The 54223-nt window shown below is 62.4% G+C and carries 57 protein-coding genes and 1 pseudogene (2 of these 58 cut by a window edge); 23 read left to right on the top strand and 35 right to left on the bottom strand.

What is annotated here, in order from left to right; genetic code table 11:
• Together LOY34_RS13660 and LOY34_RS13655 are read left to right on the top strand one after the other, a co-directional pair.
• Positions 1-213 carry the end of a LysR family transcriptional regulator gene (locus tag LOY34_RS13660; RefSeq protein WP_195884147.1) on the top strand. 681 nt of this gene lie to the left of the window's left edge, so 213 of the gene's 894 nt are visible here — the last part of the coding sequence; its start codon lies beyond the left edge, outside the window; its stop codon occupies positions 211-213.
• A gap of 154 nt (positions 214-367) precedes the next feature.
• Entirely contained in the window at positions 368-577 is a 210-nt protein-coding gene (locus tag LOY34_RS13655) for a hypothetical protein (RefSeq protein ID WP_195884146.1), read from the top strand.
• Positions 578-1125: 548 nt separating this feature from the next.
• On the opposite strand, the gene LOY34_RS13650 is transcribed toward LOY34_RS13655, so the two are convergent.
• The 4 genes and pseudogenes from LOY34_RS13650 to LOY34_RS13635 form a co-directional block, all read right to left on the bottom strand.
• The gene (locus LOY34_RS13650) at positions 1126-1428 is read right to left on the bottom strand and encodes a hypothetical protein (protein WP_195884145.1); all 303 of its coding nucleotides are present in this window, start codon (positions 1426-1428) and stop codon (positions 1126-1128) included.
• Between the two features lie 823 nt (positions 1429-2251).
• Positions 2252-2491: pseudogene (locus LOY34_RS13645) on the bottom strand (site-specific integrase); the annotation flags it as partial.
• Positions 2492-2577: 86 nt separating this feature from the next.
• Positions 2578-3393 carry a diaminopimelate epimerase gene (gene dapF / locus LOY34_RS13640; RefSeq protein ID WP_195884144.1) on the bottom strand — a complete coding sequence of 272 codons (816 nt, stop codon included), beginning with the start codon at positions 3391-3393 and terminating at the stop codon, positions 2578-2580.
• A 195-nt stretch (positions 3394-3588) separates the two neighbouring features.
• Positions 3589-4323, bottom strand: coding sequence for a hypothetical protein (locus tag LOY34_RS13635; protein WP_195884143.1), 735 nt, complete (start codon positions 4321-4323; stop codon positions 3589-3591).
• On the opposite strand from LOY34_RS13635, the gene LOY34_RS13630 reads away from it, so the two are divergent.
• Positions 4322-4582: a hypothetical protein gene (locus LOY34_RS13630; RefSeq protein ID WP_195884142.1), complete on the top strand. Its 261-nt coding sequence runs from the start codon at positions 4322-4324 to the stop codon at positions 4580-4582. The genes LOY34_RS13635 and LOY34_RS13630 overlap by 2 nt on opposite strands.
• 2 nt (positions 4583-4584) lie before the next feature.
• Here the strand turns inward: LOY34_RS13630 and LOY34_RS13625 are convergent, their stop codons facing one another.
• On the bottom strand, positions 4585-4818 hold the full coding sequence (locus LOY34_RS13625) for a hypothetical protein (protein ID WP_195884141.1): 234 nt from the start codon (positions 4816-4818) through the stop codon (positions 4585-4587).
• Between the two features lie 145 nt (positions 4819-4963).
• Here LOY34_RS13625 and LOY34_RS13620 point away from each other — a divergent pair, with 145 nt between their 5' ends.
• The gene (locus tag LOY34_RS13620) at positions 4964-5170 is read left to right on the top strand and encodes a DUF6434 domain-containing protein (RefSeq protein ID WP_123566651.1); all 207 of its coding nucleotides are present in this window, start codon (positions 4964-4966) and stop codon (positions 5168-5170) included.
• On the opposite strand, the gene LOY34_RS13615 is transcribed toward LOY34_RS13620, so the two are convergent.
• Positions 5106-5549 carry a hypothetical protein gene (locus LOY34_RS13615; RefSeq protein WP_195884140.1) on the bottom strand — a complete coding sequence of 148 codons (444 nt, stop codon included), beginning with the start codon at positions 5547-5549 and terminating at the stop codon, positions 5106-5108. The genes LOY34_RS13620 and LOY34_RS13615 overlap by 65 nt on opposite strands.
• Before the next feature lie 110 nt (positions 5550-5659).
• On the opposite strand from LOY34_RS13615, the gene LOY34_RS13610 reads away from it, so the two are divergent.
• From LOY34_RS13610 to LOY34_RS13590, 5 genes are read left to right on the top strand one after another with little or no spacing between them, the layout of a single operon-like run.
• A complete protein-coding gene (locus tag LOY34_RS13610; protein ID WP_230090858.1) occupies positions 5660-6388 on the top strand; it encodes a molecular chaperone in 729 nt (242 codons plus the stop codon).
• Positions 6389-6414: 26 nt separating this feature from the next.
• On the top strand, positions 6415-7407 hold the full coding sequence (locus tag LOY34_RS13605; RefSeq protein ID WP_195884139.1) for a fimbrial protein: 993 nt from the start codon (positions 6415-6417) through the stop codon (positions 7405-7407).
• 47 nt (positions 7408-7454) lie between these two features.
• Positions 7455-7802: a hypothetical protein gene (locus LOY34_RS13600; protein WP_195884138.1), complete on the top strand. Its 348-nt coding sequence runs from the start codon at positions 7455-7457 to the stop codon at positions 7800-7802.
• Between the two features lie 30 nt (positions 7803-7832).
• On the top strand, positions 7833-8258 hold the full coding sequence (locus LOY34_RS13595; protein ID WP_195884137.1) for a VOC family protein: 426 nt from the start codon (positions 7833-7835) through the stop codon (positions 8256-8258).
• Positions 8259-8270: 12 nt separating this feature from the next.
• Positions 8271-8798 carry a DUF2867 domain-containing protein gene (locus LOY34_RS13590; protein ID WP_195884136.1) on the top strand — a complete coding sequence of 176 codons (528 nt, stop codon included), beginning with the start codon at positions 8271-8273 and terminating at the stop codon, positions 8796-8798.
• Between the two features lie 9 nt (positions 8799-8807).
• On the opposite strand, the gene LOY34_RS13585 is transcribed toward LOY34_RS13590, so the two are convergent.
• From LOY34_RS13585 to LOY34_RS13570, 4 genes are all read right to left on the bottom strand, one after another.
• Positions 8808-9089: a hypothetical protein gene (locus LOY34_RS13585; RefSeq protein WP_195884135.1), complete on the bottom strand. Its 282-nt coding sequence runs from the start codon at positions 9087-9089 to the stop codon at positions 8808-8810.
• Between the two features lie 78 nt (positions 9090-9167).
• Positions 9168-9494: a DUF2388 domain-containing protein gene (locus tag LOY34_RS13580; RefSeq protein ID WP_045201922.1), complete on the bottom strand. Its 327-nt coding sequence runs from the start codon at positions 9492-9494 to the stop codon at positions 9168-9170.
• Between the two features lie 15 nt (positions 9495-9509).
• Positions 9510-9848 (bottom strand): hypothetical protein, encoded by a 339-nt coding sequence (locus LOY34_RS13575; protein WP_195884134.1) that lies wholly within the window; start codon positions 9846-9848, stop codon positions 9510-9512.
• Positions 9849-9911: 63 nt separating this feature from the next.
• Positions 9912-10433 (bottom strand): DUF3016 domain-containing protein, encoded by a 522-nt coding sequence (locus LOY34_RS13570; protein ID WP_195884133.1) that lies wholly within the window; start codon positions 10431-10433, stop codon positions 9912-9914.
• 85 nt (positions 10434-10518) lie between these two features.
• On the opposite strand from LOY34_RS13570, the gene LOY34_RS13565 reads away from it, so the two are divergent.
• A complete protein-coding gene (locus LOY34_RS13565) occupies positions 10519-11214 on the top strand; it encodes a metallophosphoesterase (protein WP_230090857.1) in 696 nt (231 codons plus the stop codon).
• On the opposite strand, the gene LOY34_RS13560 is transcribed toward LOY34_RS13565, so the two are convergent.
• From LOY34_RS13560 to LOY34_RS13550, 3 genes are all read right to left on the bottom strand, one after another.
• Positions 11192-11818 carry a LysE family translocator gene (locus LOY34_RS13560; protein ID WP_195884131.1) on the bottom strand — a complete coding sequence of 209 codons (627 nt, stop codon included), beginning with the start codon at positions 11816-11818 and terminating at the stop codon, positions 11192-11194. The genes LOY34_RS13565 and LOY34_RS13560 overlap by 23 nt on opposite strands.
• Positions 11819-11897: 79 nt before the next feature.
• Entirely contained in the window at positions 11898-12707 is an 810-nt protein-coding gene (locus LOY34_RS13555; protein WP_258663175.1) for an AraC family transcriptional regulator, read from the bottom strand.
• A gap of 107 nt (positions 12708-12814) precedes the next feature.
• Entirely contained in the window at positions 12815-13546 is a 732-nt protein-coding gene (locus tag LOY34_RS13550; RefSeq protein WP_045201935.1) for a hypothetical protein, read from the bottom strand.
• 305 nt (positions 13547-13851) lie between these two features.
• On the opposite strand from LOY34_RS13550, the gene LOY34_RS13545 reads away from it, so the two are divergent.
• A complete protein-coding gene (locus LOY34_RS13545; protein ID WP_258663174.1) occupies positions 13852-14478 on the top strand; it encodes a LysE family translocator in 627 nt (208 codons plus the stop codon).
• Here the strand turns inward: LOY34_RS13545 and LOY34_RS13540 are convergent.
• Positions 14475-16703, bottom strand: coding sequence for an autotransporter outer membrane beta-barrel domain-containing protein (locus LOY34_RS13540; RefSeq protein ID WP_258663173.1), 2229 nt, complete (start codon positions 16701-16703; stop codon positions 14475-14477). The genes LOY34_RS13545 and LOY34_RS13540 overlap by 4 nt on opposite strands.
• Before the next feature lie 79 nt (positions 16704-16782).
• Positions 16783-19125: an autotransporter outer membrane beta-barrel domain-containing protein gene (locus LOY34_RS13535; RefSeq protein WP_258663172.1), complete on the bottom strand. Its 2343-nt coding sequence runs from the start codon at positions 19123-19125 to the stop codon at positions 16783-16785.
• 276 nt (positions 19126-19401) lie between these two features.
• Between LOY34_RS13535 and LOY34_RS13530 the strand changes: the two genes are divergently transcribed.
• On the top strand, positions 19402-19662 hold the full coding sequence (locus LOY34_RS13530; RefSeq protein ID WP_045201943.1) for a DUF1652 domain-containing protein: 261 nt from the start codon (positions 19402-19404) through the stop codon (positions 19660-19662).
• Here the strand turns inward: LOY34_RS13530 and LOY34_RS13525 are convergent.
• The 11 genes from LOY34_RS13525 to LOY34_RS13475 all read right to left on the bottom strand — a co-directional run bounded on the left by LOY34_RS13525 (position 19659) and on the right by LOY34_RS13475 (position 31224).
• Positions 19659-19934, bottom strand: a complete 276-nt coding sequence (locus LOY34_RS13525) for a peptidylprolyl isomerase (protein WP_007932676.1) — start codon at positions 19932-19934, stop codon at positions 19659-19661. The two genes, LOY34_RS13530 and LOY34_RS13525, sit on opposite strands and share 4 nt — an antisense overlap.
• A gap of 232 nt (positions 19935-20166) precedes the next feature.
• Positions 20167-20646: a serine protease inhibitor ecotin gene (gene eco, locus LOY34_RS13520; RefSeq protein WP_093382690.1), complete on the bottom strand. Its 480-nt coding sequence runs from the start codon at positions 20644-20646 to the stop codon at positions 20167-20169.
• Between the two features lie 57 nt (positions 20647-20703).
• The gene (gene hbdH / locus LOY34_RS13515) at positions 20704-21474 is read right to left on the bottom strand and encodes a 3-hydroxybutyrate dehydrogenase (protein ID WP_195884126.1); all 771 of its coding nucleotides are present in this window, start codon (positions 21472-21474) and stop codon (positions 20704-20706) included.
• Positions 21475-21484: 10 nt separating this feature from the next.
• Positions 21485-22876 carry a GntP family permease gene (locus tag LOY34_RS13510; protein WP_045201951.1) on the bottom strand — a complete coding sequence of 464 codons (1392 nt, stop codon included), beginning with the start codon at positions 22874-22876 and terminating at the stop codon, positions 21485-21487.
• Positions 22877-23109: 233 nt separating this feature from the next.
• Positions 23110-24501 carry a sigma-54-dependent Fis family transcriptional regulator gene (locus LOY34_RS13505; RefSeq protein ID WP_195884125.1) on the bottom strand — a complete coding sequence of 464 codons (1392 nt, stop codon included), beginning with the start codon at positions 24499-24501 and terminating at the stop codon, positions 23110-23112.
• Positions 24502-24530: 29 nt separating this feature from the next.
• Positions 24531-25553, bottom strand: a complete 1023-nt coding sequence (locus LOY34_RS13500; RefSeq protein ID WP_045201955.1) for an ABC transporter permease — start codon at positions 25551-25553, stop codon at positions 24531-24533.
• Positions 25553-26611: a microcin C ABC transporter permease YejB gene (locus LOY34_RS13495; protein WP_195884124.1), complete on the bottom strand. Its 1059-nt coding sequence runs from the start codon at positions 26609-26611 to the stop codon at positions 25553-25555. Before LOY34_RS13495 ends, LOY34_RS13500 begins: the two co-directional genes overlap by 1 nt.
• Entirely contained in the window at positions 26608-28461 is a 1854-nt protein-coding gene (locus LOY34_RS13490) for an extracellular solute-binding protein (RefSeq protein ID WP_195884123.1), read from the bottom strand. Before LOY34_RS13490 ends, LOY34_RS13495 begins: the two co-directional genes overlap by 4 nt.
• Before the next feature lie 93 nt (positions 28462-28554).
• Entirely contained in the window at positions 28555-28836 is a 282-nt protein-coding gene (locus LOY34_RS13485) for a peptidylprolyl isomerase (protein ID WP_045201958.1), read from the bottom strand.
• A gap of 114 nt (positions 28837-28950) precedes the next feature.
• Positions 28951-30012 (bottom strand): 3-deoxy-7-phosphoheptulonate synthase, encoded by a 1062-nt coding sequence (locus LOY34_RS13480; protein ID WP_195884122.1) that lies wholly within the window; start codon positions 30010-30012, stop codon positions 28951-28953.
• 546 nt (positions 30013-30558) lie between these two features.
• Positions 30559-31224 (bottom strand): response regulator transcription factor, encoded by a 666-nt coding sequence (locus LOY34_RS13475; protein ID WP_045201960.1) that lies wholly within the window; start codon positions 31222-31224, stop codon positions 30559-30561.
• A gap of 161 nt (positions 31225-31385) precedes the next feature.
• On the opposite strand from LOY34_RS13475, the gene LOY34_RS13470 reads away from it, so the two are divergent.
• On the top strand, positions 31386-32012 hold the full coding sequence (locus LOY34_RS13470; protein ID WP_093382718.1) for a response regulator transcription factor: 627 nt from the start codon (positions 31386-31388) through the stop codon (positions 32010-32012).
• Here LOY34_RS13470 and LOY34_RS13465 read toward each other — a convergent pair.
• Together LOY34_RS13465 and exaA are read right to left on the bottom strand one after the other, a co-directional pair.
• Positions 32009-32647, bottom strand: a complete 639-nt coding sequence (locus LOY34_RS13465) for a pentapeptide repeat-containing protein (RefSeq protein ID WP_045201964.1) — start codon at positions 32645-32647, stop codon at positions 32009-32011. The two genes, LOY34_RS13470 and LOY34_RS13465, sit on opposite strands and share 4 nt — an antisense overlap.
• A 78-nt stretch (positions 32648-32725) precedes the next feature.
• The gene (gene exaA / locus LOY34_RS13460) at positions 32726-34597 is read right to left on the bottom strand and encodes a quinoprotein ethanol dehydrogenase (protein ID WP_258663169.1); all 1872 of its coding nucleotides are present in this window, start codon (positions 34595-34597) and stop codon (positions 32726-32728) included.
• A 260-nt stretch (positions 34598-34857) separates the two neighbouring features.
• Between exaA and pedF the strand changes: the two genes are divergently transcribed.
• Positions 34858-35295 carry a cytochrome c-550 PedF gene (gene pedF, locus LOY34_RS13455; protein ID WP_045201967.1) on the top strand — a complete coding sequence of 146 codons (438 nt, stop codon included), beginning with the start codon at positions 34858-34860 and terminating at the stop codon, positions 35293-35295.
• Positions 35296-35379: 84 nt separating this feature from the next.
• On the opposite strand, the gene LOY34_RS13450 is transcribed toward pedF, so the two are convergent.
• Positions 35380-36531, bottom strand: a complete 1152-nt coding sequence (locus LOY34_RS13450) for an acyl-CoA dehydrogenase family protein (protein ID WP_195884121.1) — start codon at positions 36529-36531, stop codon at positions 35380-35382.
• Between the two features lie 16 nt (positions 36532-36547).
• The gene (locus LOY34_RS13445) at positions 36548-37618 is read right to left on the bottom strand and encodes an enoyl-CoA hydratase/isomerase family protein (protein WP_195884120.1); all 1071 of its coding nucleotides are present in this window, start codon (positions 37616-37618) and stop codon (positions 36548-36550) included.
• Positions 37619-37957: 339 nt separating this feature from the next.
• On the opposite strand from LOY34_RS13445, the gene LOY34_RS13440 reads away from it, so the two are divergent.
• The 3 genes from LOY34_RS13440 to LOY34_RS13430 all read left to right on the top strand — a co-directional run bounded on the left by LOY34_RS13440 (position 37958) and on the right by LOY34_RS13430 (position 42964).
• Positions 37958-39139, top strand: coding sequence for a porin (locus LOY34_RS13440; protein WP_045201972.1), 1182 nt, complete (start codon positions 37958-37960; stop codon positions 39137-39139).
• 152 nt (positions 39140-39291) lie between these two features.
• Positions 39292-40455, top strand: a complete 1164-nt coding sequence (gene nosP / locus LOY34_RS13435; RefSeq protein ID WP_195884119.1) for a nitric oxide-sensing protein NosP — start codon at positions 39292-39294, stop codon at positions 40453-40455.
• Positions 40385-42964, top strand: a complete 2580-nt coding sequence (locus LOY34_RS13430) for a PAS domain-containing hybrid sensor histidine kinase/response regulator (RefSeq protein WP_230090855.1) — start codon at positions 40385-40387, stop codon at positions 42962-42964. The genes nosP and LOY34_RS13430 overlap by 71 nt, the downstream gene beginning before the upstream one ends.
• On the opposite strand, the gene LOY34_RS13425 is transcribed toward LOY34_RS13430, so the two are convergent.
• Positions 42942-43949 carry an aldo/keto reductase gene (locus LOY34_RS13425; RefSeq protein ID WP_258663167.1) on the bottom strand — a complete coding sequence of 336 codons (1008 nt, stop codon included), beginning with the start codon at positions 43947-43949 and terminating at the stop codon, positions 42942-42944. The two genes, LOY34_RS13430 and LOY34_RS13425, sit on opposite strands and share 23 nt — an antisense overlap.
• Positions 43950-44060: 111 nt before the next feature.
• Entirely contained in the window at positions 44061-45395 is a 1335-nt protein-coding gene (locus LOY34_RS13420) for an MFS transporter (RefSeq protein WP_093382740.1), read from the bottom strand.
• Between the two features lie 161 nt (positions 45396-45556).
• Here LOY34_RS13420 and LOY34_RS13415 point away from each other — a divergent pair, with 161 nt between their 5' ends.
• Together LOY34_RS13415 and LOY34_RS13410 are read left to right on the top strand one after the other, a co-directional pair.
• Complete coding sequence (locus LOY34_RS13415) at positions 45557-46657, top strand: sugar diacid recognition domain-containing protein (RefSeq protein WP_195884116.1); 1101 nt, start codon at positions 45557-45559, stop codon at positions 46655-46657.
• 111 nt (positions 46658-46768) lie between these two features.
• The gene (locus LOY34_RS13410; RefSeq protein ID WP_195884115.1) at positions 46769-47917 is read left to right on the top strand and encodes a glycerate kinase; all 1149 of its coding nucleotides are present in this window, start codon (positions 46769-46771) and stop codon (positions 47915-47917) included.
• A gap of 19 nt (positions 47918-47936) precedes the next feature.
• Here LOY34_RS13410 and moaA read toward each other — a convergent pair whose 3' ends face one another.
• Entirely contained in the window at positions 47937-48941 is a 1005-nt protein-coding gene (gene moaA / locus LOY34_RS13405) for a GTP 3',8-cyclase MoaA (RefSeq protein ID WP_195884114.1), read from the bottom strand.
• Between the two features lie 341 nt (positions 48942-49282).
• Here moaA and LOY34_RS13400 point away from each other — a divergent pair, with 341 nt between their 5' ends.
• The 3 genes from LOY34_RS13400 (at position 49283) to LOY34_RS13390 (ending at position 52858) form a co-directional block, all read left to right on the top strand.
• A complete protein-coding gene (locus tag LOY34_RS13400; RefSeq protein WP_195884113.1) occupies positions 49283-51607 on the top strand; it encodes an FdhF/YdeP family oxidoreductase in 2325 nt (774 codons plus the stop codon).
• Between the two features lie 121 nt (positions 51608-51728).
• Positions 51729-52472, top strand: coding sequence for a hypothetical protein (locus LOY34_RS13395; RefSeq protein ID WP_045201988.1), 744 nt, complete (start codon positions 51729-51731; stop codon positions 52470-52472).
• Positions 52473-52540: 68 nt separating this feature from the next.
• Complete coding sequence (locus LOY34_RS13390) at positions 52541-52858, top strand: DUF2388 domain-containing protein (RefSeq protein ID WP_195884112.1); 318 nt, start codon at positions 52541-52543, stop codon at positions 52856-52858.
• On the opposite strand, the gene LOY34_RS13385 is transcribed toward LOY34_RS13390, so the two are convergent.
• Together LOY34_RS13385 and LOY34_RS13380 are read right to left on the bottom strand one after the other, a co-directional pair.
• Positions 52859-53458 (bottom strand): FMN-dependent NADH-azoreductase, encoded by a 600-nt coding sequence (locus LOY34_RS13385; RefSeq protein WP_195884111.1) that lies wholly within the window; start codon positions 53456-53458, stop codon positions 52859-52861.
• Positions 53451-53912 carry a GNAT family N-acetyltransferase gene (locus tag LOY34_RS13380; RefSeq protein WP_045202028.1) on the bottom strand — a complete coding sequence of 154 codons (462 nt, stop codon included), beginning with the start codon at positions 53910-53912 and terminating at the stop codon, positions 53451-53453. The genes LOY34_RS13385 and LOY34_RS13380 overlap by 8 nt, the downstream gene beginning before the upstream one ends.
• A gap of 87 nt (positions 53913-53999) precedes the next feature.
• Between LOY34_RS13380 and LOY34_RS13375 the strand changes: the two genes are divergently transcribed.
• Positions 54000-54223 carry the beginning of a PLP-dependent aminotransferase family protein gene (locus LOY34_RS13375; protein WP_195884110.1) on the top strand. Its footprint extends 1168 nt past the window's final position, so the window shows 224 of its 1392 coding nt (coding positions 1-224); it begins with the start codon at positions 54000-54002; its stop codon lies off the right edge, out of view.

Below are 54223 nucleotides of genomic sequence, written 5' to 3'. Positions count from 1 at the left end.
ACGACCCATATTGCGGACGCAGCCGTCGGCGGCCTGGGAATCGCCTATCTACCCGAAGACGAGTTCGCCCCCCACCTTGAAGAGGGCCGGTTGATTAGTGTGCTAGAGGACTGGTGCGAGCCGTTTTCCGGCTATCACCTCTACTATCCCAGCCGTAGACAACCATCGCCTGCCTTCGCCCTGGTGCTCGAAGCGTTGCGAGTAACGAGGTAGAGCCAAAATGACGGATTGGCTCCATATCTTTTCCTCGATGTCCGCTTTTGGCCGGAAGGTGACACTGGTGGTCATCGCTGATCTGGTTGATCCGTAGCGAAGCCCGAATGGCCGTTGACCTATACTGCTCTGATCAAATAGCCGGAGCAGCAGCGTGAAGAAGACCCTGGCAGGAATTATCGAGGCTGGTGAGCCACTGATACAACAGGCCATTGATGCGCAGCGTCGCTACCAAGCAGCTGTGGACGCTGGCCAGCCAGGAGAGGAAATCGAGCGCCTGCGGCTGGAGGCTGAGTCGCTGTACCAGGCGGTCACCGAATACCAGCTGCGGTCGCTTGGCGGACCTGCGCGCACGCTGCACTAAGCGCTAACCCTGCGGCGGCATTGCACCCCAGTTGGCAGGGCAGCGTGGGTGATGCAGGAACCATCGAACTCAGTCGAGAAACTGGACAAGCTGTTCTCAATTTACGCAGAGACCTCATCGTCGACAAAGCAGCCTTGAGGGCGGCGCAGACGTATATCAGGGAGTCTGCCAGCGACCCTAGGAGGCTCGGGTTTCGCTTTGTCTTTTTGCGGCCAGCTCTTTTTGACGGTTCCTCTTATCCAATCGGTAACCCCACCAGAGTGTGGCAATACCGAAAACGACCAGCAGTGCTATTTGATATATAGGCACTATTTTCTCCTTAAAAAATTAGACACGCAGAAGGATTTGGCAGCGTCGTACAGAATTTTTCCGAAGCGCTCAAGTGCGTGACGAGTGGGCGGCGATTTGACGGGGGCTATCGAAAAGAACTGCGAGCAGGCCTGTGGTGGCCTGCTGCAATATCGCTCAGGAGTGGCGAGAGTAATAGTGGTTTTCCTGGTTGTTCTTATAGGTTTTTAGGTTACTACTCTCTTTAGGTCGCTGTGTTATTATTCAGATGCGCCTCGGCAGCTCCCGCAGCGCCATCCTTTATAAAGCTCTGACTTCTCAAGGGCTGTAACCAATTCACGACCGCCTATAGTATTTTGGCAGTTGTTATGTTTTTCATTTGGTTTTTTCGTTCCCTCGCATTTTTTTTGCAGGAAGGGGCTTACCACTGCCTGTTGCTTTGACGAAAGCGCTCTAAACCCCTTGTCGACGGCTAGCTGGGCGTAGCTTTGTACGCTTGGCTTTTCACCTTGTAATGCGTTCTGCGCGATAAGGGCCGAGAAAATCTCTCGCTCGATAGTCATTCGTTAATCCTTTATTCAACCAACAAGTTTGCTCGTGCTACTTCTTGTTCTGAGCAATGCGAAAGCATACGTTACCATTGGGTGGGGTTTTAATGAACTGGGTTTCCATCCAGCTATAGAAGGCAAGGCTTCTCATTCTTCGTCAATAAATGTTGTTTTCTTGGTGTTTAGAGTATTTCAAGAGGCCTTTGTTACAATTTATTTCTTGTTCGTTGAAAGGGGGAATTTTAATTTCTGCTTTAATGGGGATAGTGTGGTGAGCGAAATCGCCTGTGTTTCTCGATAGATTTAAGGGTGACGATATTTTTTATGAGCTTCTATTTTTTATAAGAGATGCACTGTGCTAATAGTAAGGGCCGCTATTTTTCTCTTGCGGGCTGTCAACCAAATTCGCACGAAGGAGCTTGGTCTACAGCCCGCTGGTCTACGACACTTCTTGTGGGGGCGGGAATGGCCTTGTCCGAACCGCAGCCCCGTATTTACTGGCGCTTTTCGTAGGAGCGGGCTGCTGATCTTGCTGGATCTGGGCGGCTGTGTTGCGCAGGCTCAACCGGAGGCCCGCTTCGTGCGCGTCGAAGTGCCGGTTCAGGTGCCTTGCCACGCGCCAGATGACGGGGTGCCGACGTGGGCAGTTGCAGGGCTGCGCAAGAACGCCAGAGGAGGGGTGATGCTGATACCAATTTTGATACCAATGGGTGCGCTTGGGTGGGTGCTGATGGGGGATTTCGCCCAATGAAATCAACGCATTGGCACCCGCTAACACCCATGCAGGACTGCATGGTGATGTTAGCGGTGGAGATCAAAGGGCTTACCTATCAATAGCTTATGTGACGTCTTCGCAGCTGCGGACCAATTTCGGACCAATCTGGAGCTTTTCCAGCTCCTGCCAGTCATTGGACGAGTTTATCCAGCGTGCATACGTCGATAAGAGCATCTGCACGCTATGCCCGAGCTGTTGGGCGATAAATGCGGGGTTGAGGCCAGACATTAAGCATATTGTCGCATAGGTGTGACAGCAGTTGTATGGCCGCCGGTAGCCGATCCCCAATTCCTTGAGGATTGGCCGTCATTGGTGGTGCAGATAACCTCATGCCAGTGAAAAATTCGAACTCGTAGAACGCGGCATGAATCGAGCGGCCTGCCTGAAAATCAGGCTTTTAACAAAGCATCCGCGATTGTTCCGGAAAAAGTCGTCTCTACCGGCCCGCAGAGAAAGACTGATCCCACGCCGTCCCATTGAACCGTTACGGCTCCACCGTCACATTCAACTTCAACGCAATTGTCTAACAAGCCACGACGAATGCCGTTCACCGCGGCGCCACAAGCGCAGGAGCCTGAACCCAGCGGGATACCACCCCCGCGTTCCCAAATTCGCAACCGGATGTGCTTTCGGTCAATGACCTGCACGAAATGCACGTTCGTCCTGAGCGCAAACAAGGACGTGGTTTCAATTGTCGGCCCAATCGACGCAACCTCAACGGCTGTCAGATCATCGACAAAATAGGTGCAGTGCGGATTTCCCATGCCACAGGCTGTTGGGCTCCCCGGCAGTGGCAATAGCAAAGTATCCATTTCCATAGCCAGAGGAACATCTGACCAGCCCAAAAGCGGCTTTCCCATGTCTACAGAAACGCCGCCGGTTGAGGTTCGCTTGCACGTTAGCAAGCCACGCTTGGTTCGCAGTATTACTGAAGTCTTTTGGGCGCTACGCATCAACATATCCGCGGCACCGCGCGTTGCGCTGCCACAAACGTCCAGCGGTGAGCCATCCGCATTCCAGAATTTCAAACGCGCATCTGCGTCATCGCAATCGAGCATCACCGCAAGTTGATTGAAGCCGACTCCTCGGTTCCGATCGCCCATTCGCCGAGCCAAATTGCTGGTAACCGGACTGAGTGAATTTCGCGAGTCTACGATGACGAAATCATCACCATTGGCGTGCATTTTATGAAAGCTTAACGGCATAATTTGGCCTGACTTCGAGACGTGTGATGAATTAACGCGTTGAAGCGATCTACCCCTATTTGCATTACTATTGCAAGACTCATTAGGCAGATGCGTTTGGCAGGCAGGATAGGTTGTTATGCACGGTGGTGATGAAGCCAGGCCTTGACCTGAAGATCAAAGGCCGTTGTTTTACCAACGGCCTTTTCCTTCCTGTCAGATTTTCGGTTTTACGTTCTTCGCTTGCTCATCAGACAGTTTCTTGTTTCGATCGGCTTCGGCGTTAGCATCACGCGCAGCCAGCTCGTCAAACATCGATTTGACGTCGATGATGGACACTGTGTAGTGAGGCACCATTTCGTCTGGTTGTTCCGAAGCGCCAACCTGGATGATTTTCCCGCAGGTCGGGCTAAACGATTGCGGCGCCGGAAACGACACACCGGGAATGTTGCTGCTGGCGCTGCGCACGCCCTTGCATGGACCCTCTGAGCTGGGACCAAAGTACTGTTTCCCGTCGCGGTCGTACTGCCAGACAAGGCCGAGCGACATCATCTGGGTAATGTTCGACGGTTTACCGAACTTTTCAGTCAAGGCAGCTTTAAGTGCCTCTGTCTTGATGCGCGACCCGTCTTCGAAGCGTTGAACACGCGCAATGAACCACACTTTCCCGGCATCATTCTGCAGCGCTGCAAACTCGTCAGAAGGCCCCCCCGGATTGCTGAGGCCGGTTCCTTTGAGTCGGTCTGCTGTAACTGCTGTAACGCCGGCTTCCTTGCCGTCACGCAGCATCAATGGCGAAAGCTTGAAGTTTGGATTTGCCTCTGCAATGGCTTCTTTGGCGACAGCCAACGAGGATCCAAGGGCGACGCCGGAAATGTCATCTGCGGCCAGAACAGCCGTGCAGGTTAACGTGGCGAGAAGGGCGACGATGCCCGAACGTTGAAAACGCATGAGAAATAGTCCTTATCAAAAATCAGCATACCTGCAAGGTATGCATGCTGCTCCTGTTGCGCAGTGCGGCGTGGCCGCGCCGAATATTAACATCAACCTGCCGGAACAGTGTCAATGCTGGCGCGCATTCAGGGGGCAAGACAAAGGCTTCGATGCGTATCAGGTGAAGGCGATTCGGGCGAATCGATCTGGTGAGATAAATCCGAAATTCAAAGCACGCCAGGGCGGGGCCAAGAACAGGAATAGAGGCAAGGGCTGAGGCTAGCGTTGCTCACCGCGCACAGTGACCCTGATGCCCGTGGCCACAATCTCGTACTCCGTTTCGGAAATCTGTTTCACCTCACCGCCGAACTGCATCTCGAAATGCTTGCGGCCCTCATGGCGAACCATGCCGTGAGATGAGCGCTCAACGGTCTCGTCCTGATAAATGTTGATCACGTACTGCACGTTGTCGGTGCCGACACCCATGAGCTTGCCAACATATTTATCTGCCATGTTCGAACTCCTTGCGTGAAACCTCAAGGTAGCGGGTACTGGCAGATCTATCCACTGCCTTGCACGGTGCAGATCACTCTGCTGGTGTTTTGTCGCCCGGGCAGTGCTAGGCTTTGGGCGAACCACGCCATCCAGGGAACAGCAAATGAGCTTCGACTGGCACGCAGGGCCGATTACCCGTAGTACGCCGCTGGACAAGCATTATCGCAATACCCAGGAGGTCCGGCGGTTTCTGACTGGCCAGTGCGGGGCGTCATTCAAGTTCGATCGGGCCTTCATGGCCTGGATTAAAACGGCGGATCCTCTGACGATGGGCGACGTGGCGGATGAGTGGACGCGGACTCACCGTTGATCTGATCCTGGCGTTTGCCGATTCGGGCCACGGTATGGACAATGGCGCGGCGCATCAACTGGCACTCATCGTCCGAATCGATATCTGATCCTTCAGTCCAGTCGTCGGGGTTGTTTCCGTAAAGGTCCCTCGGCATCGCGCAGAGAAACGCGCAATCGATATGAATACCCAGTTTCACCGCCAGGCGCAGGGCATCGCCATCATCCACCAGTGGGTTCCACAACACTTGGCGTTGCTCAACGCGCAGCAGAAAACCCTGTTCAGCGACCCTCGGGTGCCCGGCAATGCCTGGCCACGCGTCTGTCCAGCCGATGAGTTCATAGTCGGCAGCCCTGGCCGCCAGTTTCAGTAATTCCCGGTCCGTTGCCACAGTATTCATGCTTGCTGCTCCTTCAGAGCTGCACATGATACCCATGTTGCCCGCGCCCTGTGATTGCCTTTAGGAATCGTCTGATACAGACCTGCCACCGGCCAGGCCAGAATCGGTGCATGACTTTCGATCCCCGCATCCCTCAACTTGTGCGCACGCTCAAAACCCTTGCTGGCATCTTACTGGCGCTAATGGCCAGCGCTTCGGCACGGGCCGAGATTACCTTCGACGGCTTTACCCGGTTCGTTTTCGAGGGCACGCAGAAGCAGTTGCCGCTGATTATCGTCAACCAGGGCAATGAGCCTGCGCTGGTGCAGGTCAAGCTCGGCTGGGGCGACAAGCAGGACAGCCGCGAGTTGCCCATGGCCGTGTCGAAACCCTTGTTGCTGATACCCGCCAACAGCAAGGCATCGACCGACATTCTCTATCAGGGGCAGGGCCTGCCTGAGGACCGCGAGTCGTTCTTGTTGCTGAAGGTGCTGCAAATTCCGAAAAAGACCGCCGACAGCAACGCCATGGCGATTGCCCTGCAGCACAACCTCAAGTTGTTCTACCGGCCGCAATTGCCCGGCTCGGTCAAGCAGGCTGTGGAGCAGTTGCGCTGGTCTGCAAGCGCAGCCGGCAGCTATGCAGCGCGCAACGATTCGCCGTACTACCTGACCCTGACCGAGGTCGGTTTGCTTGATCATTCAGGCGCCGCCTGCGGCAAGGTCATTGATCATCTGATGATTGCGCCGTTTTCAACCTATTCATTGCCCGTGAGTGGCTGCGACCGGCCCGTCGGCCAAGTGGCGTACGCCTTTATCAGCGACGCCGGGCTGGCCCATGTGCGTCGAAGCGAGCTGTAGTTGTGATTAATCCGGAAGGCGTTGCCATGTTTAGCAGACAGTTACTTTTTATTGGCGTTTTGTTTTTTTTGAGCATTCCTGATAGCTATGCATTGAAGTGCCAGAAGAGCGGTTCGGCGCTAATCAATGATACGACCACCATTACCGATACCACCGCCATTCCCAACTCGTTGCCTGCAGGTACGGTGCTCTGGCGACAACCGACGCAACGCATCGATGTCGAGTGCTGGGTGGATATTCAAGGCAGCCCTGGCGAGGACATTTACTTTTACATGAACCCGAACAGGGTGGACCTGGGCAAGGACATCGAAATCGGTGTTACCTATGAAGGCAAGGATTACCTGTATTCATCGCTCAGTGGCGGAAAACTCAAAATCGGCTGGTGGGTCTATGGTTGCCCAGCCAACGATAACTGTGGCTGGGAAAAAGAAAGCAAGTCGATGACCTACTCGTTGTTTTTCGTCAAGAAGTCACCTGCAGGGGATAACAAGGAAGGGCCCATTACCTCGCTTGCCAACTACCGGGCTTTTCAGTTCGATGGAGTAGGCGGTGTGCGGCCCGGCGAGAGCTACAACGTCACCGTCAACGGCCTGAACAAATTCCGCTACCTGCCTTGCGAGTCCTCGATCAATATCCAGCCGAGTGTCATTAACTTCGGCGCGATCCGCACCTCGGGCGCCAAGGTCGGTGCAACGATCAAGGAGGTGCCGTTCACCATCACCGAACAGCGCACCTGCAATGCCGCCTATGGCCTGGGCGGTTATCTGGAGCCGTTGACCGCGACCTTGAACGCGGCGCAGGACACGCTGATTCCGAACGACAACAAATCGGTGGGCATCAGCCTGATCAACGAAGACGATCAACGTGCGTTGTTTTTCAAGAAGGAGTTCTTGCTGACCCCCAAGACCACCTCGACCACCAACTCCCACAACTTACTGGCGCGCCTGAAATGGATGAGCGCGACGCCGACCTTCGGTGAGTTCAACGCCGGCGCGACCCTGGATATTTTCTACAAGTAAGCCGCAGGGCTGTTGTAGACTCGCCGCTTTGCCAGGGAGGCGCAGCGGTGTATCGGTATCTTTACTGGGTTGCATTTGTGCTACTGACCGGCTGCAGCACGCAGGTGGCGCCGGTCATCGACGCGTCGTTGCTGCCGGTATATAGCCCGCAATTGCACACCAATACTTACCAGCGCTGGGGTGAAGAGGGCGTGCAACGCATCAGCCGCGCCCAGCGCCAGGCGCTGTACGCCATCGCCCGCCAGCCGGCCTGTGACCAGGTCACGTTTCTGGCCCTCACCGAGACCATGAGCCAGCCACCGGCAACCATCGTGACCTTCGTTGAATGCCGCAACCTCTGGCGCTTCTACATCGACCAGGATGCCCGTGTGCTCAGCAGCGAGCACCGGGGCTAGGCCACTCTTTACCTTTATAGGGATATCCCGATGTTCAAGATGAACGCACTGGTGCCGGAACTGATTGTCAGCGACCTGCAGCGCAGCCTTAAGTTTTACTGCGACATTGGCGGTTTTGCGCTGGAGTACCAACGCCCCGAGGACAAGTTCGCCTTCCTGTCGCGGGGCAACAGCCAGATCATGCTCGAGCAGGACTGGCGCAGCGAGTCACCCTGGCGCGTCGGCCCGCTTGAAGCGCCTTTTGGCCGAGGCCTGAACCTGCAAATCCTCTGTGAAGACGCCACTGCACTGGCCGGCGCATTCGAGGCCGCCGGCTACCCGTTGCGGCGTGGGGTGGAGGATCACTGGTACCGCAGTGATGAGCGTGAAGCCGGCCAGCGCAATTTCCTGATTCAGGACCCGGATGGCTACTTGCTGCGGTTTTTCCAGGACCTCGGCTTTCGCCCCTGCCCATAAGGAAACACGCCGATGGACAAGCCCATCAAAGCCTGTGCGGTTCCGGGTAACGCACGCATCCACCTGCAACTGGCCGGCGCCGATTTCGTCGATGCGCAGCGGGCGCAGGTGGCAAACGCCGAGCGCACGGCGCTGGGCCATTTCTTGCGGTTGATGAGCAGCATGCCGGGCTGGATCGACAACCTGATGGTGCTGCGCAATCGCCTGGTTCGGTTGTGCGGCCTGAAAGACCTGGGGCGTTTGTCGAGGGTCGACCTTGAGCGCGACGAGGGGTCTTACCGGGTCGATGAACGCATCGGTATTTTCACCCTGATCAGCAACAACCCCGACGAAGTGCTGCTGGTCGATCGCGACAAGCACCTGGACGTGTACATCTCCCTGCTGCGGCTACCCTTGGGCGCCGACAACCGCCGCGAGATCGTGGTGTCCACCGTGGTGCACACGCACAATCGTCTCGGGCGCTTGTACATGCTGCCGGTCGCGCCGTTTCACCGGTTTATCGCGCCCATTGCCCTCAAGCGCTTGATCCGCGCCAGGTAGAGGCTGGTCTCAGACGAAACCTTGGCCGGCAAACCCGCGTGGCAACCGCTGGCGACCGGGCAGGGCGCTCAGGCGCTCGACCCAGGCACTGCGCCAGTCGCTGGCGGCGTGCTGGGTGCTGGTCCTGCGTGCGCGTCGGGCGGCATTGCGCTGGTCTTTGCGTGCGGTCTTGAACGCATCGGTGTTGCGGCAGCTACGGCATTTGACCCGATTGAGTTCGCTGGTGGCGACCAGGTTTTTACCGTGGTGTCCGCAGGCCAGGTGGCCGGCGGTCTTGAAGTGAGTGACCATGGGGATCCTCCTCGGCACTGTTGCTCAACAACAGGCTCTAAGGGTTGGACCGCTTGGGCAGGGTCAGGTTCGGCGCCGCTAGAGGGTGACGATGGCCAGGGCCAGTTGCATGTCGCTCATCGGCCGTGGGCCGCTGCCGGCCCGGTATTCCTGCACCGCCCGTTCGAAGGCGACGCCACGTATGGCGCCGTCGGAGCCGACGAACGCGGTGGCGTCATCCTTGGCCGACTTGAACAGCGCCGGCGCACCGGTGGTGGTGATAAACGGGCTGGCCACGACGACGCTGACGCCAATTGCCACCACCATGGTGCTGCGTTCGATCGGGTTCTCGATCGGTTCACCGGCCCAGGCCGGCGTTGCCAGCCCCAGCACTACCAGCAGTGCTGCAATCTTGCCCACGTCCATGTTAATGCCGCTCCGTTACTTGAGAGGGGTGTTGCGTGAAACTGTGTGACGGTTGTATGACGGATAGCGGCGCATTTTCGTCACCGCCCAGCACAGCAGCAGGCCGGCGATCAGCAAGGCGCCGGCAAACCACAGGTTGAACAACAGGGCCCGGTGGAATTCTTCTGGCTGCAGGTCGGCGTAGTAGGTGATGTAGCCGGAGCCCGTGCGACCACCTCGGGGCATGCGGACCCAGCCGCGTTCCTGGTCTATCCAGTACGACAGGGTCAGCCATAAGGCGCCGGTCAGCGCGGCGACGGCCAGGGCCAGTACTCCCAGGTCGTTGCTATCCCACGGGCGAGAGTGTTTGCGCATGAGCGTCCTTGCTTGCGGGCCGTCCTCTGACGGCTGGAAAACCGCCAGCATAACAGCTGATGGCTAAAAGCCCGAAGTCTGGTGCTGCACGCTGAACTGCTTGCGAAACCACGCCTGGAGCATGGCCTTTTCGGCATACAGGCGGTCGCTGTCGGCGCGCCAGCCCGGGCGCTGCAGGTAGAACTTGTCGCTCACATGGGCATCGGCCTGGCTGACAACCTGGCCGGGTTGCGACAGGGCATAGTGCAGGTCGATACTGGGCCAGGTGACGTCACGCATGATCCGCACTGAATAGGCATTGGCCCGCCAGGGTTCATACTGGCCCGCCAGGTCGATATCGCGGATGTCGATGCGCAGGCTCTGGCCGGGCGCCAGGTAACGCTGGCCGAGCTTGACCAGGTAGGCGCTCAGCTCCTTCATCACATAGGCATCGGCACCGCGTGGGTAGCCGTTGCTGTCGAGGCTGGCGTCGCGAAAGTGTTCGGGTTTGTCGAAGGTGACTTCGACGTTGGGCGTGGCCGCCGGTTGCGCCAGGCTGTTGCAGGCCAAAAGGCTCAAGGTGGCCAGGGTCAGGGCAGGGCGCATGATTCACCTCCAGGTGCAGCCTTGCGCAGTGTGCTGCACAGGCTTCATTGTACGCCTGTACGGATTGAAAACAGAGGAGTCGGCAGTGCGCAGGATCGAGCGGTTTACAGCCAACAGGCGCGGGCGGGACGTTGCCGTGGGCGATATCCATGGGCATTTTTCACGCCTGCAGGAGCGGCTGGCAGCTATTGGCTTCGATCCGGCGGTAGACCGCCTGTTCAGCGTTGGCGACCTGGTCGACCGCGGCCCTGAGTGCCCGCTGGCCCTGGAGTGGCTGGCCAAGCCGTGGTTTCACGCGGTGCAGGGCAACCATGAAGCCTTGGCGATCACCCACGTTGATGGCGGCACCCTCGACTACAGCCAGTACCGCGCCGCCGGCGGCGGCTGGTTCCTGGCCCTGGACAGCGATGAACAGGCGCGCTTTGCCGAGCGCTTTCGGCGCCTGCCGCTGGCCCTTGAGGTCGAAACCACAGACGGGCTGATCGCCCTGCTGCATGCCGATTGCCCGTTCCGCCATTGGTCGCAATTACGCGAGCTGCTGGTGAGCACGCCACCGAGCGAGGTCCAGGAAGTTTGCCAATGGTCGCGCAAGCGCCTGGCTGCCGGCGATGAGACGCCCGTTGAGGGGCTGCGGGCGTTGGTGGTCGGGCACACCCCGCAGCGTGAGGTGCGGGTGCTGGGTAATATCTGGCATATCGACACCGGCGGCTGGGCCAGCGGCCAGTTCAGCCTGCTCGACCTCGCCAGCCTCACCGTGCTCAACGCCAGGCCAGGTGAATGATCACCCCCAGCGCCAGCAACATCAGCACCACCCCCGACACCCGCTCAAGCCACGGCAGCAGCCGGGCAAAGCGCCGGCGTACCCGCAGGTTGCCAATGGCCGCGGCCACCAGCACATCCCACAGCAACACCGCGCTGAACATCCACAGGCCATACAGCCATTTCCAGCCTGCACTGGCCTGGCTGGCCGCGACCATGCTGGCCAGGCTGACATAGAACAGCGCGTTCTTCGGGTTGAGAATCCCCGAGACAAAGCCCATCACCAGGCCCTGAAACCACGGGTTCTTTAGCAGTACAGGGGCATCGCCCACCTGGGTCAGGGCGCTGGCACCGGCATGGCGCAGGAACAGCACGCCCAGGTACAGCAAATAGGCGCAACCGGCCAACTGGATGATGACAAACAGCGTGCTGTCCGGGCGCAGCGCTGACACTCCGGCAAAGGCCGCGACAATAAACACGCAGTTGGCCACGGCAATGCCCAGGCAGGCGCCGGTTGCCTTGAGCCAGCCGGCGCTCATGGAGGTGCGCGCGACCAGGAAAAAATCCGGGCCGGGTGACAGCAAGGCAAGAAAGTGCGCGGCGGCAATGAGTAAAAACTGTTCCATCGGTTTTGGACTTCTTCAGCAAGAGGGTTGCTGATTGTCCGTAGCGGCTGCAGCGCCTGTATTGAAGAAAATTGCGCGCTCAGCTGCGGTACAGGCCAGGCGTCACCCCGGTATGGGCCTTGAACACCCGCTGGAAGTGGCTCTGGTCGGCAAAACCCAGGCGGTAGGCAATGTCGGCCATGTCCTGGCCCTTGCGCAGCCACTGGCGGGCACGGTTGATGCGCAGGTTCAACTGCCAGGCATGGGGAGTGAGGCCGGTGGCGGCGCGAAACGCCCGGATCAGTTGGTAACGGCCCATGCCGGCGCTGCTCGCCAGTTCGCCCAGCGACAGGTTGCTGGCGTCTTCCTGGGCAAGGCGCTCGAGCAAGGGTTCGAGGCTGCGGTCAAGCGCCTGAGCTGTGGTGGCTGGCGCCTGATCATCATGATCACCGATGAACTCGATCAGCGCGGCCTCTTTCACACCGGCGCAGGCCTCGGAGAACAGCAAGTCGTTGAGCCGGGTAAAGCGCTCATAGGTAGAAGGATTGCGGGTGATCTGCGCAGGCCTTGCCTGAACCTGCGGGGCCAGGGCCGACTCCAGGCGCAGGGCCTGCAGCCAGCCGGCGTCCAGGTGGAGCATCTGGTAGCTCCAGCTCAGCCCGGGTTCAGGGTTGCAGGCATGCACGCAGTGCGCCGGGACGAACACCAGGGTGCCGGGCAACAGGCGCGTTTGCCCTTTGCCTGCGCCGGTGAACACACTGCAGCCCTGATCGACCGCGCCAATCGAGAACGTCGGATGGCTGTGCGCCTTGTAGCAGGCACGGCTGTCGCAGGCGCGGCGGCTCTCGACAAAGGGCAGGGCCGGGTCACGCCAGAACAGGGTAGGGTTTTTGCCGGTTGCCCGCAGCATCACGTTAGCCTCAAAGGGGCGAAGCCTGCAGCTTATCCGCAATCCACCGGCTAAAACAAACGCCCCTCACGTTGCCGGGAGGGGCGTTTGCGCAAGCTCAGGCGAAATTACATGGACTGCAAGGCGATGCTGGCCGATTGCGAGTCTTGCGCACTATCGGCATCCATCCACACCCATTGGCTGCCATCGCCCTGCAGGGTATTGGTGATGCTCTGCAAGCTGGTTGGCAGGATGGTCACGACGCCAGCGGTCTTGGCGGTTGGCCCGATGGAGGTGATCTGGCCCGACAACAAGCCGTTGGAGGTTTCATTGATCACGTAGACGACGGCCTTTTCCTCGCGGAACTGGCAGGAGACGAACTGAGTGATCTTGCTGGCAATCGTCAGGCTCATCCATTTTGACGGTGGCACTGCGTAGTAGCGGCTGTACTTGCTGAACGGGTAGAGCTCGCCATTGGCCTGCAACGCCTGGTTGTTCAAGCCGGCGGTGTTGATCGGCATACTGACGCTACCGAGCCAGATATCCACCTGGGCCAGGCCGCTGTTGGGGGCAATCGACACCGAGACTGTCTGGGTATCCGTACCCGAGACAAACCCTATTGAGGCAAGGCCGGCGTTGGCGGTGGTGCCAGGCACGGTGATCGGGCAAGGCGGCTGGCTGTTGCTCCAGTTCACATTGACCGTGGCGCTGGTCTGGTTCTGCGCCGAGTTGTAGATGAAGATCCCGTACAACTGCCCCGGGCTCAGGGTGGTGCAGGTGGCGGTATCGCCGGCATTGAGGGTAAGACGTTGGCCACCGTTCCAGTTGGTCTGGGTGGCGAGTACACCGATGCTTTCCATGGAAATGTCCTTTTCCTAGCGTTGACAGGGCAGGTGACGGTGCGCTGCGTTCCTGTGTGCAGCCTCCGTGCACCCGGGCACTCATGTGCCAGAGGGAGGTATAGCCAAGCCGAAGGTGAGTACTGATATTGTTTTGCTATCAGTGGTGGCGCGGGTTCAAGCGAATCGCTTTAGCCTCAAGCCAAGTGCTTGTTGCCAAAGGGGCAGGGTGCATTGCCAGGCACACAGTTTTTTCCCTCAGCTGTACCTTGACCCGGCAACTGTGTGCGCGGGAATCTTGTCGCTCCTGTCACCGGAGAGCCCCCATGGACCTGTCCACCCTCGCGCTGTTCATCCCGGCCTGTTTTGCCCTGAACATGGCCCCTGGCCCGAACAACCTGCTGTCACTGAACAACGCCAGCCGTTACGGCCTGCGCATTGCCTGTGTGGCAGGCATCGGCCGGTTGCTGGCCTTTGCCGGGATGATCGTGCTGGCAGCCATGGGCCTGGCAGTGGTGCTGCACACCAGCGAGTACCTGTTCTTGCTGGTCAAGGTGCTGGGCGCAGCCTACCTGTTCTACATCGCCTGGCAGCTGTGGCGCGCGCCAGTGGGCGAGGCGCTGGCGGCTGACAGCCAACGCCGCGGTACCTTGCGCCTGGCGCGCCAGGAGTTCTGGGTGGCGGCGGGCAACCCGAAGGCGATCCTGATCTTCACCGCCTTCCTGCCGCAGTTTGTCAGCGTCGCCGGCCCGGTGCCGGTGGCCGAGCAGTTCGCCTGGCTAGGCGGGTTGTTCCTGCTGCTGGAGTGGCTGGCCATTGCGATTTATGCCTGGCTGGGTGCTTACCTGCAGCGCTGGTTCAGCCAGCCCGGGCCACGCCGGTTGTTCAACCGGGTCAGTGCCACGCTGCTGGGTTGCGCCGGCATCGGCTTGCTGGCAGCGCGGCGTGCCTAGTAGCTGATGCGTATTCCCAGGTTGGCACCGACGCGCTCCTGCTGGCGGCTGTCGAGGTTGCTGGCGTAGTCGATGCCCAGATGCACACTGAACTGCTTATGCAACTGCGCCACCAGTCCGGTGCCGACTTCAAGGGACGTTGAGCGATAATCGGTCCGGACCTGGTCGACACCGGCGAAGACCAGCGAGTCGTGCCCGCCATCGGCGTGCCAGATGTTAGTTTGCAGGTAAGCCTGCAGGGGCGTCGTGCCTGCTCGCAAGTTACCCTCAAGACGCAGCCCCAGGCGGCTGCTCACTTCGGTCCGGGTATCGAAACTGACCGTCGATACACCATCTTGCACCTTGTCCAGGCTGACCTTCTGCACCAGCACTTGTGCCTGGGGCTCCAGGCTCCATTGGCTGGACAAGGCAAACGGCCGGCCCACCTCCAGCGAGCTACCCCAGGCATGGCCGTCGAGGTCGATTTTTTCGCCGTCCTCCGAGCGCGCGCGGCCGTCCAGGTCGGTGTACTGCACGACCATATCGAGGTAACCGTGTTGCGGTCCGATCAGCGTCCAGTACACCCCGGCGCTGTCGCCATCGAGCCTGAGGTCACCGACCGGGCGATCCGCAAATCCCTGCGCATAGCCTTTGACATCACCGTTCAAACGGCTGTGGCCGACATAAACACCAATGTGCTGGCGGTAGTCTGCGGCGCTGGGCGAGGCAAACAGGTCCTGGCCTGCCTTGTAGCCATAAAGATTGCCATCCAGGCTGGGGCTCACCGAGCCGGACCAGCTTTGATGAAAGCTGTAGCCATGGGCTTGCGCCCAACTGGCGGCCAAGGCGCCCTGTTCACTGAGCAGGCGCTGGTCGCCCTGGCGTTGATGGAAAGTACCGAGGTTGAATTGTCCGATCAACGCTGCGGCGCGAGGCGCAGCGGCATACAGTGAGGCCTGCGATCGGTACAGCGGGATGACCTGACCGGGGATCGCCCGGGGCAGTTCGGCGAGTCCCGGGGCCGGTGCGGCCAAGGGCGGCGGGCGGCCGTCAGCAGGCGCGACCAACGCCGAACTCAGGTACCAATTGTTCTCGCTGCCGGGCGTTACCCCTCCTTTGAACAGGCGATAGTCGAAAGCCCCGGCCGACAGGCGCTGGGTCTGGGTAAAGGCGGTATCGGTACTGGTTGCACCATTGGCGGCCTCGACCACCAGGATGCCGTCCTGGCGGGTCAGCCCGCCCGGGCCGTGAAGATTGGTGACCAGCAGGGCGGTATCGCCAGAAATCGCCCCCTGGCTGATAACCAGGCGATCTGAAGGCGAGTCGTCAGCGCCTAGTACGGTGTTCACCGCCAGCCTGCCTTCGTTGCCGAAATAGTTGCCGATGACGGTCAGGCGCCCCAGGCCATCGCCGCTGTTGCGCAAGTCAACCAGGCCGGTGTTGCCCAGGCGCGCGTTCAGGCCGGCAGCAAAGGGCCGGATCACACCGGTGCTTGAGAACAGCGTGCTTTCTCTGCCGATGAATAGATCGCCCGTGCCGGTGGCAACATCGATCGGGCCTCCGCCGTCGCCAAGAACCAAGGTGTCGTTGAGTGTGTAGTGGCTGACGAAGCCAAGGCTGATGCTCTCCCAGTTGGTGTACAACGCTCCGTTTGTGGGAAAGCTGTTCTGGAAATGCAACTCATCGCGTGCAGCGCCGCCATTGAAGGGCACGAACAACTGCTCGGCCCGCAGGTTGACCATCAGCACCTGGTCGGTGGTGTCGCCCATGTCGACGCTGCCGTACAGTTGGCCGCCTTTCCAGTTGAAGTGATCGTTCTCGGGGCCGGTGGAAACGTTGCCGTGAATCTCGCCACCTTCGAAGGAAATCAGGTCGATACCCTTGCCGGTGATCAGGTTGCCGCCGAGCACAGTGCCGCGAAACACCAAAAAATCATGGCCATCACCGGTGATCAGATCGCCGTCGATGGACCCGCTGGTGAGCGCTACATCACCGTTGCCGGGCTGCAACTCTATGCGGCCGATACGCCCGCCCCGCAGGGCAACGCTATTACCGTTGGCAAAAGTGCCGACGATGTGGCCGCCGGTCATGATCAAAAGGTCCCGCCCGTCGCCCTGATCCAGCGACTGTACCGTACCGCCGCTCATGGTCAGGGTATCGGCCTGCGGGGTCTGCACGATGTCGCCGAAGACGTCGCCGTCGACCACGACGCGATCTTCGGCCTCGGCATCCAGGGCAAACGTCATCCAGGGAAGGACTCCCAAGGTCAAGAACAGTGGCACTCGCATCAGACCCGCTCCCTTGGTGACTGGCAACAAAGCGCGTTCAGTAACTCAGGCGCAACCCCAGGTTGGCGCCGACGTGCTCCTGCTGACGACTGTCCAGGTTGGTGGTGTAGTCGATACCCGCATGCACGCTGAGGTTCTTGTTCAGTTGCGCAACCAGGCCGGTGCCGATATTCAGGGAAGTGTAGTTGTAATCGGTCTTGACCTTGTCGACATGATCGTACGTCTGCGTGTCGCGGCCTCCGTTGCCACTCCAGAAATCCGTAGTTACATAAGGCTGCATGTGCACTCCGGTGGATTTGAACTTGCCTTCCAGACGCATGCCCAGGCGCGCACTCACCTCGGTCTGAGCGTCGAAGCTAACGTAGCTGACACTGTCGTTGGCGCTGTCCAACGAGACTTTCTGGGCGATGAGTTGTGCCTGCGGCTCCAGGGTCCAGTACGACCACAGGGCAAATGGGTAGCCGGCCTCCAATGACGCTGTCCAGGCGTGACCGTTGAGGTCGAGCTTGTCGCCGCGATCGGATTTGGCCCGGCCGTCGAGGTCGGAGTACTGCACCACGGCATCGACATACCATTGCTGCGCGCCGATCAGGGTCCAGTAGGCGCCGACGCTGTCGCTGTCGAGTTTCAGGTCGCCGACCTTGTTGTCTTCAAAGCCCAGGGCGAAGCCTTTGACATCGCCGTGCAGGCGGCTGTGCCCGACATACACGCCGACATGCTGGCGCAGGCCGTCATCGTTGAGCCAGGCCCACAGGTCCTGGCCGACCTTGAAACCGTACAGGCTGCCGTCCAGGCTTGGGCTGACAGTACCCGACCAGCTCTGGTGGAAACTGTCGCCATAGGCCTGGCCCCAACTGGCCGATAACGCGCCCTCCTGGTTCAGCAGGCTCTGGTCGCCCTGACGTTGGTGAAAGGTGCCCAGCGCCGAGCGTGCAATCAATGCCGCAGCCCGGGGCGCGGCGGCATAGACGGCAACTTCCGGGCGGTACAGCGGGATGCTCACGCCGGGCGCCGGCGGTGGCGGCAAGTCAGGCTGGCCGGGAGCAGGGCCCGGGGTGGGGGGCGGCACCACCACAACCGGTGTGCCGGGTTCGACTGGAGTACCAGGATCAACCGGTGTTCCAGGATCAACCGGCGTACCAGGGTCCGGGTTACCGGGCTCCGGCAACGGGGTGGGCACCACGACGGTGGAGCGCAGGTACCAGCTGTTCACGCTATCAGCAGTCACCCCGCCTTTGAACAGGCGATAGTCAAACGCCCCGGCCGACAACACCTGGGTCTGGACGAAGGCGGTGTTGCTGCTGGTCGCTCCGTTGATGGCTTCAACTACCTGGATACCATTCTGGCTGGTCACCGCACCGGCGCCGCCGAAGTTGGTGATTTGCAAGTTGGTGCTACCGGAGATCGTCCCCCCGCTGACCACCAGCCGATCAGACGGCGCACCATCGCCGGCCAGTACGCTGTTGAGCTTGAGGGTGCCGCCGTTGCCGGTGTAGTTGCCGTTGATGGTCAACCGCCCTTGGGCATCGCCACCACTGCTCAGGTCGATAATCCCGCTGTTGTTGACCGTCAGCGGCTGGCCGGTGGTAAACGGGCCCACCGTTCCGGAGCGCGAGACCAGAGAGCTGCTGCTGTCGATGTTAAGGCTTGTGGGCGCCGCAACGGCGCTGGCATCGCCCAGGGTCAGGAGGGTGTCGAGCTTGAAAACACTGGCGTTGACCAGGTTGACGGTTTCCCAGTTGATGTAGCGAACGCCCCCTACCGGCTGGCTGTTGTTGAAGGTCAGGGTGTCGATGCCTGCCCCTCCGTTGACGGTGATGTTGAGTACCGAGCTGTCGAGGCCTTCGAGGCTCGCCACATCATCGTCGCCGCCCATGTCGACGCTGCCGCGGATAACACCGCCTTGCCATTTGAGCGAGTCATTGCCGAAACTGGCCAGCAGGTTACCTTGCAGCGTACCCCCGGTAATCACGAAGACATCGGTGCCGCCACTGGTACTGATGTTGCCGCCGATGAACCCGGCGTTGAGGAAGATCTGGTCATTGCCAAAGCCGGTAACCAGGTTGCCGACGATGGTGCCGCCGGACATGCTGAAAATGTTGTTGTCCAGCTTCATGTCGACCCGGCCGATGCTGCCGCCAGAGAAGAATGCGATGTCGCCGTCTTCGAAGGCACCGATGATCTGCCCCAGTGACATGTTGAAGGTATCGCGGCCATCGCCCTGGGCAAGGGATTGCAGGGTGCCGCCGGTCATCAGGAAGTCATCGACCAAGGGTGTCTGCACGACCACACCGAGGGTATCGCCGGGCCCGACCACCAGGTTCTGGGCCAGGGCAGTAAAAGGTAGGGCGCTGAGTACCGCGATAAGCGAAATTCGCATCAGGCAGGCTCCATATCTTCCAGGCATTGGCCCACTGGCTGTCCAGCCCCCCTGTTAGTACCGGACGGGTCTTGCTTTGCAGGTATAGAGCAATCCGCAATATCGGCAACTGACAAAAATGCTAGGTGGCGAATGGCCGCTACCGTCCGCCGGTCGGTAAAAGCGCCAGGTGCTTATAGTGAAAGGGTCTGATTCGCCTGGGAAATATGGCATAGTCTTGGGGCTGGACCGGGCAACACGGAACCGCTGTCCGCCACCTGCCAAGGAGATGTACCGATGCTCTCGACCCTGGAGTTGCGCAACATTATAGAAAGCAGTTTTTTACCCACCCGCTGCCAATGCACCCTGGCTGCCGACCGCTCGCTGACCGTGCGGGTGTTCGACCGCAGCTGTGAGCGGGTCGACTTGCTGGTGACCGGCATCAGTGCCGAGCAACTGACCAGCAGCCGGGCGATTTCCAACCTGATCGTCGGCCTGCGCAATGACCTTGAAGACCAGCGCAGTCAACGCTTGCAACGGCGTCGCGACAGCCTTTAATCGCGGTAGAACACCTGCACCAGGTGATAGCCGAACTTGCTCTTGATCGGGCCGTGCACGGTGCGCAGCGGCTTTTTGAAAATCACCTGGTCGATGGCGCCGACCATCTGCCCCGGGCGCACTTCGCCCAGGTCGCCACCGCGCTTGCCGGACGGGCAGGTGGAGTACTTCTTGGCCAGCACATCGAACGCCTCGCCCTTGGCGATGCGTTGCTTGAGCTGTTCGGCCTCTTCAGCGGTCTTGACCAGAATGTGCCGGGCCTGTGCTTTCATCTGAACCTACCTTCGCAACGGGTAAAAACCGCGCATTATGCCTGATCGCGCAGCGCTTGGCGGTCGCGAAATTGCTCGAGGGCGTCGGTGCCGGCGAAAGGCACCTGTGGGAGCGGGCTCGACCCGCGATCGAGCGCGCAGCGGTCGCAACTCAGGCGACACCTGGTGTGTTGAATGTACTGGCCTCATCGCGGGCCCGCTCCCACAGGGCTGTTATTCAAGCAGCAGCGCTTTATTCCACTGTAGCTTTTTTCACTTTGTTCGAAGCCGACCACACGCGGTAGCGCACTTCAACACCTTCCGGCACATACACCACCACCGGCAGCTTGCTGTTGTAGCGCAGCAGGAAACCGTCGCCAACCACCGGCACGAACGCCTGTTTCTTCTTGCCGTCCGGGCAGGCCATCAGGGTCGAGGCCGGGCCCGAGACTTTTTCCAGGCGGTAGTAGTTGTAGCCCCAGCCTTGCAGGGTTTGTTCTTCGAGGTTGCCGCCCAGGTGCTGGCGGTTGCAGTCGACTTCCAGCTGTTTGCCAGCCAGCACTTCGAGTTTGTAGGCCGACTCGTCAGCCTGTTTTGGCAGGTGGATCACCTGGCGGCTAAAGCCTTTTTCGGCCTCGGGGTAGGGCGCTACATCCTTGAGGCTGGCAGCTTGTACCGAAGTAGCGGCCGCCAGGGTCAGGGTGAACAACGCGGTGAGGGAGCGTGGGCGCATAAGGCCTCCTTGCAGATAAAAAAACACGATGCCGCAGCCAGGGTGCAAGGCTGCCCGTCATTGGGCCAGCCAGCCGCCATCGATGTTCCAGGCAGCGCCACGAACCTGACTGCCAGCCTCGCTACAGAGGAACAATACCAGCTCACCCAGGTGTTCGGGAGTGACAAAGGCCAACGACGGCTGCTTCTCGGCCAGCAAGTCGTGCTGGGCCTCCTGCGGATCGACTCCGCTGGCGGTGCGATCATCGATCTGTTTCTGCACCAGCGGCGTCAGTACCCAGCCGGGGCAAATGGCGTTGCAGGTGATGTTGCTGGTGGCGGTTTCCAGCCCGACCACCTTGGTCAGGCCGACCACCCCGTGCTTGGCGGCGACATAAGCGGCCTTGCCGGTGGAGCCGACCTGGCCGTGCACCGAGGCGATGTTGACGATCCGTCCCCAGTTGCGCGCACGCATGCCCGGCAGCACCAGGCGGGTGCCATGGAACACTGCCGAGAGGTTGACGGCGATGATCGAATCCCAGCGTTCCACCGGGAAGTCTTCGACCGCTGCCACATGCTGGATGCCGGCATTGTTGACGAGGATATCGACGCCGCCGAACTCGCGTTCCGCATAGGCGAACAGGTCTTCGATCTGCGCCACATCGCTAAGGTCGGCCGGGTGGTGGCCGACCCGGGTGCCGTGGCGGGCGACTTCGGCAATCGCCGCGCGGGCATCGCCAAAGCCATTGAGGATCAAATTGGCCCCGGCCTTGGCCAGTACCTGGGCAATGCCCAGGCCGATGCCGCTGGTGGAGCCGGTGACGACTGCTGTCTTGCCATTGAGACTCATGAGGTGCTCCTTAGACGATACCGGTGGCATAGAACGTAGCAATCACCACGAACACTGCCAGGGTCTTGATCAGGGTAATGCCGAAAATATCCTTGTAAGCCTCGCGGTGGGTCAGGCCGGTGACCGCCAGCAGGGTAATTACCGCGCCGTTGTGCGGCAGGGTGTCCATGCCGCCGCTGGCCATGGCCGCGACCCGGTGAAGCACTTCAAGGGGGATGTTGGCCGCATTGGCGGCGGCGATGAAGCTGTCGGACATCGCCGCCAGGGCGATGCTCATACCACCGGACGCGGAGCCGGTGATACCGGCCAGCAAGGTCACGGTAATCGCTTCATTGACCAGCGGATTGGGGATCGCCTTGAGCGCGTCGGCCAGCACCAGAAAGCCCGGCAGCGAGGCAATCACCGCACCAAAGCCATATTCGGACGCGGTGTTCATCGCCGCCAGCAAGGCGCCGCTGACCGCGCTTTTGCTGCCCTCGGCCAGGCGGCTCTTGATCGCGCCAAAGCCTGCCACCAGCACCAGCAGGATGCCCAGCAGCAAGGCCGCTTCCACCGCCCAGATCGCCGTGAGTTTGGCGATGTCGGTTTGCACCGGCGCGCTCATGCCCGCCAGGCTCAAGGTGTGGGTCTTGCCGTACCAGGCCGGAATCCAGTGGGTGAACAGCAGGTTCATCACCCCTACCAGCAGCAGTGGCGACAGTGCCAGCAGCGGGTTGGGCAGCTTGAGGTCGGCGGCGGTTTCCGGCTCGTTGCGCAGCTCGCTGCCGTAGCCTTCACCGGCGCGCTGGGCCTTGTTGCGCTGGCGCTGCAGGTAAAGCATGCCGGTGCAGAACACGAACAGCGTACCGATCAGGCCCAGCCAGGGCGCGGCCCAGGCGGTGGTGTTGAAGAAGGTACTGGGGATGATGTTCTGGATCTGCGGGGTGCCGGGCAGCGCATCCATGGTGAACGAAAACGCGCCCAGGGCAATGGTTGCCGGGATCAGGCGCTTGGGGATGTTGCTCTGGCGGAACATCTCGGCGGCAAACGGGTACACCGCAAACACCACCACAAACAGCGAGACGCCGCCGTAGGTGAGCAGGGCGCAGACCAGCACGATCACCAGCATGGCCTGGCGGGTGCCAAGCAGGCGGATGGCGGCGGCGACGATCGAGCGCGAAAAACCCGACAGCTCGATCAGCTTGCCGAACACCGCACCGAGCAAGAACACCGGAAAGTACAGCTTGATAAAGCCGACCATTTTCTCCATGAACACCCCGGTAAAGGCCGGGGCGACTGCCGAAGGGTCGGTCAACAGCACCGCGCCGAGGGCGGCGATGGGGGCGAAGAGGATAACGCTATAACCACGGTAGGCAGCCAGCATCAGCAGCGCCAGGGCTGCCAGGGCGATGATCACACTCATCGAGTGTCTCCTTGGGTGCATCTTGTTTTTGTTGGTCAGGAGGCGATAGCGGGAATCGTGCCAACTCTTTAAGCTGTTGATTTATATAGATATAGTTTGTTTTTTTGAGATGAAAGTCTCTGAATTGAGATTGAACGGTTCGCGGGGCAAGCCCGCTCCTGCCGTCGGACATCTTCCCGGTGGGAGCGGGCGTGCCCCGCGATAACAATCTCAAAAAAGAAACACATATCTCTTTATTGAGACTTGATCCCCAGCGCCACCAGTTTCTTGTACAGCGTCGAGCGTCCCAACCCCAGTTGCCGCGCCGCTTGCGGTACATTCCCGGCACAGCGCGCCAGGGTGTTTTCGAGTAACTGCCGCTCAAAATCGGCACACGCCTGTTTATAGCTCAACGTGGCGGCTTCAACCGGCAGCGGCGCCAGGTCGCCCAGCGCCGCCTGAACATCGCCCAGCCCCAGGCGCGCTTGATCGGCCAGCAAGGTCGCCCGTTCCAGCACATTGCGCAGCTCGCGGATATTGCCCGGCCAGGCATGCCGGGCCAGCAGCGCCTGGGCCTCACCGTCCAGCTCGTGCTGGCTGCCCAGCTCTTCAAGAATCGCCTCGCTCAACGCTGGCAAATCCTCCAGGCGTTCACGCAGCGGCGGCACCTGGATCGGCAGCACGTTCAAGCGGTAGTACAGGTCGGCACGAAACTCGCCACGGGCCATGGCCGCCTGCAGGTCGGTGGAGGTGGCGGCAATGATCCGCACATCGCTGTGGATCATCTGGTTGGAGCCGACCGGCTCGTATTCCTTCTCTTGCAAGACGCGCAGCAGCTTGCTTTGCAGCGGCAAGGGCATGTCACCGATTTCATCGAGAAACAGCGTGCCACCCTCGGCAATCTGCAGTTTGCCCGGGCGGCCCTTGCGCTCGGCGCCGGTAAAGGCGCCCGGGGCGGTGCCGAAGAACTCGGCTTCGAGCAGCGTCTCCGGGATTGCGGCGCTGTTGATGCTGACAAAGGCCTTGTGCGCCCGCGGCGAAGCGGCATGAATGGCATGGGCCAGTAGCTCTTTGCCGGTGCCGGTTTCGCCCAGCAGCAACACCGGTGAGTCACTGCTGGCGCCACGCCGGGCGCGGCGCTTGACTTCAAGGCTGGCGGCGCTGGTGCCGATGAACTGAGCGAAGCTGTACTTGGCCTGGCGGGCGCGCAGCAACGAACGGGTCGAGGCCAGTTCCTGCTGCATGCTGGCGTAGCGCTTGAGCAGCGGCGAGAGGCTGCGCAGCTCGTCGAACAGGGCAAAACCGATAGCGCCGATCAGCGTGCCGGCGGCGTCGTGCACCGGCAGGCGCATGACCACCAGCGGCTCCTTGGGGGTGTCGAGCATGTCCAGCAGGATCGGCCGGCCATTGCTCAGCACCTCGCGCATCAGGCTGCCGGGAATGATGCTCTCGCACGGCTGGCCGATGGCGCTGCTGGCGTCTTCAAGACCGAAGCGCCGGGCATAGCGCTGGTTCATCCAGACAATGCGCGCATCGCGGTCGACGATGATCGTGCCTTCGCTGGACTGCTCGATGATCTCGAACAGCGAACGAATCGCCAGCAGGCGCACCTGCTGGTAGTCCTTGAGGCTGTCACTGTCCTGCATGGGCCGCTCCGCCGGAGTAAAGGCTGCGATTATGCCCGTGGATCGAAGGCTTCGCGCAAGGCATCGCCAATGAACACCAACAGCGACAATATCAATGCCAGGGCAAAGAACGCGGTAAAGCCCAGCCACGGTGCCTGCAAATGCTGCTTGCCCTGGGTCACCAGCTCGCCCAGCGAAGCGCTGCCGGCGGGCATGCCGAAGCCGAGAAAATCCAGGGCGGTGAGGGTGGTGATGGCGCCGGTGAGAATAAACGGCAGGTAGGTCAGGGTGGCGTTCATGGCGTTGGGCAAAATGTGCCGCAGGATCACCCAACGGTCAGGCAGGCCCAGGGCACGGGCGGCCAGCACGTATTCGAGGTTGCGTCCACGCAGGAACTCGGCGCGCACCACGTCCACCAGCGCCAGCCAGGAAAACAGCGCCATGATCCCCAGCAACCACCAGAAGTTCGGCTCGACAAAGCCGCTGAGGATGATCAGCAGGTACAACACTGGCAGCCCCGACCAGACCTCCAGCAAGCGCTGGCCGATCAGGTCGACCCAACCACCGTGGTAGCCCTGCAAGGCGCCGGCGGCGATGCCGATCAGGGTGCTGATCAGGGTCAGCGCCAGGGCAAACAGAATCGACACCCGAGTGCCATACAGCACCCGCGCCAATACATCACGGGCCTGGTCGTCGGTGCCCAGCCAGTTGACCGCCGACGGCGGGCTGGGGGCGGGCACCAGCAAATCGTAGTTCGGGGTGTCGGCGCTGAACGGTACCGGTGCAAACAGCATCCAGCCGCCCTGGCCCTCGATCAGCTGGCGTACGTACTGGCTGCGGTAGTCCGGCTGGAATGGCAGCTGGCCGCCAAACTGCTGCTCGCTGTAACGTTTGAATGCCGGGTAATACAACTGGCCCTGGTAGCTCAACAGCAATGGCTTGTCGTTGGCCACCAGTTCCGCGCCCAGGCTCACCAGCAGCAACAAGGCAAACAGCCACAGCGAAATCCAGCCACGGCGGTTGCGCCGAAAGCGCTGCAGGCGCCTGCGCGATACCGGCGACAGGCTGAACATCAGTGCGCCCTCGTGGCAAAGTCGATGCGTGGATCGACCAGGGTGTAGCACAGGTCGCCGATCAGGCGCACCAGCAGGCCGAACAGGGTAAAGATGAACAGCGAGCCGAACACCACCGGATAATCCCGCGCCACCGCCGCCTCGTAGCTCATGCGCCCCAGGCCGTCGAGGGAGAAGATCACTTCGATCAGTAGCGAGCCGGCAAAGAACACGCTGATCAACGCCTGGGGAATGCCGGCCACCACCAGCAGGATGGCGTTGCGAAACACATGCCCGTACAGCACCCGCTGCTCGCTCAGGCCCTTGGCCCGGGCGGTGATCACGTACTGGCGCGTGATCTCGTTGAGAAAGGCATTCTTGGTCAGCAGGGTCAGGGTGGCAAAGCCGCCAATTACCAGCGCGCCCACCGGCAGCACCAGGTGCCAGAAGTAATCAGCGATCTTGCCCAACAGGCTGAGCTGGTCGAAGTCTTCCGAGACCAGCCCGCGCACCGGAAACCAGTTCAGCGAGGTGCCGCCGGCAAACAGCACGATCAGCAGCAGGGCGAACAGGAACGAGGGCAGGGCGTAGCCAATGACGATCAGGCTGCTGCTCCAGGCATCGAACGCGGTGCCGTGGCGCACCGCCTTGCGGATCCCCAACGGGATCGACACCAGGTAGGTGATCAGTGTGGCCCAAAAACCCAGCGACAGGGTCACCGGCATCTTCTCAAGGATCAGGTCGGTGACCTTGGCGCCGCGAAAAAAGCTTGAGCCGAAGTCCAGCCGGGCGTACTGGCTGAGCATCAGCCACAGGCGCTCGGGCGCCGACTTGTCGAAACCGTACTGGCGCTTGATGTCTGCCAGCAGCTTGGGGTCCAGGCCACGGCTGGCCCTGGAGCTTGCGTGCAGGGTTTCGCTGCTGGCCCCCGGCGCACCGCCGCCGATCCCCTGCAGGCGCGCTACCGCTTGTTCCACCGGGCCGCCGGGGGCAGCCTGGACGATGACGAAATTGACCAGCAGGATAATAAGCAAGGTCGGGATGATCAGCAGCAGACGGCGCAGGATGTAGCCGATCATGGCCGGCTCCCCAGGCGCTCGGCCATCTGCGCGTTGGTCAGCGGTGTCGGGCTGACTTGCCACCAGCTGTCCAGGCCTTCGTCGTTGCTCGGCTGCACCTTGGGCAGGCCGAAGCGGTTCCACCACACGGTAGATGAGCCGGGTGGGTAATAGTTGGGAATCCAGTAGTAGTTCCAGCTCAGCACACGGTCCAGGGCATGGGCATGGCGCAGCATGTCGGCCTTGGTTTCGGCCTTGACCAGGCCGTCGAGCAAGCGGTCCACGGCCGGGTCCTGGAGCACCATGTAGTTGTTCGAGCCGGGGTCGCTGGCCGCCGCCGAACCAAAATAGTTGTACAGCTCAAGCCCGGGCGACGGCGACACCGGGTAGCCGGTGACGATCAGGTCGTAGTCGCGGGCCATCAGCCGGTTGACGTATTGCGAGGCGTCGATGCGGCGGATCTCCAGGGTGATGCCGATCTGCGCCAGGTTGCGCTTCCACGGCAGCAGCAAGCGTTCGAAACCGGCCTGGCCGTTGAGGAAGGTAAAGCTCAGCGGTTCACCCTGGGCATTGACCAGTTGATCACCGCGCGGCTGCCAGCCTGCCGCTTCGAGCAGTTCGAGGGCTTGTAGCTGCTGGTCACGGATCAGCCCCGAGCCGTCGCTGCGCGGCGCTTCGAACACCTGGCTGAAGACCTCGTCGGGTATCTGCCCGCGCAACGGCTCCAGCAGCTTGAGCTCCTGGGCGTCGGGCAGGTTGCGCGCGGCCAGTTCGGTATTGGCGAAAAAGCTCTGCTGGCGAATGTACAGGTTGCGCATCATCTGCCGGTTGCTCCACTCGAAGTCCCACAGCAGGCCCAGCGCCTGGCGCACCCGGCGGTCCTTGAACACCGGGCGTTGCAGGTTGAAGACAAAGCCCTGGGCGGTTTGCGGGGCGTCCTTGGCCAGGTGCGCGCGCTGCAGGCGGCCATCGTCCAGCGCCGGGCTGGCGTAACCGAGGGTATAGGCGGTGGCAGAGAACTCGCGGTTGTAGTCGAAGCCGCCGCCGCGCAGCACCTGGCGCGCCACTTCGGTGTCGCCAAAGTACTCGATGCGCACCTGGTCGAAGTTGTAACGGCCACGGTTGACCGGCAGGTCGCGCCCCCACCAGCTCTTGTTACGCTCGAAGGTGATACTGCGGCCGTTGTCGACCCGCCCGACGCTGTACGGGCCGCTGCCCAGCGGCGCCTCGAAGCCTGCGCCATTGGCGAAATCGCGGTCTTTCCACCAGTGTTCGGGCAGCACCGGCAGGGTCGCCAGGTCCAGAGGCAAGGTGCGGTTCTGGTTGTTCTTGAAGTAAAAGATGATCTGCCGCGGGTTCTCGACCTTTACCTCAGAGACATCGACGAACTGGGTGCGGTACTTGAGACTACCGGCGCGCATCAAAAGCGCGAAGGTGTAGCGCACATCCTCGGCGCGGATCGGCTGGCCATCGGCAAAGCGCGCACGCGGGTCAAGATAGAAGCGCAGCCACAGCCCCTGCGGATCGCGCTCAAGCTTTTGCGCCACCAGCCCGTACACGGTGTAGGGTTCATCCTGGGAGCGCACCGCCAGCGGCGAATACAGCCAGCCATCGACCTCGGCAACGCCGATGCCCTTGTCGATGTAGGGAATGATGTGGTCGAACTGGCCGATTTCGATGGCCGAGCGGCGCAGGCTGCCGCCTTTGGGCGCATCGGGGTTGGCGTAGCGCAAGTGCTGGAAGCTGGACGGATAGCGCGGTGCTTCGCCGTATACCGTCAGGGCGTGGACCGGCGCTGGCGTGGCAGCGCATGACCAGGCAAGGGCCAGGCCGAAGACGAACAACAAGAAGGGGAAGGGAGCAATTCGCAAGCGCCTGACCACCTGAACCACGACTGTGGCTGAAGCTTAGCAGGTCACTTGCGCGAGCAAACCGGCCCTGGAGGCCGGTTTGCAGAGTAGTGATCAGTCCTGACGGCTGGTCACTTCCAGCAGGTGATAACCGAACTGGGTCTTCACCGGGCCTTGCACGGTGTTGACCGGCGCGCTGAACACCACGGTGTCGAACTCCTTGACCATCTGGCCCGGGCCGAACGAGCCCAGGTCGCCGCCCTGGCGGCTCGATGGGCAGGTGGAGTTGGCTTTGGCGACTTCGGCGAAATCGGCGCCGGCTTCGATCTGGGCTTTGAGTTCGTTGCACTTGTCTTCGGTGGCAACCAGGATGTGACGGGCAGTGGCTTTGGCCATGGGAGTGGCTCCTTGGGGTAAAACGTAAAGCCTAACGTAAATGCGGGTTGGCTGATAGTTGTCGCCGGGCAAGTGGGAGCTGCGCTGCGCGCCCGGCTTGCCCCGTGATACGGCTCACAAGCGCGCAGCCGCCTCACGCAGCAAGCGCTCGGTCGAATCCCAGCCCAGGCAACTGTCGGTGATCGACACGCCGTATTTGAGCGGCTGCGTGCCCAGTGTCTGGCAACCGTCGAACAGGTGGCCCTCGATCATCATGCCGATCAGCGAGGTATCGCCCTGCAGGCGCTGCTCGAGCACCTCGTTGAACACCGCCGGCTGGCGCAGGGGGTCCTTGGCGCTGTTGGCGTGGCTGCAATCGACCATGATCCGTGCCGCGACGCCGGCTTTGGCCAGGCCCTGGCGGGCCAGGGCGATGCTCTGGCGGTCGTAGTTCGGGCCCTTGCTGCCGCCGCGCAGCACCAGGTGGGTATCGGCGTTGCCCAGGGTCTCGACAATCGCCGGGTAGCCTTGCACGTCCATGCCGAAGTGCCGGTGGCCGTGGGCGGCGCTGCGGATCGCGTCGCAGGCAATGCCAACACCGCCGTCGGTGCCGTTCTTGAAGCCTACCGGCAAACCCAGGCCGCTGACCATTTCGCGGTGAATCTGCGACTCGGTGGTGCGCGCGCCAATCGCCGCCCAGCTCAGCAGGTCATCGAAGTAGCCGGCCGCCATCGGTTGCAGCAGCTCGGTGGCCACCGGCAGGCCGCATTCGAGCATGGCCAGCATCAGCCCGCGCGACAGCGCGATGCCGCCGTGCATGTCGTCGCTGCCATCCAGGTGTGGATCGTAGGCCAGGCCTTTCCAGCCGACGGTGGTGCGCGGCTTTTCGACGTAGGCGCGCATCACCAGGAGCATCTTGTCGCTGACCTCCGAGGCCAGGCGGGCCAGGCGTTGGGCGTATTCGCGGGCCGAGCGCGGGTCGTGCAGCGAGCACGGGCCGACGATCAGCAGCAGGCGCTGGTCGTGGCCATCGAGGATGGCGCGTACGGCCTGGCGATGAGCTTCGACCTGGGCGGCGAGGGCGGGGGAAAGCGGCATTTGCTGCTTGAGCAACATCGGGCTCGGCAGGCGTTGGCTGACGGCGCTGTTGGCAGCGCTGGGTTCGGACAGTGGCAGAGCGAGGGTGGACGATTGCATGGTGTGAATTCCCTGGGCGGCTGGCGGGGTCTGGCCCGCGCGCTCGGCCCTATCGAGGTGTTCGACAGTTGGCCGGATTGGCGTCATGTGTATGTGTGCCACCAACAAGTGACCGATCGGAGGCGGCAGGCTGGCCCGAACGGGATTGGCTAAATCGCCAGAAGTTAAAGCTTTGGTAACGGTAAGTGGCGTAGTTCATGTTCTGTTCCTCAATGTAATTCGTTGATTGCCGGGGCCTTGAAACGCAAAACCCCCGGTCGGGGGGCCGACCGGGGGTTGAGTATTCTCGTGTTCGGCGGCCCCTTGAAAGTGGGCGCCGGTGAGGGTATCAGCGGCGCCTGTGGCTAAACCAATACCCAAAATAAAACGCTGCCGGGGAGACAGTCGCGCACTCGGCAGCGGCCACGGGGCGCGACAGGCGACCAGTGCTGCAAGCGTGAGTGAGGGTGGTGTGCGACATGTGACTCTCCAGTTGATGTGCCCGAGCTTACTTCAGGCCTTGCCCAGGTTTCAATGGCTAATTTGCATGATTGTCATGGAGCGTGACTATCGCCGCAGGTAAGCGGTGAAGTCGATGTCGCCGGCACTGAGAATCGCCTGCACGCGGTTGTGCACGTTGAGCTTGCGCAAAATCGCCGAGACGTGAGCCTTGACCGTGGTTTCGGCGATGTCGAGGTTGTAGGCGATCTGCTTGTTCGATTCGCCCTTGGTCATGCGTTCGAGCACCAGCAACTGCTTGCGGGTCAGGGCTTGCAGCAGCTCGGGGGCAAAGCCCTGATGGTCACCCTGGTTGCGCCGGCTGCTGCTCTTTTGCGTGCGGATGATGTCCGGCGGCAAGTAGACATTGCCGTTGAGAATCTGCTCGATGGCCTCGGTCATCTGCGAGCGTGGCGAGGATTTGGTGATAAAGCCGACGGCGCCGTAGGTAATGGCCTGCAGCACGACTTGCTTGTCCTGTTCGGCCGAGACGATCACCACCGGGATGGTCGGCGCCTCGTTGCGCAGGTTGATCAAACCGCCCAGGCCGTGCATACCGGGCATGTTCAGGTCGAGCAGGATCAGGTCGAGGTCGTCATGATCGCCAGTGATCGCCAGGGCGCTGTCGAGGTCGGCGGTTTCCATCACCTCGCTGCCGGGAAAGCCGTCGCTGATGACATTGTGGATGGCCTCGCGAAACAACGGATGGTCGTCGGCGATCAGAATCTTGTACATGGCTTTGCACCTTATTGTTGTGGTTGTGCTGCACCCCTTCATTACAGGCCAGGTGCAACGCTTTGGGAATGCGACCATCGACAAGCAAAACAGTACCAAAGTAGTAGGCGGGCGCCCAGGCGTGCGTTCTAGCATGGGGCAAACCTGCGGGAGCTGCGAAGATGGCGATATTGCTGGTGGATGATCACCCGATGCTGCGCCTGGGCCTGGTCGCGGCGCTGCAACAGGGCCTGGAGGGCATGACGGTGATCGAGGCGGCCAGTGGCGAAGAGGCGCTGGCCAAGGTCGGCGAGCAGTTGCCGGGGCTGGTGATCATGGACGTTGACTTGCCGGGTATCAGCGGCGTGGAAACCACCCGACGCCTGCGCCAGCGCCTGCCGCAACTGCGCGTGCTGTTTTTCAGCGAGCACACCGACCTTGGCCTGGTGCGCCAGGCCATGGCGGCCGGCGCCTGTGGTTACCTGTCCAAGGCGGCGGAGCCTGCCGTGCTGCTTGAAGCGGTGCGCCGGGTGCTTTGCGGGCATGCCTACATCGAACAGGCACTGGCCACCGAGCTTGTCTGTCAGCCAGGCGATACTGGCATTCACGGCCTGACCCAACGTGAAACGGAAATCTTTCTGATGCTGGCCAAGGGCACGCCGACCCGGCTGATCGCCGAGCAGTTGTGCATCAGCAGCAAGACCGTGAGCAACTACCTGACCCTGCTCAAAAGCAAATTGCAGGTGGCCTCCCAGGCGCAGATGGTGCGCCTGGCGATCGAGGCCGGCTTGCTGCGGGTGGTTGCCTAGTCCCAGGTGGTCGGGCAGCCCTGGCAGCCTTGCATGTTGCTGTCCTGGAAGTTGGCGTAATGCTGGCGGCTGCCGCGCAGGTCGGCCTGCTCCAGGTTGCTTTCGCCGAACTTGGCTTCTTGCAGATTGGCATCGGCAAGGTTGGCGCCCTTGAGGTCGGCCTTGCTCAACCAGGTCATTTCCAGGTCGGCGGCCTGCAGTTTGCTGTTGTGCAGTTTGGCCCCGGACAGGCGGGCGAACTCCAGGTAGGCGGCGCTCAAGTCGGCATTTTCGAAGTTGGCGCCCTGGGCGAACATGCCCCAGGCCTGTACCGCAATCAGCCTGGCATCGCGCAGGTCGGCCAGGCGCAGGTTGCTTTGCTGCAGGCTGGCGCGGGTGAGGTTGGCGCCTTGCAGTCGGGCTTTTTCCAGGTTGGCCAGGTCCAGGCGCGCGTGGCGCAAATTCGCCCCGCGCAGGTCGGCACCGGCCAGGTTCATTTTGCGCAGGTCCTGGTTGCTGAGGTCGGCGTTGCGCAGGTTGGCGTTGGGGCACTGGCTCTCCTGGGCGATGGTGCAGCCGTTGATGGTCAATGGCGCGTCGTCGTCGGCGAGGGCGGCGGTGCAGGCGAGGGTGAGCAAGAGCGGGAGGTATTTCATGGGGATCTCCTGGGCTGTGAGATGGCTATCGCCGGCTAAGCCCGCTCCAACACGGAGCGAGCTTGGCCGGCGATGGGCTTAGCGCTGGGCCGTCTTGGTATCCCAGGCCGGGATCTTGAACACCCAGAACGAGCCACCCTGAGCCACTGGCTTGGTCAGCTCGGCCATGTCGCCACCCCACAGCGGCACCGCGCCGCCGTAGCCGACGGTCACGCCGATGTACTGCTCACCATCCTGTTCCCAGGTGATCGGCGGCGAGACGATGCCGCTGCCAGTCTGGAATTTCCACAGTTCCTCGCCGGTCTTGGCGTTGAAGGCCTTGAAGTAGCCATCACCGGTACCGGTGAACACCAGGTTGCCCTTGGTCGCCAGTACCCCGGCCCACAGCGGCAGGCGTTCCTTGTGCTCCCAGACCATCTTGCCGGTGGTCGGGTCCATGGCCCGCAGCGAGCCGACGTGGTCCTCGTACATGCGCTTGATGCGAAAACCCATGCCCAGGTAGGCCGAGCCCTTCTTGTAGTTGACCTCCTCGGTCCAGTACTCCTCTTTCCACTGGTTCGACGGTACATAGAACAGGCCGGTGTCCTGGCTGTAGGCCATGGGGTTCCAGTTCTTGCCACCCAAAAACGGCGGCGAGACTTCCACCGGCTTGCCCTTGGTTTGCCCTGGCTCGGGCTTGGCCGGACGCTGGCCGGGGTTTTCCACCGGGCGGCCGGTCTTGAGGTCGATGTGGCTGGCCCAGGTGATGTTGTCGGCGAACGGGAAGGCGTTCTTGAGTTTGCCGTTGGTGCGGTCGACCACGTAGAAGAAGCCGTTGCGGTCGGCATGGGCGGTGGCCTTGTACTGCTTGCCGTCCTTGTCCTCGTAGTCGAACAGCACCAGTTCGTTGTTGCCGGAGAAGTCCCAGGCATCATTGGGCGTGTGCTGGTAGAACCACTTGACCTCGCCGGTGCTCGGGTCGACGCCGACCTGGCCAGAGGTGTAAAGGCTGTCGAAGTCGTGCGGGTTGCCGTCTTTGGACGTGCGCGCCCAGGTGTTCCAGGGGCCCGGGTTGCCGGCGCCGACAATGATGGTATTGGTCTCGGCATCGAAGCTTGCGCTCTGCCACGGCGCGCCGCCGCCATGGCTCCAGGCTTCGACCTTGCCGGTCTCGGTGTTCGGATCATCTGGCCAGGACGGCGCCTTGACGTCGCCGGTGGGGGTGCTGTCCTTGCCGTTCAGGCGGCCCATATGACCTTCGACGAAGGGCCGCATCCATACCTCGTCACCGGTCTCCGGGTCGCGGGCATACAACTGGCCGACCACGCCGAATTCATCGCCGGAGCTGCCGTGAATCAGCAACACCTTGCCGCTCTTCTGGTCCTTGATCAGGGTCGGGGCGCCGGTCATGGTGTAGCCGGCGCTGTGGTCGCCGAACTTTTTCTTCCACACCACCTTGCCGGTGTCCTTGTTCAGGGCGATGACCTGGGCGTCGAGAGTGCCGAAGTAGATCTTGTCGCCATAGATGGCGGCGCCGCGGTTGACCACGTCGCAGCACGGGCGAATGTTGTCCGGCAGGCGATGGTTGTAGGTCCACAGGCGCTTGCCGGTCTTGGCGTCGAGGGCAAACACCCGCGAGTACGAGCCGGTGACGTAGATCACGCCGTCGTTGACGATGGCCTGGGACTCCTGGCCGCGCTGCTTCTCGTCACCAAAAGAGTACGACCAGGCCGGGGTCAGCTTGAACACGTTGTGGTCGTTGACCTGGGCCAGCGGGCTCCAGCGCTGGGCATTGGTGCCCATGCCGTACTGCAGCACGTTGCCGGTGCTCTTGTGGTCGTCGGCGATGTCTTCCCAGCTCACAGGTTTCGCCAGGGCATGCGGGGCCAGGGCCAGGCTGCCCAGCAGGAGGACGGTATGCACGGCAGCAGTCAGCGGGGAAAGTGCGGCGGGTAACGATCTTATTGTCATGGTTGGAGTTCCCAATGAAGGTTTTGGCCTGCATAGCCTGGAACGCCAAGGGCGCGATCGATACGGAAAATCTCCCGGTCTTTACGGGAAAATTTCCCAGGCCGGGCATGATTTGGCACTGCCCCACAAGCGCTACTACCAAGGGAGGAGGCTGCGGCCACCAAAGCAGCATGGGGCCCTCGCCAGCACGTTTCTAAGATGCCGGCACAACCTTTCAGCCGAGAGGTTTTTGCGTGCAAACAGCAGTCGAGGGCAGAACAATGAAAACAGCAAAAAACGCCTGGTTGAGCCTGATCGTCAGCGCCAGCCTGATGAGCAGCGCCGGGGCTTTTGCCCATGGCAACGTGACGCCGACCGCGGTCAACACCGGCAACCTGGAAAAGCTCGGTGAGCAGTGGCGCGCAGAAAACCCCTACCGCAACAGCAAGGACCACGACGAGGCGGTGTCCATCGGTGCTTCGGCCTACAACCAGAACTGCGCCGCCTGCCACGGCCTTGAAGCCAAGTCCGGTGGCATCGCCCCGGACCTGCGCTTGCTCGACGAAGGCGCTGCCGGTGATGAATGGTTTGTCGAGCGGGTGCGCAATGGCGCGGTACGCGATGGCCGGGTGTACATGCCGAAGATGGCTGACTACCTCAGCCAGGAAGCCTTATGGGCGGTGCGCAGTTACCTCGACAGCGTGCATGTCGAGGAGTGACTGTAGGAGCGGGCTTGACCCGCGATAGCGATTCAACAGTGAAATCGCATCGCGGGGCAAGCCCGCTCCTGCAGTAGGCCGTGTTTACAAGGTGTAGTGCTTCAACTCCCGGGCAATCAGCATGCGCTGGATTTCGCTGGAGCCTTCGTAGATCTGGGTAATGCGCGCATCGCGGTAGTAACGCTCGACCGGGTAATCTTCCAGATAGCCATACCCGCCATGCACCTGGATCGCCTTGGAGCACACCCGCTCGGCCATTTCCGAGGCGAACAGCTTGGCCTGTGAGGCTTCGCTCAGGCATGGCTTGCCGGCGCTGCGCAGGCGTGCGGCGTGGAGAATCAACAGCCGTGCGGCGTTGATCTGCACCTGCATGTCGGCCAGCAGGTTGGCGATGCTCTGGTGCTCGTTGATCGGCTTGCCGAACTGAATACGGTCACGCGAATACACCAGCGCCGCCTCGAATGCCGCGCGGGCAATGCCCAGGGCCTGGGCGGCGATGCCGATACGCCCGCCTTCGAGGTTGGACAGGGCAATGGCCAGGCCCTTGCCGCGCTCGCCGAGCATGTTGGCTGCCGGGATACGGCAGTTGTTGAGGGTTACCGCGCAGGTGTCGGAGGCGCGGATGCCCATCTTGTGCTCGCTGCGATCGACCACGAAGCCTTCGTTGTCGGTGGGCACCAGGAACGCCGAAATACCTTTTTTGCCCAGCTCCGGGTCAGTGACCGCGAAGACAATCGCCAGCCCTGCACGGCGGGCATTGCTGACGAACTGCTTGGCGCCATTGATCACCCAGTGATCGCCCTCAAGCTCGGCGCGGGTGCGCAGGTTGTGGGCCTCGGAGCCCGCTTGCGGCTCGGTCAGGCAGAAGCAGCCGATCACCTGGCCGCTGGCCAGGCGCTCAAGCCAGGTCTGTTGCTGTTCGGCGCTGCCGTAGGCGAGCAGCGGGCCGCAGCCCACCGAATTGTGAATGCTCATCAGCGCACCGGTGGCACCATCGCCGGCGGCGATCTCTTCGACCGCCAGGGCGTAGGCGACATAGTCGGTGTAACTGCCGCCCCATTGCTCGGGCACGACCATGCCCAGCAGGCCCAGCTCGCCCATCTTCTGCACCACGCCATCGTCGATCCAGCCGGCCTTTTCCCAGGCCTGGGCATGGGGGGCGATCTCGCCACGGGCGAAGTCCCGGGCCATGTCGCGGATCATGATCTGTTCTTCAGTCAGTTCCAGGTCTTGCATCTGCGTACTCCAGGCCTCAGAGGCCTTCGAAGAATTGATCCACGCGCTGGCGGTCGAGGCCGGCGAGGGTGGCGGGGTTCCAGCGTGGCTGCTTGTCCTTGTCGATGATCAGCGCGCGTACGCCTTCGATCAGGTCGCCATGCTCGAACCACTGGCGGTCCAGGTGCAGCTCCATCTTGAAGCAGTCTTCAAGACTCAGGTGACGGCCGCGACGAAGCATCTCCAGGGTCACAGCCATGGCCAGCGGCGAGCGGCTGTCGAGCATATCGGCGGTTTTCAGTGCCCATTCATGGCTGTCGGCCACGGTTACGGCGCGCAGTTGCTCGACGATACTGGCAACGTCGGGCAGGGCGAAGAAGTGATCGATGGCCGGGCGCAACCTGGCCAGCGGTGCGTCTTCAAGCACCTGGGTGCCGAGTTTGGCCAGCACCCCTTGCAGGTCCTTGAGCGGGTGTTCGCCAAAGCTCAGGGTGTCGAGGCGCTCATCGAGGCTGGCCAGCTTGCTGCTGTCCAGGTACCAGTCGGCCAGGCCGCAGTACAGCGCATCGGCCGCCTGCACCTGGACGCCGCTGACCCCCAGGTAGATGCCCAGCTCGCCGGGAATGCGCGAGAGGAAATAGCTGCCGCCAACATCCGGGAAATAACCGATGGCGGTTTCCGGCATGGCCAGGCGGCTGCGCTCGGTGACCACCCGCAGGTCGGCGCCCTGGGCCAGGCCCATGCCGCCGCCGAGGGTGAAGCCGTCCATCAGTGCCAGCACCGGCTTGGGGTAATGGTGGATGCACAGGTCGAGGGCGTATTCCTCGACGAAAAAATCCCGGTGCAGGCTGTCACCGGCCTTGTAGCTGTCGTACAGCGAACGGATGTCGCCGCCGGCGCAGAAACCTTTCGGGCCTTCGCCGCGCAGGGTCACGGCATGCACCTTGGAGTCTGCGGCCCAGGCGTCAAGTTGGCGCTGCAGGCGGCGGACCATGTCCAGGGTCAGGGCGTTGAGGCCGGTGGGGCGGTTGAGGGTCAAGTGACCGATATGGTTGCGAACCTCGGCCAGTACATGGACGTCGGTTGGCGCTTGAGCGTGCGCGGTCATCGCTTTCTCCCTGCTTTGTTATTGATTTTCCACGTGTTTTAACACGGTCTGGATAGGCGCTAGAGGATCGAAGGATCGTATCAGTGCAAATTTGCCCAATACAATCCGTAAATCTGCAGGCTCAGTCTGCATTTTTGCATGGGTGGGCGCGCCTAACGCACCGGGTCTTGCCACTTTAGACTTGTGACACTGACGGGCAAGGGATTAGTTCCGCCTGCGGGCAGCCGGGCCGGTTGCGCCAAAGCAGCACGGGAGCGCCGCCAAGGCAGGGTATGGCCGCTTGCCGGGCCTTTCGATAATCGCCTCCGACATCTGTCCCCCCGTTTTGCGGAGAGCGCCATGCACAACAATAACAATGCCAATCGCCGTTTCCTGCCGTTGCTGACCAGCCTTGCCGCCCTGGGCCTGAGCCCGCTGGCCGGCGCCGAGATCATGCTCTACGACAAGGAGCAGACGACCTTTTCCACCGACGGCTACATCAACGCCTTCTACGTCAACAGCGACGTCGACCGCGCCGGGGAGCAATACGACCGTCGACAGTCGCGGGTGAAGATGGGCTTTCTGCCCAATTACCTGGGCTTCAACATGACCCGCCAGGTCGATGACCTCAAGCTCGGCGGCCGGGCCTCGTTCTGGGTGACCATCAACGACAGCGAAACCAACGGTACCGACACCGCCATCGACGTGCGCCAGTTCTACGGCACCGTGGCCAACCCCGAATGGGGCGAGGTGTTGATCGGCAAGGACTTCGGCCTGTTCGCCCGCTCCAACATCCTCCTCGACGAGTTGCTCGCCGGCTACGGCCAGGTCAGCGACACCCTGGGCCTGGTCGATGGCGGCGGGGTGTCGTTTGGCAACATCGGCAGCGGCTACCCGTACCCGTTCCCGACCTCGCAGATCACCTACCGCACGCCGGTGTTGGACGGCTTGCGCATTGCCGTGGGGATCCTCGACCCGGTGGACACCAACGACGACAGCGCGGTGGGCAAGGCCTACCAGGAAAACCCGCGCACCGAGAGCGAGATCACCTACCAGTTCGACCTCGGCGGCGCGCAGATTTATAGCTGGCTCAACGGCACCTACCAGACCTCGGACAACACCGACAGCAGCGTCGATTCGGTGACTTCCAAGGGCCTCGGCTATGGCGTGCAGGCGAAGATCGGCGGGTTGTCGCTGACCGGCTCAGGTTTTACCGCCAAGGGCATCAACCCGTTCTTCACCAACAACGCCGGCGAGGCGACCTTGCGTGAGGTCGACAGCAAGGGTTATCTGCTTCAGGGCTCGTACAAGCTCGGCAAGAACCGTCTGGCGCTGTCGTATGGCAAGACCAGGGATGACGGCAATGGCGCAGTGAACACCGGCGCCGACTATGAAACCCGTGGCATTGCGCTGTTTCATGACATCAACGACAACCTCAAGCTGGTCGCCGAGTACAACCAGTTCGAGATCGACGGCCATGAAGGCGATGCGCAGAATGAAGACACCGATACCTTCGCCGTGGGCGCGGTGCTGACCTGGTAAACGCATTGACCGGTAGGAGCGGGCTCGCCCCGCGATGAGGCTACCCGCTCTACAACCAATGCCACCCATACCCAGTACCCAAGTAGCATTCGGCGCGCTACCGCGCCTGCCTAAACTGCCTGCATCGATCAATGCCCACCCAGGAGGCACCCATGCAGCAGTTCCCGGCCGAGGGCGTGATCAGTGCCGTGTCGCGGGCCAGCGTTGCTGAGCTTGCCGCCCAGGAACTGGCCAGCCAGCTGCTGCACCCGCACCTGGGTTTCGTGTTGTTCTTCTGCTCCGCCGAGTACGACCTGCCGGCCCTGGCCCAGGCCCTGCAACAGAGTTTCGGCGGCATTCGCCTGGCCGGTTGCACCAGTGCCGGCGAACTTACCCCCGACGGTTACGACCGAGGCTGCATCACCGCCCTGGGTTTCGATCACCGGCAGTTTTCCATCGCCGCCGAACTGATCGACGCCATGCCGGCGTTCAGCCTGATCCAGGCCCAGGCCACGGTCGAGCGCCTGGTGGGTGAGTGCCGCGGCAACAGCCTGGCGCCGATCAAGGGCCACAGCTTTGCCCTGACCCTGCTCGACGGCCTGTCCAGCCGTGAAGAAACCGTGCTGGCGGCACTCAGTGCGGCGTTGGGCGATATCCCGCATTTCGGTGGCTCGGCCGGTGACGACAATCATCTGCACCACACCCATGTGTACTTCGACGGCGCCTTTCGCAGTGGCGCTGCGGTGGTGCTGCTGGTCAACACCGGGCTTGAGTTCGAGGTGTTCACCACCCATCACATCGAGCCGCGCAGTGAAAAACTGGTAATCACCCGCGCCGATCGCCAGTTGCGCCGGGTCTACGAGCTCAACGCCGAACCGGCAGCGCTTGAATACGCGCAGTTGATCGGCGTGCCGGTCAGCCAGATCAATCACCGCACCTTCGCCGCCCACCCGCTGGCGGTGCGCATCAACGAGCGTTATTACGTGCGCGCCATCCAGCAGGTGCACGAGGACCTGAGCCTGAGTTTCTACTGCGCGGTGGAGAACGGCATCGTCCTCACCGCCATGCGTCCGGGGCCGCTGTTGCCGAATCTGCAGCACCTGTTTAGCGGCCTGCAACAACGCCTCGGGCCCTTGCTGCTGACCATCGGTTGCGATTGCTTCCTGCGCCGCCTGGAGCTCGAAGGCAGCGACAGCCTGGCCGAGGTCGGCGGTTTTCTGCGCAGTCAGCGGGTGCTGGGTTTCAACTCCTACGGGGAACAGTTCAATGGCATGCACATCAACCAGACCTTCACCGGCGTTGCCATCGGCCGGCCCCGAGGCCAGTGTGAACAGTGACCCGCGCCTGGCCGAGCTGCAACGGGCCAACCACAAGCTGCTGCGCATCAACGCTGCGCTGATCGAGCGCCTGGAGTCGGGGGCGGCGCGCCCGGACGATTCCTATGCGGCGTTCCAGCATTCGGTGGTGCTGGCCGAACAGGTACGCGAGCGCACCGATGCCCTGAACCAGACCCTGGTCGAGCTCAAGGCCAGCAACCACCTGCTCAGCGAGGCCCGGCTGCGCGCGGAAACCGCCCACCAGCACCTGGTCGATGCCATCGAAAGCATCTCCGACGCCTTTGTGCTGTTCGACCCGGACTTGCGCATCGTCCTCTTCAACAGCCGCTTCAAAGCCTTCTGGGCCGGCAGCCGCTTGCGCATCATCAGCGGCATGCGCCTGGCCGAGGTCAAGCGCCTGATGCACAGCAGCGGCCTGTTGCGCGAAGAACTGCGCGGCGGCAGCGATGAACACCTGCTGTATCGTCTGCACAACGGGCGCTGGCTGCAGGTCAGCGAGCGGCCAACCCAGGACGGCGGGCGGGTGATGCTGTTCACCGACATCACCGAGGTCAAGCACAGCGAAACCCGGCGCCGCGAGCAGGCGGTGGCGCAAAAGTCCTACTTGTTGCAACGGGCGGTCGACAACCTGTCCCAGGGCGTGGCCATGGTCAATGCCGACGGCGTGCTGGAACTGTGGAACCGGCGTTTTCTCGAACTCAGCGGCCTGGCGCCGATCGCCGCCCACCGATCCTTTACCGAAGTGATCGCCGACAGCGAACTGGCCTTGCTGACCCCGGCCAGCCGCGACGGTAATGGCCGCTGTGTGCATGAACTGGAACAGCGCCTGTTCGACGGACGCATGCTGGAAATCCGTACCCATCCGTTGCCCACCGGCGGTTTCGTCAACACTTTCACCGACATCACCGAACGCTACCAGCACGCGCAAGCCCTGAGCGAAAGCGAGCGCTGGATTCGGCTGATCACCGACCATGTGCCGGCGCTGATTGCCTACCTCAATGCCGAGCTGGTCTACGAGTTCACCAACAAGGTCTACGAGCAGTGGTACTGCTGGCCGCCGGGGGTGATGCTCGGACAGAACCTGCGCGAGGTGCACAGCCCCGGGCACTACCAGCGCCTGGAGGGTTACATCGAGCGGGCGCTGGCCGGCGAGAGCGTGACGTTCGAATGCGCCGAGACCCACGTCAACGGCCAGGAACGCTACATGCTGCGCTCCTACGTGCCCAACCGCCTGGCCAGTGGCGAGGTGGTTGGGATTTTCGTGCTGATTCGCGACATCACCGAACGCCGGCGCAGTGCCGAGGCCCTGCACCAGGCCTACCAGAACCTCGAAGTGCGGGTACGCGAACGCACCGCCGAACTGAGCAGGGCCAAGCAGCAAGCCGAGCAGGCCAACCTGTCGAAGACCAAGTTCCTCGCCGCCGTCAGCCATGACTTGCTGCAACCCTTGAACGCGGCGCGGCTGTTCACCAGTGCCTTGCTCGAACAGAGCAGCGCTAACCCTGCGCTGGTGCGCAATGTCAGCAACTCGCTGGATGACGTCGAGAACCTGCTCGGCACCCTGGTGGATATCTCCAAGCTCGACGCCGGGGTGATCAAGGCCGACCTTGCCAGCTTCGCCGTCAGCGACCTGCTCGACAACCTCGCCGCCGAATTTGCCCATGCCGCCGCCAGCGCGGGCCTGCGCATGGCCTATGTGCCCTGTGGGCTGAGCGTGCACAGCGATATCCAGTTGCTGGCGCGGATACTGCGCAACCTGCTCAGCAATGCCATCCGCTACACCCCGCGCGGCCGTGTGCTGCTCGGCTGCCGGCGGCGCGCCAAGGCGTTGTCGATCGAGGTCTGGGACACCGGCATCGGCATTGCCCAAGAGCGCCGCGAAGAGGTGTTTGAGGAGTTTCGTCGTGGTGATGCGCAGCGCCCGGACCAGGACCGCGGCCTGGGCCTGGGCTTGGCCATCGTCGACAAGATCGCCGGGATTCTCGGACACCGCCTGCAATTGCGTTCAGTGCCGGGCAAGGGCTCGGTGTTTACCGTCGAAGTACCCTGCAGCCTCCAGGCACCCAGGCGGCTGGCCGAACCCGACCTCAGCGAGCCGCTGCGCGAACGCCTGGAAGGCGCGCGTATCTGGGTGCTGGATAACGACGCGGCGATCTGCGCTGGCATGCGCACCTTGCTCGAGCAGTGGGGCTGCGAGGTGGTGACGGCCTTGAGTGAGCAGGACCTGGCGCGCCAGGTGGCCTGCAACAGCGCCGAAGCCGACCTGCTGATCGCCGATTACCACCTGGACAACGGCCGCAACGGTGTCGATGCGGTGGCGGCGATCAATGCCCAGCGGCCTGTACCGCTGGCGGCCTTGATGATCACCGCCAACTACAGCAACGAGCTAAAACAACAGGTGCGCGAGCGCGGCCATACGTTGATGCACAAGCCGGTGCGGCCGATGAAGCTCAAGGCCGCCATCAGCCACCTGCTCGGCGCCGAACTCAGCGCGCCACGCGACCACTGACGTAGTGCGCGCTGTCGTTGTAGCCGTGAGTCGAGGCGTGGCCCGGGGTCACCAGCGAATCGATGAAGGCTTCGTCTTCAGCGCTGATCTGCACCGCCAGCGCGCCGCTGTAGGTGTCCCACTGGGCTTCGGTGCGCGGGCCGACGATCGCCGAGCTGACCGCGCGGTTGTTGAGCACCCAGGCGATGGCGAACTCGACCATGCCGATGCCCCTGGGCTGCAGGTAGGCGTGGATCTGCTGGGCGATCTGCAGCGATTCTGGGCGCCATTCGGTTTCCAGGATGCGCTTGTCCTGGCGTCCGGCGCGGCTGTTGGCATCGGGGCTGGCATTGGGCGCGTACTTGCCGCTGAGCACGCCGCGCGCCAGCGGGCTGTAGGGCACGATGCCCAGGCCGTGGTGGGCGGCGGCGCTGAACTGCTCGGGTTCGGCCTGGCGGTTGACGATGTTGTACAGCGGCTGGCTGACCACCGGCTTGGGCACGCCCAGGCGCTCGGCCAGGTTGCACAGCTCGGCGATGCGCCAGCCGCGGAAGTTGGACACACCCCAGTGGCGGATCTTGCCCTGGCGCAGCAGGTCGCCGATGGCGCTGACGGTGACCTCAAGCGGGGTGTTGTGGTCTTCGCGGTGCAGGTAGTAGATGTCCAGGTAATCGGTGCCCAGGCGGGTCAGGCTGGCTTCGATGGCATTGAAGATGTGCTTGCGGTTCAGGCCGCTACGGTTGGGCAGGCCCTCGGCGGGGCCGAAGCCGACCTTGGAGGCGAGGATCCAGTCGTGGCGGTGGCGGGCAATGGCCTCGCCGACGATTTCCTCGCTGCGCCCGGCGTTGTAGACGTCGGCGGTGTCGATGAAATTGATGCCCTGGTCCCAGGCCTTGGCGATGATGCGCAGCGAGTCTTCGGTGCTGGTCGGCTCGCCGAACATCATGCTGCCCAGGGTCAGTGCCGACACCTGCAGGCCGCTTTGGCCCAGTGGACGGTAAATCATGATCGAAAGGCCTTTGGCGATTGGAATTCGATCTGTTTTACACAGTTCCACCTCTGATTTAAAGCATCGCGGGGCACGCCCGCTCCTACATTATGTAGGAGCGGGCTTGCCTCAGTTCGCCGGTTCGGCCGCCGCCCCGGCAGCCCGCACCCGGGAAACCCGCAGCGCCACCAAACTACCAAACACAATCAAGCCCGCCAGCGAATACAGCGCGGCATCGGTCGAGCCGGTCTGGTCCTTGATGAAACCGACCAGGTAGGGGCTGAGAAAGCCGGCCATCTGCCCGACCGAGTTGATGATCGCCAGGCCCGCCACTGCGGTACCGGCGCTGAGCAACGCGGTGGGCATCGGCCAGAACATCGGCAGGCCGGTGAGGGCGCCCATGGTGGCAATGCTCAAACCGATAATCGCAATCACCGGGCTGTGGCCGAAGTTCACCGCGATCAGCAGGCCCAGGGCACCCATCAGCATCGGCACAACAAGATGCCAGCGGCGCTCGTTGCGCAGGTCTGCCGAGCGCCCGACCAGCAGCATGAACACCCCGGCCAGCAGGTAGGGGATGGCGCTCAGCCAACCGATCAGCAGGGCGTCGCTGAAACCCAGGTTCTTGATGATCGACGGCAGCCAGAAGTTGATCGCATAGACCCCGCTCTGGATGCAGAAGTAGACGAAACCGAAGGTCCAGATCAGCGGGTTGGCAAACACCGACAGCAGGCTGTCGCTGCTGGTCACCGGCTTGCTGGCGGCATCGGCCTTGAGGTCGGTTTCGATGATCTGGCGTTCGGCTGGGCTTAGCCATTTGGCCTTGGCGTAACCATCACTGAGCAGGAAGATCGCCAGAAAGCCCAGCAGCACGGTCGGCAGGCCCTGGATCAGGAACATCCACTGCCAGCCGGCCAGGCCATGCTGGCCGGCGGCGAAATGATTGAGAATCCAGCCCGAGAACGGCCCGCCGAGCAAGCCCGACACCGGGATCGCCGACATGAACAGGGCCATGATCCGCCCGCGACGGGTGGCCGGGAACCAGCGCGAAAGGTACAGCACGATGCCGGGGAAGAAGCCCGCTTCGGCGGCGCCGGTGAACAGGCGCAGGACGTAGAACTCCATGGGCGTGGTGACGAACAGCAGGCAGGTCGACAGCGTGCCCCAGGCGATCATCATCAGCGCGATCCAGCGCCGCGGGCCGAAGCGGTTGAGCGCCAGGTTGCTGGGCAGCCCGCACAGCACATAGCCGATGAAGAAAATCCCGGCACCCAGGCCGTAGATGGTTTCGCTGAACTTGAGCGCATCGAGCATCTGCAACTTGGCAAAGCCGACGTTGACCCGGTCCAGGTAGTTGAACAGGTAGCAGATGAAGATGAACGGAATCAGCCGCAAGGTGATGCGCCGATACAGCGCATTGCGGGTGACGTCTTGGCCTTGGTCAGGGGCAGGGCTGTATGACATGATTCTCTCTCTGTTGTTATGTTTATCGCCGCAGCCTGCATCGAGGCGGCTGCTGCGACGAGTCTCGGTGAGCGGACCGTGGCTGTCTTTGTGCTTTTGCACAGCAATTCGTGCGGCCTGCTGTGCCCCGGACCAATCATTGCGACAACAAGGATCCTCCCATGTTCGAACTGGACCATGACCTGGCGCAAGACATCGTCGAGCGGGCGATGGCGATTCTGCCGTGCAACGTCAACGTCATGGACAGCCAGGGCCTGATCCTCGGCAGTGGCGAGCCCGAGCGCATCAACACCCGTCACGAAGGTGCGCAGTTGGTGCTGGCCAATGGTCGAATCGTCGAGCTCGACGTCGAAGCGGCCAAGTGCCTCAAGGGGGTGCAGCCCGGGGTCAACCTGCCGCTGCTGCTCGACGGGCGCTTGATCGGCGTGCTGGGCCTGACCGGTGATCCGCAGCAGTTGCGCACCTATGGCGAGCTGGTACGGATGACCGCCGAAATGCTTTTGGCCCAGCGTCACCTGCAGGTCGAGCAGCAGTGGCGGCGCCAGCGCTGCGACGACCTGCTGGCATTGCTGCTGGGCGGCTCTGGCGATTCGCCGCGGCTGGTCGATGAGGCTCGCCAGCTGGGCCTCAAGCCGCAACTGCCGCGCATTCCCTGCCTGTTTGAGCTGGACGCCGGGCCTGCGGCCGAGGCGTTGGCCAGCTGGTTGATGAGCCGCTACCCGGACAGCTGGTGCGTAAGCCCCGCGCGTCAATCGCTGCTCTGGTGCCGGCCCGCCACCGTGGTGCTGGATGAGCCGAAACTGCTGGAGCGTTTGCAACGCCATGGCTGGCAGGTGCAGCGCCTGGCCGCAGGTTCGCCGGCGCAAAGCCTGGAGCAACTACGCCGGGGTTATCGGCGGGTGCGCGACCTGTTGGCCTATGGCCGCGAAGTGCTGCCGGCCGAGCGCCTGCTGACCTTGAGCCGCTACCGGCTGCCAGCGTTGCTGTGGCGCCATCGCAATGATGACGCCCTCGACGAGCTGCTCGAACCGCTGCAGCGCATTCGTGCCAAGGACAACAGCGGCCAGCTGCTGGCAACCCTGCGCGCCTGGTGTGGCCACGATGGCCAGAGCCAGGCCTGCGCCGATGCCCTGGGCATTCACCGCAACAGCCTGCGCTATCGCCTGGAGCGCATCGCCGAACTGAGCGAAGTCGACCCGTTGCGCCTGGAAGGGATGCTCAGCCTGTACCTGGGCTTGCAGTTGCTGCCAGCCGGCAACTGAGGCAGTTTTGGCCAAGTGCCAAACAAGCGCGGGCGGTTTTTGTGCATCCGACCGACGCACTCTTGCAGCCCAACTGTCAGCATGCAGGCATCTGGATCAGGAGAATCCCCCATGAAAATCGTCATCGCCCCCGACTCGTTCAAGGACAGCCTCAGCGCCGAAGGCGTCGCCGACGCCATTGCTGCCGGTATTGCCCTGGTGTTGCCACAGGCGCAACGGGTCAAGTGCCCGATGGCCGACGGCGGCGAAGGTACCATGGCGGCCATCGTCGCTGCCTGTGCCGGCGAGCTGCGCAGCCTGCGCGTGCGCGGACCGCTGGGTGAGCCGGTCGACGCCGGTTGGGGCTGGCTGGCCGACAGCCACACGGCGATCATCGAAATGGCCACCGCCAGTGGCCTGCAACTGCTCACCCTGGCGCAGCGCGATGCCTGTCGCAGCAGCACCTTTGGCACTGGCCAACTGATTGCTGCGGCGCTGGATGCCGGCGCCCGGCGGATTATCCTGGCCATCGGCGGCAGTGCCACCAATGATGCCGGCAGCGGCATGTTGCGGGCGCTGGGCCTGCAATTGTTCGACGCCGACAATCAGCCGCTGGCTGAAGGCGGCCTGGCCCTGGCCCAGCTTGCCCGCATCGATGCCAGCGCGTTGGACCGGCGTTTGCGCGAGGTGCAGCTGGAAGTTGCCGCGGATGTCGACAACCCGCTGTGCGGCAGCAATGGCGCTTCAGCGATCTTTGGCCCGCAAAAGGGCGCAAGCCCCGAGCAGGTCCGGGCCCTGGACCAGGCCTTGGGACACTTTGCCGACCACTGCGGGCAACTGCTGGGCACTGATGTGCGTGACTTCCCTGGCAGCGGCGCCGCTGGCGGCATGGGCTTTGCCGCCAAGGCCTTCATGCAGGCGGCCTTTCGCCCGGGGATCGAAGTGGTGGCCGAGCTTGCCGGGCTTGAGGCGGCGGTGCAGGGGGCAGACCTGGTGATTACCGGCGAGGGCCGTTTTGATGCGCAGACCCTGCGCGGCAAGACGCCGTTCGGCGTGGCCCGGGTAGCACAGCGCCATGGCGTGCCGGTGGTGGTGATTGCTGGCACCTTGGGCGAGGGTTACCAACAGCTGTATGCCCATGGCATCGACGCCGCGTTTGCCCTGACCAGCGGGCCGATGACCCTCGAGGCGGCCTGTGCCAATGCGCCAGCCTTGCTCCAGGCCCGCGCCGGCGACATCGCCCGCCTGTGGTGCCGCGCCCGGGCGTTGCCCGCCGGCTGACGGGCCGGCGTCATCGCCGCTAGCCCCCCGTCATGTTCATGAAACGCAAAATCTGCACCTCGCCATTGATATCGAAATTATGGCTGTAGGGCTTGAGGGTCATGGCCTGGCGGATGGCCTTGTCCAGGCGTTCGCTGTCACCCGGGTGGGCACGCAGCACCTGCTTGAGATCGGCGGCGTGCTCATTGCCCAGGCACAGCAGCAGACGGCCTTCGACGGTCAGCCGCACGCGGTTGCAGCTGGCGCAAAAGTTGTGGCTGTGCGGCGAGATGAAGCCGATGCGGATATCCGGCGCCTCAGCCAGACGCCAGTAACGCGAGGGGCCCTGGGTTGATTCGGCCGACTCGATCAGGCTGAAGTGCTCGGCGATACGCGCGCGCACTTCGTCACTTGAACAATAGGACTCGCTGCGCTGGTGCTCGCTGATCACCCCCAGGGGCATTTCTTCAATAAAGGAAATATCCAGCTGGCGGTCGATGGCAAAGCGCACCAGATCGACCACTTCATCATCGTTGCGGCCCTTGAGCACCACGCAGTTGAGCTTGGTGCGGCGAAAGCCGGCGGCATGGGCGGCGTCGATGCCGGCAACCACCTGGGCCAGGTCGCCGGTGCGGGTCAAAGCCTTGAAACGCTCGGCATCGAGGCTGTCGAGGCTGATGTTCAGGCGCGAAAGGCCGGCATCGAACAGCGGCTGGGCCAGGCGGGTGAGTTGCGAGCCGTTGCTGGTCATGCACAGTTCGCGCAGGCCGGGCAGGGCGGCGATGCGTGCGCACAGCTCGACGATGCCGGCGCGCACCAGCGGCTCGCCACCGGTCAGGCGGATCTTGCGGGTGCCCATGGCGACGAAACGCTCGGCCAGCTGGTACAGCTCCTCGAGGGTGAGGATGCGCTGGCGCGGCAGGAACTGCATGTCTTCGGCCATGCAATAGACGCAGCGAAAGTCGCAGCGATCGGTGACCGACATGCGCAGGTAATCGATTTTACGACTGTAGCCGTCGACCAGTTGTTTGCCGTTTGCACTCATGCTGAACAGGGCCTCTTATCGCGCGTCTGGGATGCGTTTGCGCACGAGTTCTTTGATGATGGTCGAGGCTATTTAAATCGTCCATGTCGGTCAAATCACTAATAATGACCAACTGATAAGGCTCATCTATCGGTAGCTTGCAGCCCCCGTATTACGTGGGTTTCAGCGGCGTGATAGAGGGTTTTGATCGGTTCGTCATTTGTTTTGATTAGACGCCTGAGTCCACGCTCAATAGCCTGAAAGGGTAGAAAACGAAGTTCGCCATTAATCAACCTGTCAATAACAAGTTGTTAATCGGTGAAACGTTAAAGATGCCCAGCGAGCCAAGCGAGGAAGCCGCGATGAGCCAAGATGAACATATAAAAAACTATGACGCCCCCGCCGCCGGTTGGGGTGCGCTGAAAAGCGTGACCAAGAGCTGGCTGGGCAGCGAAAACGCCTTCAAGAACCTGCGCGTTATGCTCAAGACCAACAAGAACGGCGGTTTCGACTGCCCCGGTTGCGCCTGGGGCGAGTCGCCGGAAAGTGGCATGGTCAAGTTCTGTGAGAACGGCGCCAAGGCGGTCAACTGGGAGTCCACCGGGCGCCTGGTCGATGCGGATTTCTTCGCCCGCTACAGCGTCACCGAGCTAGCCCGCCAGAGCGACTACTGGCTTGAATATCAGGGCCGCCTGACCCATCCGATGCGCTATGACGCCGCCACCGACCACTACGTCGAAACCAGCTGGGAGGACGCCTTTGCGCTGATCGCCCAGCACCTCAACAGCCTCGAATCTCCTGACCAGGCCGAGTTCTACACCTCCGGCCGGGCCAGCAACGAGGCGGCGTTCCTTTACCAGCTGTTCGTGCGCGCCTACGGCACCAACAACTTCCCTGATTGCTCGAACATGTGCCATGAGGCCAGCGGTGTCGGCATGTCGGAAACCCTCGGGGTCGGCAAGGGCACGGTGGTGTTCGACGACCTGGAGCACGCCGACGCAATCTTCGTTATCGGCCAGAACCCCGGCACCAACCACCCGCGCATGCTCGAACCGCTGCGCGAGGCAGTCAAACGCGGGGCCCAGGTGATCTGCCTGAACCCGCTCAAGGAGCGTGGCCTGGAGCGTTTCCAGCACCCGCAGCACCCGTTCGAGATGCTCAGCAACGGCTCCGAGCCGACCAACACCGCGTACTTTCGCCCGGCCCTGGGCGGCGACATGGCGGTGATGCGCGGCATTGCCAAGTTTTTGCTGCAATGGGAACGCGAGGCCCAGGCCAAGGGCGAGCCGGCAGTGTTCGACCACGTCTTTATCGCCGAGCACACCTCGGGGCTCGACGCTTACCTGGCCGAAGTCGATGCCACCCGTTGGGCGCATATTGTCGAGCAGTCGGGCCTGAGCCTGGCCGAGCTTGAGCTGGCTGCCCGCATGTACCGGCGCGCCGAGCGGGTGATCATGTGCTGGGCCATGGGCGTGACCCAGCACCGTCACTCAGTGCCGACCGTGCAGGAAATCATCAACCTGCAGCTGCTGCGCGGCAACGTCGGCAAGCCGGGCGCCGGGCTGTCGCCGGTACGCGGCCACAGTAACGTGCAAGGCGACCGCACCATGGGCATCGACGAGCAGCCACCGGCGCGCCTGCTCGATGCCCTGGAAGCGCGCTTCGCCTTCAAGGCCCCGCGCCTGCACGGGCACAATGCAGTGCTGGCGATCCAGGCCATGGAAGAGCAGCACGCCAAGGTGTTCATCGCCCTGGGCGGCAACTTCGCCCAGGCCACCCCCGATACCCCGCGCACCCACGACGCCTTGCGCAACTGCGCGCTGACCGCGCACATCGCCACCAAGCTCAACCGCTCGCACCTGGTCACCGGCCGTGACGCCCTGATCCTGCCGTGCCTGGGCCGTACCGAAATAGACCTGCAGGCCGAAGGGCCGCAAGGCATCACCGTCGAAGACACCTTCAGCATGGTGCATATCTCCCACGGCCAGCTCAAACCCTGCTCGCCGCTGCTGCGCTCGGAGCCTGCGATCGTCGCCGGCATCGCCAAGGCCACCCTCGGTGACCGGCCGATCGACTGGCAGTGGACGGTTGCCGACTACAGCCGCATTCGCGACCTGATTGCCGACGTTATCCCGGGTTTCGAGGACTTCAATGCGCGCCTGCAGCACCCAGGTGGCTTCCACCTGGGCAACACCGCGGCGCAACGCGATTGGCACACCGAAAGCGGCAAGGCGCAGTTCACTGCCAGCGTGCTGCCGGCGCAGCTGGTCAACGAAGAAGTTCTGGCCCGTGGCGACACCCCGGACCTGATCCTGCAGACCCTGCGCTCCCACGACCAGTACAACACCACCCTGTACGGCCTCGACGATCGCTACCGCGGCGTATTCGGCCTGCGTGAGGTGGTCTTCGCCAACGAGCAGGACATCCGCCGCCTGGGTTTCAAGCCCAACGACAAGGTCGATATGGTCTCGCTGTGGGAAGACGGCCGCGAGCGTCGGGTCAGCGGCTTTACCCTGGTCGCCTACGACATTCCACAAGGCCAGGCCGCGGCCTACTACCCGGAGACCAACCCGCTGGTGCCGCTGGAAAGCTACGGCGAGCGCACCTTCACACCGACCTCGAAATTCATCGCCATCAAGCTCGAGAAAGCCAGCGCCGACAACCTGATTCCATCAGCGCACCTCTGACGCTGCACTCGAGTCGCCGAGGCAATCGCGCCCACCATCGCACTTTTTCCGATTTGTCGGCTCTATTCATGGCCAGGCGGCGCTGACTCCCAGCGTCGCCGCTGATTACCGACCGGTGCCGATGGTTGATCCGTTTCTCGTTTTCCTGCGACACCTGCGCCTGCCGGTGATGGCGGGCGCCTTGCTTGCCAGCCTCAGCGCCTGCAGCCAGCAACAAGGCCGCGACATCGTCAGCCAGTTCAGCCAAGGCCGCCCTCAAGAGCTGTTGCAGACCAGCGTCGACCGCATGGCCACGCTGTCGATGCGCGACAATCTGCGCAGCCTTTACCTGCTGATGAACAAGCTGTACCAGCGCAACCCCAACCAGTGGCGCCAGTCCGGCTATGTCGATGCCAGCACCGCCGAGCGGCAGATCCGCCAGGCCATCGAGCAACGCCAGCCGTTGGCGCAACTGGGCGAGCGCCGCGACCTGGCTGCGCTCAGCTATGCGCTTAGCCCGGAGTTTCGCGGCGATCGGGTCGGCGCCTTCATCTATGCCATTGGCAGCATGCTGGTCACCGCCCATGGCGGGCGCACAGAATTTTTCATGACCGACACCATCGACCCGCAGTTCGTCAGCAATGCCGCGCGCAACATCGAAAAGGCCACCTGGCTGCTCAGCCAGCGCCAGGACGCCAATGGCGTGCTGCTGCTGTTTTCCAATGAAATATCGGAGGAGGGCAGCAACCTGAGCTTTGCCGTGGAGTTCGGCAAGATCGTCGCGCGCCTGGACCTGCTGGCGCAGATGCTCGACGAGCGCTATCGGCGTATTGGCCTTAACTACGCGCAAAGCCTGCTGCTGATGAACTTCCTGCCGGTGCAATAGGCCGGGGAACTCAAGGTACTTACGGCAATCCTAGTTGATGTAGGTACTCTTTATCCGGAGGCATCACCATGCGCCGTTTACTGCTCGTTTCCTCGCTTGTGCTCTGTCTGCCCTTCGGCTCGGCCCTGGCCAAAGTCGACGCCGGTGATGTTGCCACCTCGGCCGGGGTATCCGCTTCGCTGTACTCGACCTTCAAGGACGACAAACGCATCATCCCCGCCCGTGACGACGCCTCGTCGTTCATCGCCAGTGACGGTGCGATCCGCGGCGTGTACCTGGAGTCGATGCTGCAGAGCATCCGCGCGCAGAACCCCGACCTCAAAGCCAGTGATGAAGAACTGGCGCGGGCGATCCTGCTGAAAGATCAATTCGGCGCCGGGCAATAATCACCAGTGCTGCCGGGCGAGTTCGAGCCTGGCTTGAGTGACGCTGGCAAGCCGCGCCTGATCACTGACGGCCATGCCTTCGAGGTAGACGAAGTGCACATTCTGAAGGCCCAACGTGCCGAGCACGTGGCGCAGGTAAGCGCTGAGAAAGTCCGGCTGGCGGGCCCGTGCCCCGCGGTGGTAGCCGCCTGAACTGACGATCAGGTACACCGGCCTGTCTTTGAGCAGGCCGACCTTGCCTTCAGGGCCGGCAATGAAGGTGCGGTGGATGCGCAGCACATGGTCGATCCAGAGCTTGAGCGCTGCCGGCACGGTGAAGTTGTGCATGGGCGTGGCAATCAGCAGCAGGTCACAGCCTTCGAGCTCGCTGATCAGTGCCTCGGAGCTTGCAAATACCGGGTCGTGCGGCGCTACAAAGCCGGTCAGCGCTGTCGCGTAGCCGGCACTCAACGGCGCCAGTGGCGTGGCCGCCAGGTCCCGCAGGGTCACCTTGAGGTGTGGGTACTGGTGGCGGATGCAAGCGACCATTTCGTCGGCCAGGCGCAAGCCGATCGAGGCGCTGCCGCGCATGCTGGCATTGACCAGGAGCAGGTTATCCATGGCGCTGCGCCTCGGCGGCGGGCAGTGCCTGAACAAAATGCATGCCTTTGGCCAAAAGTCCTTCGCGGTAATAGAAGCGCTGGGCCAATGGCATATGCAGCCCGGTATCGAGCACCAGGTAGGCATGGCCGTTGCGCAGGCCATCGGCGCGGGCGGCATCGAGCAACGCAGCGCCGACCCGCAGGCCGCGCATGGCCGGGGACACCACTAGGTCGTCGACGTAGGTAAAGCGTCCATAGAGCAGGTTTTCGCTGCTCCTTACCCCTGCCAGCCCCAGCAGTTGCTTGCCGTAGAAAGCCCCGAGCAAGCGGTAGCCCTGCAGCGCCTGGCGCCTGACTTGCTGCGCGAACGCGTCGGCATCCACCAGGTGCGGCCGAAGTTCGCGCATTAGCTCGAAGGCGTCGCGTTGCTCGGTGCCTTCTTGCAGGTAGCGGATGGTTGCCTGTTCGCCCACGGGTTTCTCCCAGATCAATTTGAGCCGTTACTTTACGGCTGCAACGGACTACCTTATAGGTCCAAAAAATGCACAAATGACTAGGACATGCCAGCCTCCAGCCCACCGACGATGACGCCCCTCTATCGACAGATCTACCTGCGTTTTCGCGACGCCATCAGTACCGGGCGCTTGCAGCCGGGTGAGCGCCTGCCTTCGGTGCGGGCCCTGGCGGCGGAACTCAACCTGGCGCGCGGCACGGTCGAGGCGGCTTACCAGATGCTCGGCGGTGAAGGCTATGTGCAATCCAGGGGCCCGGCAGGCACGGTGGT

Origin of the sequence: Pseudomonas sp. B21-009 (assembly GCF_024749345.1) — a bacterium.
Lineage (GTDB): Bacteria > Pseudomonadota > Gammaproteobacteria > Pseudomonadales > Pseudomonadaceae > Aquipseudomonas.
The sequence above is the reverse complement of the archived record's forward strand: the minus strand, read 5'-3'. Positions and strand labels throughout refer to the sequence as shown.

Excerpts from the sequence above, each read along its gene's own strand:
- hbdH (WP_195884126.1), bottom strand. The coding sequence starts at position 21,474 with ATGAGTCTCAATGGCAAGACAGCAGTCGTCACCGGCTCCACCAGCGGC.
- LOY34_RS13480 (WP_195884122.1), bottom strand. The coding sequence starts at position 30,012 with ATGCAATCGTCCACCCTCGCTCTGCCACTGTCCGAACCCAGCGCTGCC.
- LOY34_RS13535 (WP_258663172.1), bottom strand. The coding sequence starts at position 19,125 with ATGCGAATTTCGCTTATCGCGGTACTCAGCGCCCTACCTTTTACTGCC.
- LOY34_RS13485 (WP_045201958.1), bottom strand. The coding sequence starts at position 28,836 with ATGGCCAAAGCCACTGCCCGTCACATCCTGGTTGCCACCGAAGACAAG.
- LOY34_RS13385 (WP_195884111.1), bottom strand. The coding sequence starts at position 53,458 with ATGGATAACCTGCTCCTGGTCAATGCCAGCATGCGCGGCAGCGCCTCG.
- exaA (WP_258663169.1), bottom strand. The coding sequence starts at position 34,597 with ATGACAATAAGATCGTTACCCGCCGCACTTTCCCCGCTGACTGCTGCC.
- LOY34_RS13595 (WP_195884137.1), top strand. The coding sequence starts at position 7,833 with ATGTTCAAGATGAACGCACTGGTGCCGGAACTGATTGTCAGCGACCTG.
- LOY34_RS13505 (WP_195884125.1), bottom strand. The coding sequence starts at position 24,501 with ATGCAGGACAGTGACAGCCTCAAGGACTACCAGCAGGTGCGCCTGCTG.
- LOY34_RS13420 (WP_093382740.1), bottom strand. The coding sequence starts at position 45,395 with ATGTCATACAGCCCTGCCCCTGACCAAGGCCAAGACGTCACCCGCAAT.
- LOY34_RS13570 (WP_195884133.1), bottom strand. The coding sequence starts at position 10,433 with ATGCGCCCTGCCCTGACCCTGGCCACCTTGAGCCTTTTGGCCTGCAAC.
- LOY34_RS13510 (WP_045201951.1), bottom strand. The coding sequence starts at position 22,876 with ATGAGTGTGATCATCGCCCTGGCAGCCCTGGCGCTGCTGATGCTGGCT.
- LOY34_RS13590 (WP_195884136.1), top strand. The coding sequence starts at position 8,271 with ATGGACAAGCCCATCAAAGCCTGTGCGGTTCCGGGTAACGCACGCATC.
- LOY34_RS13635 (WP_195884143.1), bottom strand. The coding sequence starts at position 4,323 with ATGCGTTTTCAACGTTCGGGCATCGTCGCCCTTCTCGCCACGTTAACC.
- LOY34_RS13585 (WP_195884135.1), bottom strand. The coding sequence starts at position 9,089 with ATGGTCACTCACTTCAAGACCGCCGGCCACCTGGCCTGCGGACACCAC.
- LOY34_RS13625 (WP_195884141.1), bottom strand. The coding sequence starts at position 4,818 with ATGGCAGATAAATATGTTGGCAAGCTCATGGGTGTCGGCACCGACAAC.
- LOY34_RS13470 (WP_093382718.1), top strand. The coding sequence starts at position 31,386 with ATGGCGATATTGCTGGTGGATGATCACCCGATGCTGCGCCTGGGCCTG.
- LOY34_RS13630 (WP_195884142.1), top strand. The coding sequence starts at position 4,322 with ATGAGAAATAGTCCTTATCAAAAATCAGCATACCTGCAAGGTATGCAT.
- LOY34_RS13525 (WP_007932676.1), bottom strand. The coding sequence starts at position 19,934 with ATGAAAGCACAGGCCCGGCACATTCTGGTCAAGACCGCTGAAGAGGCC.
- LOY34_RS13410 (WP_195884115.1), top strand. The coding sequence starts at position 46,769 with ATGAAAATCGTCATCGCCCCCGACTCGTTCAAGGACAGCCTCAGCGCC.
- LOY34_RS13430 (WP_230090855.1), top strand. The coding sequence starts at position 40,385 with ATGGCATGCACATCAACCAGACCTTCACCGGCGTTGCCATCGGCCGGC.
- LOY34_RS13555 (WP_258663175.1), bottom strand. The coding sequence starts at position 12,707 with ATGCTGCGGGCAACCGGCAAAAACCCTACCCTGTTCTGGCGTGACCCG.
- dapF (WP_195884144.1), bottom strand. The coding sequence starts at position 3,393 with ATGCCGTTAAGCTTTCATAAAATGCACGCCAATGGTGATGATTTCGTC.
- LOY34_RS13605 (WP_195884139.1), top strand. The coding sequence starts at position 6,415 with ATGTTTAGCAGACAGTTACTTTTTATTGGCGTTTTGTTTTTTTTGAGC.
- LOY34_RS13620 (WP_123566651.1), top strand. The coding sequence starts at position 4,964 with ATGAGCTTCGACTGGCACGCAGGGCCGATTACCCGTAGTACGCCGCTG.
- LOY34_RS13540 (WP_258663173.1), bottom strand. The coding sequence starts at position 16,703 with ATGACGTTTGCCCTGGATGCCGAGGCCGAAGATCGCGTCGTGGTCGAC.
- LOY34_RS13395 (WP_045201988.1), top strand. The coding sequence starts at position 51,729 with ATGGTTGATCCGTTTCTCGTTTTCCTGCGACACCTGCGCCTGCCGGTG.
- LOY34_RS13560 (WP_195884131.1), bottom strand. The coding sequence starts at position 11,818 with ATGGAACAGTTTTTACTCATTGCCGCCGCGCACTTTCTTGCCTTGCTG.
- LOY34_RS13580 (WP_045201922.1), bottom strand. The coding sequence starts at position 9,494 with ATGGACGTGGGCAAGATTGCAGCACTGCTGGTAGTGCTGGGGCTGGCA.
- LOY34_RS13400 (WP_195884113.1), top strand. The coding sequence starts at position 49,283 with ATGAGCCAAGATGAACATATAAAAAACTATGACGCCCCCGCCGCCGGT.
- LOY34_RS13450 (WP_195884121.1), bottom strand. The coding sequence starts at position 36,531 with ATGCAAGACCTGGAACTGACTGAAGAACAGATCATGATCCGCGACATG.
- LOY34_RS13550 (WP_045201935.1), bottom strand. The coding sequence starts at position 13,546 with ATGGAAAGCATCGGTGTACTCGCCACCCAGACCAACTGGAACGGTGGC.
- LOY34_RS13610 (WP_230090858.1), top strand. The coding sequence starts at position 5,660 with ATGACTTTCGATCCCCGCATCCCTCAACTTGTGCGCACGCTCAAAACC.
- LOY34_RS13615 (WP_195884140.1), bottom strand. The coding sequence starts at position 5,549 with ATGAATACTGTGGCAACGGACCGGGAATTACTGAAACTGGCGGCCAGG.
- moaA (WP_195884114.1), bottom strand. The coding sequence starts at position 48,941 with ATGAGTGCAAACGGCAAACAACTGGTCGACGGCTACAGTCGTAAAATC.
- pedF (WP_045201967.1), top strand. The coding sequence starts at position 34,858 with ATGAAAACAGCAAAAAACGCCTGGTTGAGCCTGATCGTCAGCGCCAGC.
- LOY34_RS13545 (WP_258663174.1), top strand. The coding sequence starts at position 13,852 with ATGGACCTGTCCACCCTCGCGCTGTTCATCCCGGCCTGTTTTGCCCTG.
- LOY34_RS13415 (WP_195884116.1), top strand. The coding sequence starts at position 45,557 with ATGTTCGAACTGGACCATGACCTGGCGCAAGACATCGTCGAGCGGGCG.
- LOY34_RS13650 (WP_195884145.1), bottom strand. The coding sequence starts at position 1,428 with ATGACTATCGAGCGAGAGATTTTCTCGGCCCTTATCGCGCAGAACGCA.
- LOY34_RS13445 (WP_195884120.1), bottom strand. The coding sequence starts at position 37,618 with ATGACCGCGCACGCTCAAGCGCCAACCGACGTCCATGTACTGGCCGAG.
- LOY34_RS13495 (WP_195884124.1), bottom strand. The coding sequence starts at position 26,611 with ATGATCGGCTACATCCTGCGCCGTCTGCTGCTGATCATCCCGACCTTG.
- LOY34_RS13475 (WP_045201960.1), bottom strand. The coding sequence starts at position 31,224 with ATGTACAAGATTCTGATCGCCGACGACCATCCGTTGTTTCGCGAGGCC.
- eco (WP_093382690.1), bottom strand. The coding sequence starts at position 20,646 with ATGCGCCCACGCTCCCTCACCGCGTTGTTCACCCTGACCCTGGCGGCC.
- LOY34_RS13425 (WP_258663167.1), bottom strand. The coding sequence starts at position 43,949 with ATGATTTACCGTCCACTGGGCCAAAGCGGCCTGCAGGTGTCGGCACTG.
- LOY34_RS13440 (WP_045201972.1), top strand. The coding sequence starts at position 37,958 with ATGCACAACAATAACAATGCCAATCGCCGTTTCCTGCCGTTGCTGACC.
- LOY34_RS13390 (WP_195884112.1), top strand. The coding sequence starts at position 52,541 with ATGCGCCGTTTACTGCTCGTTTCCTCGCTTGTGCTCTGTCTGCCCTTC.
- LOY34_RS13500 (WP_045201955.1), bottom strand. The coding sequence starts at position 25,553 with ATGTTCAGCCTGTCGCCGGTATCGCGCAGGCGCCTGCAGCGCTTTCGG.
- LOY34_RS13575 (WP_195884134.1), bottom strand. The coding sequence starts at position 9,848 with ATGCGCAAACACTCTCGCCCGTGGGATAGCAACGACCTGGGAGTACTG.
- LOY34_RS13530 (WP_045201943.1), top strand. The coding sequence starts at position 19,402 with ATGCTCTCGACCCTGGAGTTGCGCAACATTATAGAAAGCAGTTTTTTA.
- nosP (WP_195884119.1), top strand. The coding sequence starts at position 39,292 with ATGCAGCAGTTCCCGGCCGAGGGCGTGATCAGTGCCGTGTCGCGGGCC.
- LOY34_RS13465 (WP_045201964.1), bottom strand. The coding sequence starts at position 32,647 with ATGAAATACCTCCCGCTCTTGCTCACCCTCGCCTGCACCGCCGCCCTC.